Below are 57,671 nucleotides of genomic sequence, written 5' to 3'. Positions count from 1 at the left end.
TGTGAATTTCCTTCCAAATCTTTACCTTTCCGTAAAGAATGGTTTCCTATTGTTCAAAAACTGATTGCAGATAAGAAAATTGAAAGAAAAAGATTTCTGAAAGAATGCCTTTTGGCTGCCAACAGGAATTTTAATAAAAATGTCACGGGTTGGTTTATGGATGCGTTTACCTCATTAAAACCAACCGAAGAAGAATTATCTGATCTACAGGATGAACTACTTGCAGGGCTTGTTTCTTCACAATCAAAAGCCGTGAATACAATATTATCTCACTTGAAAAAAATTGTGGGAACTTCAGAATTTAAGAATGAAGAATTTTCAAATTATCTTCCGAATCTATTAAGCTCTGAGGTAAAAACAGTAGTGGTTTCCAGTCTAGGCCTTACTGAAAAAATATTCCAGAGAAAGAAAATGGATCCGGATATGCTTGGGATGGCTTTAAGTACAGCATTTGTCAGTAAAGATGATGGGATACAATCAAAAGCAGCGAAGATCATCCTTAAATACATTCCGGCTTCAGAAAATATGATGGTGGCGCTTTCTCATTATTCAGATAATATATTAACCAATGTACGTCCTCTTTTGGTAAAGTACATTGAAGAAAAACAGCCGGAACTTGAGGCGATAGCATCAGAAAAACTATTGCTGACTTCAGATGAAAATGCAGTGCAGGTACTTCAGAACTTTGAAGATCTCATGTTCTATCTGCCTTTAGCAATGGACAATCCTTATAGCTACCATTGTGATATTGCTTTGACTGGATTTATCAGATTTGCAGGAGATGTAGATGAAGAATCTGTAAAACTGATGGAACCTGTGTTTTTGAAAGCCTGTAAAACCATTGCAAAATGGGAAGTTCCTTATCTGAACGTTTTATTATGCAATGCAATCATCAATTATGGGCTGGCTTTAATGGAAAAATATCCGATTCAGTTAAAGAATCTGGAAAAAATATACCAGAAAACCAAAGAGGAGGAAGCTACGAGAGAGTCTTACTCCAATTATCAGAAAAAATTGGGACCTATAGAAGATGTAGGGGCAGATTGCCCGGCAAGACAGGCATTTAAGGAAATCGCCATCTATGCTGTTGAAAAAATAAAATCCGGTGATAAACTTCCTTTGTTGTTTCCTATCACCCATGCGCCATGCTGGATTTCTCCCGTAACGCTGGTTGAGAGATTGGAGAATTATCAGAATAATAATGCAGAGCCTCATCATTTGGATATTCAGCTGGCCCTTCAACGTTGTGCTTTAGACGATACTTCTAAAGCTATTGAAGAAACAGAGAAAAGATTAAAAGGTGAATATAAAGACTTACTACTTTTCTTCTTTGGAGAAAATGCAAAGCCGGAAGGTAAGTTTATACATCCTTCATGGTGGATGACCGCTGGAATTACCCGCTCACCGGAAACGGCTTTTGAGGAATTTAAAAATTTCGGATATGATAATATTCCTGCAGAATTCTTTTCGGGAGATTATCAATGGAAAACCATTGACAATAAGAAAAACTCATACTATCCGGTAGAGCTGAATATTACGATTCCAAAATACCATCTTGAAAAAAGAAAAGAACCTTTATTCATGGAATATTTTGTTGCTGAGCAGAAAGAACTTAATGAAATTCCTGCGCTGATGCTTTGCTTCCCCAATACACCTGCAAATGCCCTGGCGAAGGTAATTAAGTACTGTCTTTTCTATTCAGGAATTGCAGAAGTTTTTGAAAGAAGCCTTGTTCTGAATACTGCCAATACGCTGTATCAGATCAAAAAACCTCTGGATGAAATTGGATATCTGTTTCTTGGGACTATTTTCCTGGATAGTGATAAAACCATTCGTGGAACAGCTGCTGAGATCTGGCTTGAACATGTTTCTGGTCAGATGATGGATAATGCAAGACTTGGAAGAGTGATTGGTCTGCACGAAAAATTAGAATGGGCACCAGTGAAAAGATTGACCGATCTTATACAGCACCACATGCTTAATATAAGTAAAAATCACAATATAGCTCTTGAAGAATTGATCTTCAGTATTTTACTTCAAATGGAGAAGCCGGTTACCAATCTGAAAAGAATTCTGGAGATCTACCATGAAGTATTGGCTTTGAACCATTCCTCAGTACATCAGGAAGTCGTTGAAAAATTAAACAGTTGGAAGGAAAACTCGAGTCTTAAAAAGATATGTAATCTTCTTCTGAAAAAATAGAACATGGAAGATACGCTTATTTACAGCTATTCAGGAGTATCCTCTTTAGTCAGGAAAGGTACACTGGAAGAGTTATTTCTTGCCAAATACAGTGAGATTGATAAAAATACTGATATTCCCTGTTTTTTCTGGGGAAATGTAAGGCAGCCTTTTATTTTGGCCCGATGTCTGATCACACTTTCAAACATCGTGAAATCAAGTTTTAACCTGTCACCTTTTCAGATGGCACTTCTTAAAGATCCTATAGTGACAGCAGGAAATGAAAGATTAAGGTTTGAAGGTTTTTCTCATTGTGCAGGAGTGTATGCAAGAATAGATGTACTTCCTGAAGGCTTGGATGGAGAGTTTCTTGAAAACGGAACAACGAATGTGGATTTCAATCAACCTATGATAACAGCGCTGGGAAGTATACGTCCGAATGAAGAAATTATGCTTTCTGTAGGGCAAAAAGAAGTAGGATTATACAAGGGGGAAAGCAAAATAATAGAAAGGAAAGTACCATTGCCTGCTAAATGGATCAAAGGACTGGGAATTGTTCAGGTGTATTTATCAGAATCCGAAAAGCGTCATACATTCAATAAGATTCAGACACAGCAATTGTTCAGAGGAATGCCCAAAGGAGTGGTGAAATCAGATTATTATTTAATTGTGAGAGGAAATAAACCAGTTTTTTCTCCGGTAAAATCTGCAGATTCTGTTTGTATAGGAGGACTTCACAGACTACGCCTATTAGAACCTCTTCTTCCTTATATTGATGGTTTGCAGGTTTTTGCACATGCTAATATGCAGTCTACAACATGGCAACTCAATATGGGAAATATCCGGTTAAGTTTTTCTTTATCGAGAGAATGCTGGAGAGGTTTTTCAGGTGAAGGTGCGGTGTTGGATAGCCTGATTTCAGATGTTCCTGATGAGTGGATTGATGCGCTGGATAAATATGCCTATGCCAATCAGTCTTTTAATCCTGGCAGACTTACCTTGGAAGAGAACATCCGTTTTGACAATGTTAAAAATAGTACAGGCAGGCTTGCTGCAATGGGATTGCTTGGTTATGATCTTAATGACAGAGAATTTTTCTATCGTAGACTTCCATTTAAATTAAGCCGGATTATCGGGCTTAATCCCCCCATAAAAAATGCGGAAAAATTGATTGAAGACGGAAAAGTAGAAATCTTGAATAATAATAAAGAAAGAACAGAAGCCAGAGTAAGAGGAACCGGTGTACATCATACAGTAATCATTCAGGAAGAAAAAGAACGCTGTACCTGTGAGTGGTTCAGTAAATATCAGAGGGAAAGAGGTCCCTGTAAACATGTATTGGCAGTGAAAAAACTGGTTAATGTTTAAATACTGCTGATGCTCATCTTATCATTTTGTTGAGCAGCACAAAGGCGCAACATCTTGCGCCACTGTGTTGTAGTAGTGTCTTATTAATTACCAGTCTGCTTCATCCATTCCTCATAGCTCAGTACTCCCAGTTCCGGTCTGCCTTCACCCTCCAGAATAGAAATAAATTCAAGCTGATTTCCATCTGGATCATTAAAGTAAATTGCCAATGCAGGCATCCATGCAAATACCATAGGCTCTACAGTTCCGTTTTTTAGAAAATTGTAAGGTTTTAAATCCTTTTTTTCAAGAAATTCTACAGAATAATTCAAAATATCTTCTTTACTGCTGGAAAAAGCAAAATGTCTGGTCTGAAGATTCTCCTTTTGCTCCCAAAGCCCCAGCATAAATTGTTTTCCTTCTCCCGCCCATAGAAAAGCAATAGGTCTGGTTTCATCTTTGTGAGCCAGTTTTAATCCTAATACTTCCGTGTAAAACTGTATTGCATTTTCCAGATTGCTCACCTGAACATGAGTCTCATATATTCCTTTAATCATAGCTTAATTTTAATAATAACAAAGCTAGAAAACTCTCATCTGAAAACGCTCTATGCGCGATTTCTTTCATGAAAATGAATGATAGAAGGATTTTATAATGATGAATTATAAATGATAAATGATGAATTCAATTATATCGCCACAGCATCTGTGTTAATCTGTGGTTAAAATAAATTCAATATAGCATTATTCTATAGAGGTGGTCTTTAGCCCTCCTTTCAAATACAGCACCTTTCATTCGGCTTCAGCCAAAACTTAAAATCCGCGTAATCCTTCATAATCTGTAAGAATCATTAAAAAAACTAAAAAAAATAAAGAAAAATTTCCTACGCAAAAAGGTTGCGCAATACTGTTTTTACTTTGCATCAGAAATCAGAGAGGAAGTATCAATCCTTCCCATGTTTAACAAGAAAAACAGTAACCATGAAATTTAATTTTTTAAAAAAAGAAAATAAAGTAGTACAGAACTACGAAGGTGCAAAAGCATATGCCATGACACCCGCTGAAGAATTGTATAGTGCTGTTGTTACAACAGGACTATCAGATGCCAATTATGAAAAAGGAAATGATAGATTGGCAAGAATCCAATCTCTGATCAAAAAAAATGATCCTGAATTTGTGGCAAAGCTAGCCGTATATGCAAGAAAAGATATGTACCTGAGATCTATCCCATTGGTTTTGACAACTGAATTGGCAAAGCAGACTTCAGGTACAGACCTTGTAAGCAAAACAGTAGATGGAGTCATTCAGAGAGCAGATGAAATTACAGAATTGCTGGCTTACTATCAGTTTGCCAATAAAAGAACAGATACCAAGAAACTGAATAAACTGTCCAAACAGATTCAGAAAGGTCTGGTAAAATCATTCAATAAGTTTGACGAATACCAGTTCGCAAAATATAACAGAAAAGCAGAAGTAACCCTGAAAGATGCATTATTTCTGGTTCACCCGAAAGCTAAAGATGAAAATCAGCAGGCAGTTTTCAACAAAATTGCTAACAATACACTGCAAACTCCTTATACGTGGGAAGTGGAGCTTTCAGTTTTGGGTCAGACAAAATTTGCAAATGATGCAGAAAGAAAACTGGCTTTCAAAAATAAATGGGAAGAATTAATTTTCAGCAACAAACTGGGCTATATGGCAACCATGAGAAACCTGAGGAATATTCTGGAAGCTAATGTATCGTCTGATGCGATGAACAAAGTGTGCAGATACCTTTCCGATGAAAGAGCTGTAACCAATTCAAAACAGCTCCCATTCCGATTCCTGGCGGCTTACAGAGAATTAAAAAACTTTGATTCTCCTTATCTGTCCTCCGTAGTGGAAGCTCTGGAAAGTGCTGTTTTGGTAAGTGCCAGAAACATCAAAGGTTTTGGTTTTGAGACATCAGTGGTGATCGCTGCCGACGTGTCAGGTTCTATGCAGAAAGCAGTTTCCAGCAAAAGTAAAATTTTGCTGTATGATATCGGTTTGCTGATGTCTATGATCCTCCAGTCACAGTGTAAAAACGTGGTAACGGGTATCTTCGGTGACCGTTGGCTAAGAGTTCCAATGCCGAAAAATGGTATTTTAAGGAATGTAGATGCCTTCTACAAACGTGAAGGTGAAGTAGGATATTCCACCAACGGTTATCTGGTGATGGAAGACCTTATCAAAAGAAAAGAGCAGGTGGATAAAGTAATGCTTTTCACTGATACCCAGATGTGGGATAGCACAGGAAACAGAAACTCTTTCGAAGACGTGTGGAAAAAGTACAAAGCCATCGCGCCTCATGCAAAGCTGTATATTTTTGACCTTGCAGGTTATGGTACACAGCCGCTTGATATCAGGAAGGATGATGTACATCTTATTGCTGGTTGGTCAGACAAAATTTTCGATGTACTGAACGCGTTGGAAGACAAAAAGTCTGCAGTAAAAATGATTCAGAAAGTAGTGCTGTAACAGGCACTGCTTTTAAAAATAAAACCTATGGAAATGCGACATAGGAAACGGAGGCGTTAAGAAAATAAGCTATGCGAACGTTAAGAAAATTCTATTGTTTGAAGCGCGACACAGAAATTGAAACGAAGAAGTTACATTACATTCGCGCAAGTTTTAGAATTTTTAGAGAGTGTTGGTTATTTTTAGCCAAAGTTTCCAGGTATTGAACTTTTGGTTCTTTTGCTTCAAGGCAAAACGAACAAATATTTACATGAAAAATAAAAGTATGGGAAATTTAATGCATAAAATTAAGCAGGATCTTAAAGATGGCAGAAAGAAAAAAGCATGCGACAGATTAAGAAATATGATTAATCAGTTTCCTAATGACCTTTCCCTAAGAAGAAGATTAGGACAGATTTATTTTGAAGCAGGATTTCTTGATGAAGCAGGTAAATTTTGGATTCTTTCTAAACCAGAGAATAATAAAATGGAAAATGCAGTAGAGATTTACAGAAAGTCTTTAAGCAATTCAGGAAATGCCATTTTAAAAGATATTGTTTTCAGAGGAGATAAAAAACTGCTTGATGAATATGCATTGAAAGTAATCACTGAACTTGAACAACATAGTCTTAAAATCACAAAACAGATTCCTGTTTTCAAAGTCAAAACAAGAGAGAAAGGCAGTTATTCAGAAAACAAAACAGATTTTTTAAGTAAAATAGGAATCTTTTTATTGATCGGATTCATTATTTTACTTCCGATTTTAGGGGTTTTTAAACTTTTTGAAATTATTTCATCATTATTTTCTCAATAAAAATCAACTACGTAAATAGATTGCGTACTCACAATATAATTTTGCAGTGTTAATAATACTGGTGCCGTTAGAAAGACCTCCTTCGATTCCAAACTGACAGAGTCTTTCACCAGATTGCCCGGTAGCTAACCAATGCCGTTAATAAGAGTTTCATCGTCAACTTCTACTCTTATCATTCATTGCTTGGTTTTTAATAAAAAAACTGCGTAAGTAGAATTCGCAGTAAGAATATAATTTTGTAGAAAGAAAACTAATAACTATGAATAATTATAAACCAGATCTAAAAGAAGCAGTGTATTGAGGTTAATACTCAATACTTATGAAAAAAGCTAAAACGTTAAGACAGAAATTCGGATTTAATGAATATGGATTAATCGACTTTCCAAAGAAAGTTTCAGGCGTACAGATCTCAAGATTGATGTACGGAAATGATATGGGTTGTTCATATTGTTTTCCACATGGTTTTGAAGTGGTGAATGCAAGGTATACAAAGTTCCAGCGAAACTGGAAGAAATACAGAAAAACCCAATGGAAAAATTAAAATCAGGTGTCGTTTTGGAATCATACTTCGAGTCCCCCGTCAGATGCAGGTTCAATTCCTGCCATTCCTGTTGTAAACGGAATGTAGCTCAAATGGCAGAGTAGATGGTATAGAAAAGATTCAGCCGCTTTTACCCTGATGCTATAAAAGAGTGCCGTAGAGAAGGCTTACTTCGGTATAATATTGGTTCGACTCCATAACAGATCATGAAAATGATCTTGTAAAAGTCTTTTCGAATCTTGCCTCTTTTATTTAAATCACATCAATGAAAAAATAATAATAAAAGGTTGAAATTTCCACCAATGATAACTATGGAAATGTGACATAGGAAATGGAGGCGTTAAGAAAATAAGCTACAAGAACGTTAAGAAAATCCTACTGTTTGAAGCGCGAGACAGAAAGTGAAACTAAAAAGTAACATTAGATTCGCGCAAGTTTTAGAATTTTTAGAGAGTGTAGGTTATTTTTAGCCAAAGTTTCCAGGTCTTGAATTTTTGGTTCTTTTGCTTCAAGGCAAAACGAACAAATAGGTAAATAAAAATTATACTACCTAAATAGAATGCGCAATAAGAATATACTTTTGTAGAAAGAAAACTAATAACTATAAATAATTAAAATCAAGTGTCGTCTTAGAATCATACTTCGAGTTTGAGTAAACATTGGGTCGCAGGTTCGAATCCTGCCTTCTCCCTCGAAAAGGAGAGGTAGCTCAGCAGGTAGAGCAAATGCACGGAAGATTCTGAAAAATATTACCTTGATTTGTAAAAGAGTGCCGTAGAAAAGACCTACTTCGGTTTAATTTGGTTCGACTCCAGAAGATCATGAAAGTAATCTTGTACAAGTTTTTTCGAATCTTGCCTCTTTTTTATTTTAAAAACAAACAAGTGCCGTAGAAAAATGTTACTTCGCTCATCACGACGGGGTCACGGGTTCGAATCCTGTCTCTTCCACAACAAAAAACACAGTCTAAATAGGAAGAGTAGCTCAGCTGGTTAGAGCACGACTGCATTATTCACCTGTTGCCTTGTTTTTAAAATATATAAGAAGCTGGAAGTGGGACGTTGAAAGATATCTTTGTATATAATTTTCTATAAAGTCAGATGATTTTTTCAGACTTTACCCCTTTCTTCTGTCCACTTCCAGCTTCTTTATATTACTATTTTGAAGTGTCGTTAGGAAAAAATTCATCGTAACACAACTATGGGAGGAATAGCGAAGCCGATCACTCCGGCAAGGTTATCCGGTTCGACTCCGGCAAACGTTTAGCCCGGTTTTTTCCTTACTATTACCTTAAAAAAATGCCGGTAGATTACTTACCGGCATTTTTCATTGTATTTTCAAGCTCTTCTTCAAACATTCCTTTCCATTTTGAAAGCGTCGTTCGGCTTATTTTATATTTTCGTGACATATAACTTGTAGAATGACCATGTTTTTTTTGATACTGAAGCAGTTTTAGCATAGTCTGTTTGTCATAGGTTTTGAGTTTTTGATTTTCTCTGGATTGCTTGAACAGTTTCTCGTTGAATTTAAGAACATCTTCGCTCGTATGAAGCTTTTCAAGGAGGTCTTTAACTTTTGGATCTTTAAGCTTTTCGGGATATTCAATCCTCAGCATATCCTGGTAAATTTTTTTGTAATTAGGGCGCATTTTTATCTGTTTATCCGTTTGCATTATCACTCTTCTGAAGCCATCTGTGGAGAGTGCTTTTCGGAATAGAATATTCTTTAATGACTTCACTTTGCGTCATTTCACCGGAAAGAATTCTTTTCATTATAAAATCTTTAATTTCCTGTGTATAAATATTTTTCCTGAAATAAGGTGTTTTTTCGGACTTCTGCTGGTTTTTGTTAACTGCCGATGGAGGTGCGTATAAAATCAAATGCGAGCTGTAAAGTCTGAAAAAATCATATTCCAGCAATTTGCTCCATCTTAAAAGAAGATCCGTATCCATTGATCTGCTGTCATACATCATTTCGACAGCCTCTTCATCTTTGCTTAAAAATTTACATATCCTCTCTACTGTAATTTCATTTTCATCAACTCTTTCCTTAATAAATTTCCCAATATGGATTTCTTTATATAACATTTTTACTAAATATTGTTCTTTTGTTTAAACTTATATATAAAAAAACGAGAATAGGTGATATATATTATCTTACTTGGCAGGAAATAATTCACAAAAATTTGAAATTGATAAAGAATAGAAATTATGATTAAGAATATTAAAATAGCTTTCATAAGACGATGAATCTTATAAAATAGATTTGAATTTTGCCAAATATCTTAAAAACAGGTGGGTAGGGATCACCTTAATGTACTTGGATTATATTCTTTATTTTCAATGGTCTTCTCTTCTTCTCTTTCAAACTTCTTTTCCTGCCATTTGTGTGAAATAATATATAACCTATTAAGGTTTTATACAATTCTATGAGTTAAAGCTGCGATAGATTGATAAACAGCTTTTTACTCGTTGAATTTTTAATTAGTACCAAATAATTGCTTATTCGCTTTCAAATGTAGACAAAAATAAGAAGTAAAAACAATCATAAATATAAAAATTATACCTTATGTGTTTATTTTAATTAAAATTAACATATTATAAGAACTGATGTGTGAATTATTCAAATTAACAGATGGGTTCATGAAAAAATGATAAAAAGAAAAAATTGTATACCATCCTGACAGTCCATACCTTTGTCAATGAATGAAAAATACTATAAACTTATTCGATTTTTCGAAAAAAATCAATTATAAAAATGAACTGCTGGCTGGCTTTACAGTAGCGATGACAATGATTCCCGAATCTCTTTCATTTGCTATTCTGGCCGGTCTTTCTCCGCTTATCGGTCTTTATGCAGCTTTTATGATGGGACTTGTAACAGCTGTTTTGGGAGGTCGTCCGGGAATGGTTTCTGGAGGAGCAGGAGCAACAATTGTTGTGTTGATTGCTCTTATTCAATCCCATGGGATTGAATATCTTTTTGCCACTGTAGCACTTGCCGGAATCCTTCAGATGATGGTAGGTATTTTTAAACTGGGCAAATTTGTAAGACTGATTCCGCAACCCGTTATGTACGGATTCCTGAACGGGTTGGCTATTATTATATTCATGGCCCAGGTAGAGCAGTTTAAAATAACAGATAGTAGTGGTGTGGTAAATTGGTTGCAGGGAATGCCTTTATACATTATGGCTGGCTTAACAGCTCTTACAATTGCCATTGTTTATTTTTTTCCAAAAATCACAAAAGTTGTTCCTGCCTCTCTTGTGGCTATTATCATTGTCTTTGCTGTGGTTCTCGGATTTAATATTCCAACAAAAACGGTAGCAGATATCGCCCATATCAGTGGAAATCTTCCGAGTTTCCATATCCCACAGATTCCTTTTTCTCTGGAAACGTTACAGATTATTTTTCCTTATGCCTTAATTATGGCTGGAGTAGGTCTTATAGAATCTCTTCTGACATTATCTATGGTGGATGAAATTACAAATACAAAAGGAAGTGCCAATAAAGAATCCGTAGCTCAGGGATTGGCTAATATTACCAATGGCTTCTTTGGCGGAATGGGAGGTTGTGCAATGGTAGCACAAACGCTGGTGAATCTCAACGCTGGTTCCAGAGCCAGATTATCCGGGATTATTGCATCATTGTTAATTTTAATTATTATTCTGTGTGGAGCACCTGTAATAGAGAAAATTCCCATGGCGGCTCTGGTGGGAGTTATGATGATGGTTGCGATCAGTACCTTCCAGTGGGTATCCATCAGGATTGTGAATAAAATGCCGAAATCTGATATTTTTGTTGGAATAACTGTAGCTCTGATCACTGTGGTTTTACACAATCTGGCTTTGGCGGTTTTGATTGGTGTGATCATTTCAGCATTGGTTTTTGCCTGGGATAATGCTAAACGAATCAGAGCAAGAAAATATGTAGATGAAAATGGGGTGAAGTACTATGAAATATATGGACCTTTGTTTTTTGGTTCAGTAATAGCGTTTACGGATAAATTTGATCCTGTGAATGATCCGGATCAGGTGGTTATTGATTTTAAAGAAAGCCGTATTGTAGATATGAGTGCTATTGATGCGCTGGACAAATTATCCAAACGTTATAAACAATATCACAAAACCTTGCATCTGCGCCATCTCAGCGAAGACTGCAGAAAAATACTTAAAAATGCAGAGGCTGTAGTGGAAGTTAATATTCAGGATGATCCTACATATAAGGTGATGCCGGAAAAATAGGAGAGGAGTCAATGAGTGAATTTTGCTTCGCAAGTGAAAAGTGAATTTTTTCAGAATAGAAAAATTGAAAGCACATCGAATTAACAATTGATCATTCACAATTTCATAGTCAATAAGTGAATTTTGCTTCGCAAGTGAATGGTGAATTTTTATAGTAAAAAAAAATTGAAAGCACATCGAATTGACAATTGATCATTCACAATTTCATAGTCAATAAGTGAATTTTACTTCGCAAGTGAATGGTGAATTTTTATAGTAAAAAAAAATTGACAAGCGCAGCGGATTGACGATTGACTATTCACAATTTCATAGTCAATGAGTGAATTTTGCTTCGCAAGTGGATGGTGAATTTTTATAGTAAAAAAAAATTGACAAGCGCAGCGGATTGACGATTGACTATTCACAATTTCATAGTCAATGAGTGAATTTTGCTTCGCAAGTGGATGGTGAATTTTTTCAGAATAGAAAAATTGACAATCGCAGCGAATTGACAATGACCATTCACAAACAAGACAAGGACTGTAAGAAAAAATCTACAGTCCTTGCTTGTTTAGGTTATTAATGTGTTTGCAATAAAATCAGGCACTAAAGCATAGTGTGATAATTTCATGCTGATAGAAGCTCTTCCGCTTGTCAGTGTTCTCAGGTCAGAAATATATCCGAAAGTTGAAGCTAACGGAACTTCCGCTGCAAAAATCTTTCTTCCTGATTTTTCGTCAATAGAAGTGATAATTCCTCTTCTTCTGTTGATATCCGCAGTGACAGCTCCCGTGTACTCCTCAATACTTTGGATTTCTACCTGCATAACAGGTTCCATCAATTTAGGATGACATCCTTTTGCCGCTGCTTTGAATCCTTCTCTTGCTGCAATTTCGAAATCAAATGCTGCAGAATCCTGAGCGTGGAAAGAACCATCCAGAAGAGTCACCTTCATGTTTTCCAGAGGATATCCTTTTAATGGGCCATGTTCCATAGCTTCTCTGAAACCTTTTTCAACAGAAGGAATAAATTCAGTCGGAATAACTCCACCTTTGATCATATTAACAAACTCAAATCCATTTTCATGATCATTTCCTGGTCCGATTTCAAAAGTGATATCAGCAAACTGACCGCTTCCGCCGTTTTGTTTGGAAAGTTTTTCTCGGTGAACTTTGGTTTCCGTTAAGATCTCACGATAAGAAACTTTAGGTTTCCCCTGATTGATTTCAATACCATGATTCAGACGGATTTTTTCCAATGTAACCTCCAAATGAAGTTCTCCCAAGCCGCTTAATAAAGTCTCTCCGGTCTGCGGATCTCTTTCAACCACCAAAGAAGGATCTTCTTCCTGTATTTTGGCCAATACCAAACCGAAAGATTTCTCATCACCATTCGTTTTCGGCTCGATAGCAACTCTGATCACAGGAGTCGGAATTGTAATGGCTTCCAGTAAAATCGGTTGCTCTGTAGAAGATAAAGAATCTCCGGTTTTGGCATCCTTTATTCCCGTTAAAGCAACAATATCGCCAGCTTTAGCATCATGCAGTGATAACGTTTTATCCGATTGCATCTGTAAAATTCTGGAAATTCTGTAGCTTTCACCTGTTCTTATATTGAGTATCGTATCACCGGATTGTATTCTTCCGGAATACACACGAAGCATAGCCAGTCTTCCCATATGTTTATCAATCACAACTTTGAAAACGAGTCCTGAAAAAACTGCTTTCTCATTTCTTTCCAATATTACCGTTTCATCTGTATGTGGATCTCTTCCCTGCAGATCAGCAAGCTGATCTGGAGCAGGCAGATAAGTAACCACAGCATCAAGAAGAGGTTGGATTCCCTTATTTTTAAAGGCTGAACCACATAAAACAGGAACAGCTGATCCGGATCTGCAGACTCTTTGTATAGCTTCTGAAATCATTTCAACAGTGGCAATCTGTTCAGTATCCATAAAAATTTCAAAGAACATCTCATCATTCTCTGCAAGAGTTTCCATTAATTTAATTCTGTATTCATGGGCTTCTGTCATAGAAGCAGCAGGAATTTCCTTTTCCATGATGGTTTCTCCATTTTCATCTGTCCAGTATAAGGCTTTCATTTTAATAAGATCAATAACGCCTTCAAAATCGTTTTCAGCTCCAATCGGAATCTGAATGGCCAATGGAACAGAATTCAGCTTGGTTTTTATTTCATTAAGAACAGCAAAGAAGTCTGCACCCATTCTGTCCATTTTATTGATGAAACAGATTTTGGATGTTCCATGTTTTTCAGCCTGGAACCAAACATTTTCAGTCTGTGGCTGAACTCCTGATGAAGCACAGAAAACTGCGACAACGCTGTCAAGAACTCTTAGAGAACGTTCCACTTCCACTGCGAAATCAATGTGTCCAGGCGTATCAATAATGTTGATGTTATAAACTTTATCGTCTTTTTTCCATTGGGTAGAAACTGCAGCGGATGAAATGGTAATTCCTCTGTTTCTTTCCTGTATGTCTTTATCCATGGTGGTATTTCCGTCATCTACATTGCCGATTTTGTGAATAAGTCCTGTGTAATACAGAAGTCTTTCGGATAAAGTAGTTTTTCCTGCATCTACGTGTGCTATAATCCCTATATTTCGTGTGTTGTATTTCATTTTTTTTAATTTAAATTGTTGATTTTTAGATCTGTGTTCGGAAAAGGTTCTGAAAAAAATAAGCACAAAATACACTCCGGTCTTATAAAGCCGGTAAAACATTTTCGTATTTCGTATCAAAGGAAAATTTTCAGAGATCTTAACAAACAGCAGAAGTTGTTTGAATTGTTAAAGTCTGAAATCAGGGCAGCAAAAAAGACCTATCCGAATAGACAGGTCTTCAATATATTTTTGGGTATAAAAGATCTATAGAACTATTCAGATAAATATTCAGTGCTGCCAAAGAACACAGCTCTGACAGGATTGCTTAACGTTATAATATTTATCATTTTTGTTGACATTGTTGATTTTTAATCGGTTGCGAAATTATAATTTTTTTTTGATTTCCAAAGAATTTTTGAAAATATTTTTTTTAAACGCTTCATCAATCATCTTCTGTGAACCTTTCAAAACCTTGGATTTTCATAAAAATATCTTAAAACAGAACTTGAACGTAATGCTTTTATGATAAATATTTTATCTTTGGGAAGAATAGTATTGTAAACACTTTTTGATGATTAAAAAATTTTAAATCTTTTTCAAGAAGCTAAATAAAAACTTTTAACTTAAAACCTATTGAAAACAGATATCGACATCCATAACCACTGTCATTTTTCCTTTGATCTGTGGCTCACTTTAATCAAATCTCATCCTGAATTTAAAGCAAAAAGAGTTGAGCTGTTCTCCTCATTTTTTAACGTAGATAAGCCGATAGATGAGGTTGCGAAAACCGTAAAATATTACGATGATCTTTGTAATACCATCAATGAGGTGACAGGGGGGAATATTGATACTTTTGAAATTTATCTGATGATTTTGGGGGCTTTGGATGTAGACGTAAAACTTATTAATAAGGAAAAACTTAATGAGTTTTATAACAAAAGTGAAGAATTGTTTCTGGAATATAAACCAGTTGTAATTTTTGAAAATATTCATGATTTTTTTGAGGATATTAAAAATCAGGGAAAGACCATAAATATTCTAAGCAACACTGGATTTATCAAAGGGAAAACAATGCGGAAATTCCTGATTCATGAAAACCTGGATCAGTACATAGACTTCCATATCTATTCTGATGAAATCAACTGTTCCAAACCTAACCCGCTTATTTTTCAGGAAGTGAAGAATAAGATCAAAGATCAGGATTTGCCCATGCACCAGATTCTGCATATCGGAGACAATCCGGTGGCAGATTATCAGGGAGCAAAGAACTTTGGTTTCAGTGCTCATTTACTTAAACACTAAAAATAAACATGAACAAAAGATACAGCTTACACCACATTCATTCGGCGGATGAGTTTACTTTCTCACCTGCAGAATACAGCTTTTTCAAGTATGGCGATAAGTCGTATGCTGAAAAATTCGCAAGAGAATTATTCGACGGATTTATTTCCGAAAATGAAGAGCTTTTAAGTACAGATAAAGAGATTGTAGTGCTTCCAAGCCCCTATATGGCGATTCCTACTGCATCCAACTTTTTATGTTTTTACTTTAAAAAACACCTGGATTTTTATCTGTTTCAAAAAGGAAAAAAGTCAAGTATTTTATCTAAAATCAACAGAAACCATACATACATCACAGATTACGGGAATCTCAATTTTGAAGACCGCAAAAATCTGATCGCCAATGACACTTATTATATCGATAAGGATTTTTTGAGAGGAAAACTTTGTATTTTTATAGACGATATAAAAATCACGGGAAGTCATGAATATACAGTCAACAGAATACTGAATGAATATAACGTGGAGGCTGACTTTATGTTCCTGTATTATGCAGAACTGATGAATTTTGACCTTGACCCGAAAATTGAAAACTTTTTCAACTACTATGCTGTAAAAAATGTAAATCATGTTGCAGAAGTGATGAATAAAGAAAGTTTTCAGTTCAATACAAGGATTGTCAAATATATTTTAGGCCTAGATTCAAGTAATTTTGATTATCTTACGTCTCAAGTAAAAAAGGAACAGATGGACCTGCTTTTGGAGCTGGCGATCAGTAACAATTATCATTTAATAAAAGAATACGAAAATAACATCAATACTTTAACACAAACGGAATTATATTATGGCTATTAACTTACAAAAAGGACAAAGAGAAAACATCAACGCACCTAAATTTACTGTAGGTTTAGGATGGGATATCAATAATACTTCTACAGGAACCGCTTTTGACCTTGATGCGTCCTTGTTTTTGCTTGGGGACGACAAAAAATTAGTTTCAGATAATCACTTTATTTTCTATAACAATCTTGAGTCTCCGGACAAATCTGTAATCCACACGGGTGATAACCTTACAGGAGAAGGATCGGGTGACGATGAGCAGATCAAAATTGATCTTACTAAAATTGACAGTGCTATTAAAGAAATTACTGTAGTCGTAACAATTCACGAGGCTGATTCAAGAAAGCAAAACTTTGGACAGGTAAGAAATTCTTTCATCAGAATTTTTAATTCAGATACGAATGAAGAGATCTTAAAATACGAATTAGACGAAGATTTCTCAATCGAAACCGCTGTAGAATTCGGAAGAATCTACAACAGAAACGGAGAATGGAAATTTGAGGCTGTAGGTGCAGGACAGAGAGACGGCCTTGAGAAATTTGTATCAATTTATCAGAAGTAATCATGGACAATCAGGAAAATCAACCCATAGATCCGCTAGGATCAATAGAACCCCTTAAAACCTTTGAACCGACTCCAATGGTTCCCCCAACTCCGGTTCAGCCCGCTCAGAATGCGGCGCCGGCAGTTCTTGTGGACAGAGAGGGAAATGTAAATCTGACACAGCTGCAGTCAGAAGAACGTCAGAAATATGAAGTTCTTGCGAACTCTATTGACGAGACCAACCCAGGTTCAATCGTGAATTTCGGGGCAGAGCTTCAGAAAACATTAACCAACCAGAGTGACAGCTTCTTAGGAAATGTAAGAAGATCAAACTCAGGAGAAGTTGGCGGGCTTATCAATGACCTTTTGGTAGAGCTTAACTATGTAGATGTTGAAGAACTTAACGGAAATAAAGTGAAAAGTTTTCTGAGCAAATTGCCATTCATGAAAAAGGTAATGACTCAGGTGGAAAATCTTTTTGCAAAATACGATAAGATCATCAACAATATCGAACAGATTTCTTATAAAGTAAATGCAGGAATTATCACCTCTACAAAAGATAACGCTGTACTTCAGACTATTTTTGAAAGCAATGTGAATTCTATCAAGCAGATTGAAGAGCTTGTCATTGCAGGTAATATAAGAATGGAAAGAGCGGCAGGCGAGCTTGCTCAGATGGAAGCGAATCCGCAGATTTACCAGGATTATCAGATTGCAGATAAAAGAGATTTCATTGCAAGGCTAGACAGGAGAATGGCTGATCTTAAAGTGGTGCGTGTGATTATGATGCAGTCACTTCCTCAGATCAGACTGGTACAGAACAACAATGTTTCTATTGCTGAAAAAGCACAGACGATTCTTACCACTACACTTCCGGTTTGGAAAAACCAGCTTTCCCTTGCGGTAGCGATGTACAGACAGCAGCAGAATATTGAAATACAGCAAAAAGTATCTTCTACTACAGAAGAGATTTTAAGAAAGAATGCGGAACGTCTTGGCCAGAATTCTGTGAATGTTGCCAGAGCCAACGAGCAGACTATCGTATCGGTGGAAACATTGAGAGAAACAACGTCAATGCTGATCAATACATTGAATGAAGTGAAACAAATCCAGAAACAGGGAGCTGACAACAGAAGAAAACTGGATCAGGATCTTCAGACATTGGAGCATGAACTTAAAGCAAATGTCAGAGGTTAATTTATAGGATACTAAGGTGGGGGATGATGCAGCAACCATATTGTCGCAGAGCAAAAGAAGATTAACAAAGCTTAAGCTTCTCGCTAATTTTTTTGAACATATTGACATCATATCAATTTACATCAAAACGGATATTATTCACAATCTGTTCCAGGAAAATACGGCTTTAGATTATAATAAACTGGAACTTTTCCACCTGCAGTATACCGACAGCCTTATAGAACTTCTGACTAAAATTAAAAAGCAGAAGGAAAATGACATGCTGGCGGTCATTAATGAAATTAACATCAACAGTAAATATATTTCAGGTTTTGAAGAAAGAAGGGTAGATAGTTTTGAGACCGACAGAAAAATGTACAGCGGTGTCTTTTCCCAGCACTTAAAAACAGTGTATAAAGACCTGACGGAAGATCGTTTTACGGCCAATTGGGAGAATGTACTGTACTTTCATAAAAAATATGCCCATGAATTTTACAGATCGGAGGCAGATGAAACACTGCTGAAAACTGATTCTTTTCCTTCCTATCAGTATAAAGAATATTCCATTGAAAGGAAACTGTTGGGAAGGCTTAATATACAGGGGTTTAAAGTCCGTTTCGTATGTGGTTACCTTATCGGAACCCACGATTATGAACTTTTTAAAATCTTTCAGTCTGATGATTATTTTATTTTCAGTGTAGACGAAAAGAAATTGTATCTTTTCGACAAAGAACTGGATAAGCTGGATATTTCCGAGAATCAGTCTAATCAGAGTTCCATTATTGATCAGCTGAGAAGTAAAAATGAGCAGCTGGAACATAGTATGAACGAAAGAAAGCGTACTTTGCCAGCTGAAGTGGAAGGCGTTCTGAAAGATTATATTAAAAACCTGGAAAATATGGATATTATGAGTAAAATCTTTGACTTCGACGAAGAAACGAATATTCTGCGGGCAATGCTTAATTTGAATTTGAATAATAACTAGAACGAAATTTGAAAAGCAAAGAAGATTACCTTTTTTGCAAAAAAGTAAATAACAACTAAACATAGAAAGATGGCTATCAACTTACAAAAAGGTCAGAGAATTAACCTTAAAAAAGAAAATGGAGCTGAGCTTTCCCAGGCTTGTGTAGGAATCAACTGGGGAGCAATCGAAAAGAAAGGATTTTTCGGAACAAAGAAAGAAGCAGTAGACTTGGACGGAAGCTGTATTTTATATGATTCAAACAAAAACGTTACTGAAGTAATCTACTTTGGAAATCTTAAATCAAGAAACGGATCTGTAAGACACAGCGGAGACGACCTTACCGGTGACGTGAATGGAGATGACGGATTGGATAACGAAGTAATCACGGTAGACTTCAGCCAATTGGAACCAAATGTGGAGCATGTGGCAATGGTTTTGAACAGCTACAGAGGCCAGGATTTCGGCACTATTCCTTTTGCTTCTATCCGTATTTATGAAGGATCACCTACCAATGTAAGAGAGGTCTTTGCAAAATATGATATTGCGAATGACGCATCTTTCAGCGGACATGTTGCCATGGTAATGGGTGTTTTCTATAAGAGAAACGGAGAATGGAAATTCAATGCGATCGGAGATCCTACAGCGGATAAAAAGTTGGAGCAGACAATCCAGACGGTACAGATGAATTATCTATAATCAATTGACAATCAAAAGATAAATAAAATAGCAATATTTGTACTCTGTGCATCTATTGCTTTTATCATATAATAACATAACTCAAGTGGAACATCAAAGTATTTTAGAACTGCACCCTGGTCTGGTGTGGGGATTTGCAGTAACAGTCGTTATCATGCTGCTCCTGGACTTAGGGGTATTTAATAAAAAAAGTCATGAAGTCTCTTCCAAAGAAGCTACCATCTGGTCTATTGTATGGATCTCGCTTTCTATGGTTTTTTCAGGAGTGGTCTATTGGGTATTCAATACCGACGGAAGCCCTGAAAGCCATGCTTTGGCAGTAGAGAAATTTACACAGTATCAGGCTGCCTATTGGATTGAAAAAGCCTTGTCTGTAGATAACTTATTTGTATTTATTCTGGTTTTCGGGTTCTTTAAAGTTCCGAAATTTCTTCACCATAAAGTTCTTTTCTGGGGAATTATCGGAGCGCTGATCTTCAGAGCTATATTCATCTTTGCAGGAGTAGGATTAATCAATCTGACGTATCTTCCTGAAATGAATATCTTCGGTGAAGCAGTGAAAATCAACGTTGTCATGACCTTATTCGGATTATTCCTTGTGTATGCAGGGATCAAATCATGGGGTGACGGTGATGATGACGATGATGAAGATTACAGCAATACGGCAGGAGCAAAACTGATCAAGAGTTTCTGGAAAGTTTCAGACAATTACGATGGAGATAAGTTCTTCACCATCCAGAACGGAATCAAAATGGCAACTCCTCTTTTAGTAGTAGTGGGTGTTATCGAGTTTACGGACGTTCTTTTTGCAGTAGATTCCATTCCGGCAATCTTTGCGATTTCAAATGACCCTTTTATCCTTTATACATCAAATATCTTTGCAATTTTAGGATTAAGATCATTATACTTCCTGTTAGCGAACTTTATTCATATGTTCAGCAAACTTCCATACGGATTGGCTATTATCCTGTCCTTCATTGGAGTTAAAATGCTTATTGCCCCATGGATTCATATTCCGTCTCCGGTTTCATTGGGAATCGTAGGAGGAGTATTGGTAATCTCTGTTCTTTTATCCATCATCTTCCCTGAAAAAGAAGAAGAGAAGAAGGAAGAATTGGACGAAAAATAATCGCACTTAAAATAATATAAAAGCCTCCGGAATGTATTTCTGGAGGCTGTTTTGTTTATCAAGCTTTTGTTTATCAAACATCTCAAGCCAACCTTCAAAGAAATATTTTCAAAAATAAAACAGACAGACCGGTCTGTATATTGTTTTTTTTCATACATTTGTTCCAGAAAGGAAAAGCATATGAAATCTCCAAGAGAAAGAATTGTAGAAAAGACCTTTGAATTGTTTGCAAAACAAGGGTATAATTCTACCGGAATCAATCAGATTATTTCCGAAGCTGAAGTTGCCAAGGCAAGCTTTTATCAGCATTTTAAATCCAAAGAAGATCTGTGTGTAGAATTTCTGAAGGTGAGACATGAGTATTGGTTCAATGAACTCAATCAATTTATAGCAAAAGGAAATGGCTTACAGTCTAAAATCATCAGTGCTTTTGATTTTCTGGTGTATATGAATAAAAAGGAAAACTTCAGAGGTTGCAGCTTTCTGAATATTCTGTCGGAAATCCCCATGGATAATACTAAAGTACTGAGCATTATTCAGTCTCATAAAGCAGATCTTAGAAATTTTCTTTTAGAATTGCTGAATGATGATGAACTTTCCGATCATATCTACATGCTTTTTGAAAGCAGTATCATAGAAAGCCAGCTTTTCAAATCCAATGAATTAATTGAAAAATCAAAAAAGATAGTCAGCAATTTAATACAATGAGTTATGGAACAGAAACATCCGCTTCCTCCTTTCACTCTTGAAACGGCACTGGAAAAAATTCAATTGGCAGAAGATGCCTGGAACAGTCAGGATCCTGAAAAGGTTTCCAAAGCATATACCATCGATAGCGAATGGAGAAACAGAGATACCTTTGTGAATGGTAGAGAAGAGATTGTACTATTTCTTCAGAATAAATGGGAAAGAGAACTTCATTATAAACTTAAAAAGGAATACTGGGCGCATACCGATAATCGTATTGCCGTTCGTTTTGAATATGAATATCAGACCAAAGAGGGAAACTGGTTCAGGGCATACGGAAACGAAAACTGGGAATTCGATGAAAACGGGCTTATGGCAAAAAGATATGCCAGTATCAATGATCTGGCGATCAAAGAAGAAGAACGAAAGTTTAAATAAGATGTAAAGACTGTTGTCACAACAGTCTTTTATTTTTTAGTTGGATCAATCTTTTTCACATCACATGCAAAAATTCATCATCATAACTCATCAGTCATCATTATTTTAACTGTTTTTCCCATGCAGTAACTTATTAATTTTCCTTCTGGTCTGCAAAGAAACTTTATAAGCTTCATCACGCAGCTTTTGTATTTTTCCTACAGGCTGAAAAAATATTTTACTCTCAAAAGGATTGAATGAAAGAAGTTCAGTGTTGCAGTTACGGGAATCCAGCAAAGAATCTTTGTCGATTTTTACTTCGCCGATTTTAATAAAAGGAGCATTTTTCCATTCTACATTCAGTTTGTTGACAGGCTGGTCTTTCAGGTCATAACATATCTGTATCAGGACATCTGCAGTAAAGTCATGGGTCTGCAGGTAATTTTTTAAAGCATCACTAATCTTCTGCTTTCTGCCGGTATTCTTATCTACAGATTGAGGTGAGAGCTTTATTTTAATGATCTGATCTCCGAGACGGTAAGCACCTATCGAGTAATAATCAAACGACAGAATAAAGTCATTTCTTTTTCTGAAGAGTTTTATCATATTACGGATCATATCGCTGGTACTGATGTAAGGAAGCATTTTGACTGCCTGAAAAAGCAATGGCAGCAGACTGCTCCATTTTTTCATATAAAACTTATTGACAGCAGTAAACAGTTTCAAAAAATTTGAAACAGAATTTATAGGAAACAGGGGAAAATTCACCAATGGATAATTGGCAAGAAGCCCACCGTTTTCATCCTTGATCTGCACTGCAAAGCCGTAGGCAGGAATATCCTTTCTTGTATTCTTAATTTTCAGCTGAGCATTGGAAAACCGTATAATAAGATCAAATTTTTCCTTATCAAAAAAAGGCTGCAGTGATTCAGGAATATCAGGTTCTATCCTGAATGTACCTTTTGCTGCCGCATACGTTTTGGCATGGGCATTTCTGGTAGCATAATTGACATCGCTGATGGAAGAGGATTGTTCAACAAAATCTGCTATTGTTTTTTTATTGATTTCCAGAAGCTTTTTTTCCTCTTCATTCAGTTCATCAAACTTCTTATTATATTTTAGTGGATTTGGCATTTAGTTTTTAAAATCCAATTATAACGCCAAGTTTCGAAATCTATGTTAAATAAGTATTACAATTATTTGAATTTTGTGGAAAAGATCTTTGAAAATCAAAAATGTAAGACTATATGATTAATGATTATTGAAAAATAATCTTTTTAACTTGTTGATTATTAGTGTTTATTTATTTTTAATGAGAATGAATTAAAGTCACTTTGTTTGAGAGGAAAATTCTTCAGGCTTTTAAACTTCGCTTATCGTGCTCCCATCTTCCAAACCCAAAAAGCCTTATCTTTGTAAAAAATTATAATATGGGAGTAGCAGATATGTTATTTAAACGTAAAAAAGAATTGGCAGAAAAAAACCTGAAAGACGGTAAAGAATATATGGAAGAGTATGGTAAAAGAGAAAGCGTTGTGCAGTTACCAAGCGGCTTACAGTATGAAATCATTACAGAAGGCGACGGCCCGAAACCAGGACCCAAATCTACTGTAAAATGCCACTATCACGGAACTACTATTTCCGGGAAAGTATTTGACAGCTCTGTAAAAAGAGGTACACCTGCATCTTTCCCTTTGAACAGAGTGATTTCAGGATGGACGGAAGCTCTTCAGTTGATGCCTGTCGGAAGTAAGTGGAGATTGATTATTCCTCCGCACTTAGCATACGGAGACCAGGAGATCAGCAAGGAAATAGGACCAAACAGTACTCTTGTTTTTGAGGTTGAATTACTGGATATTAAATAATCCTTCTTAAAAATAGATTAAAAATTTACCTGATTTCAGGTAAATTTTTTTATTTGTATTATATTCGTATAGGAGAATTGTGAAAATGGAGAAATTTATTTTGCAATATACCTGATAACACAAAAAATCACTGAATGAAAAAACTTTTTTACCTTTTGATTGTTTTCGGGCTTCTTACTTCCTGTGTTTCCAGGAAGAATCAGGCTATTCAGCAGAATATTCTCACCCTGAAGGACAGCTACTGTAAAGCGCCGTTCAAATATAACTACAGCAACAAACTTCCGTCTTATAATTCAGATTCTATACTGGCAGCCAATAAAGAATTAAAAGAAGTATTTTCTGATCAGAGTATCCTGATCTTAAACGCACTGGATAATTTAGATGAGGTTCATGAGATTATTGATCTTAAAAAAGACTCATCCCTTGCTTCCCAGATTAAAGTCTTACAGTTGAAGACAAAAATAAACAGCAAAATAACGATTGCTCTTACGGAACTGGATGCAGTAGCCGCAGAGTTCGACTGTGAAGGAGAAAGAGTAGCCCAGATTGGAAATTATGTGGATAATCTCAACTCATCAAGAAATAACAAACTTATTTTATATTCAATCGTTGCAGGAGCAGCCGCTTCCATAGCAGGAGGAATTGTACATGATCAAGGCTGGAGTAATGCCATTGATATAGGCGGAGGGGTTCTGGGAGCAGGTTTTGGACTGGCAACCCTTAATCCAAAAGGGAAAAAGGTAGAGTTTATTCACCAGAGAAACCTTTTGAGAGATATCTGGAAAGAAAAATTAGAGTCTCCGAATTTCCCCCCTTTTATCTGGTATATGTACACAGAGAAAAAGTTTTCCAACAGAGAAGAACACTCCATTATCGGAAATATGAAATTAAGATGGCTTCATTACCAGTTTGATGACAATAAAGAAACAGCAGATAAGTCTGTAATCTTCAGTGATGGAGGTTTTTACAGAGCAGACGATCTTCATAACCGCGCTGCCATGCTCAATCAGATGCAGTCGGCCACACGTACCATTAATCAAAATATCAATTATTTGTTGCTGGATTTGGATAAATTAATTCTTTAAGAAAAAAATAACTGTAATAAATTTTGTTACATTTAAAAAATGTTTATCTTTGCAAAGTAATTACAATGAACAATACAAGATTTGCTACGGCAGTACATATAATGACACTATTGGCGAAAAGCCCTCAGGAGTGGCTTACATCTGACTGGATGGCCGGTAGTATCAATGTGAATCCGGTGATTATCCGAAAGGAGATCAGCGTATTGAGAGAGGTAGGTCTGATTATCAGCAGACAAGGAAAAGAAGGAGGAAGTCAGCTTGCAAAAAATGCTGAAATGATCACAATTTCCGAGATCTATAAAGCAGTAAAAAATACAGAAGTATTAGGCAAAAAAAATCAGAATCCCAATCCCGCGTGCAGTGTTGGAAAGGAGATCAACAATCATTTAAATACATTATTTGAAGAAACAGATCAATTGGTGGTAAACTTTTTAGGAGATAAGTCATTACAGGAATTCACTGACCAGTTCGAATAAAAAAATTTCATCTTAAATGTAACAAAATTTATTACAGTTTAATTAAAAAAAATAAAACATTATGAAAAAAGTAGCAGTAATCGGTGCAACAGGATTTGTAGGAGCACATGTAGTATCAGAATTAGCAGAAAGAGGATATGCGGTGGAAGCATTGGTAAGAGATGCATCAAAAGTGAAAATACAGGAAAATGTAACTGCAAAAAGTGTTGATGTAAACAATGTAAGCGAACTGGCTGAAGCATTGAAAGGAAGTGATGCAGTAATCAGTACATTCAATGCAGGATGGACCAACCCTAACCTTTACAACGATTTTTTAAACGGTTCTGAGAACATTGAAAAAGCTGTAGAACAGTCGGGAGTAAAAAGACTGATTGTAGTAGGTGGAGCAGGAAGCCTTTACACACCCGATAACGTACAAATTGTAGATACTCCTGATTTCCCTGAAGCTTACAAACCTGGTGCAACAGCAGCAAGAGATTATTTAAACAAAATCAAGGAAAATAATACGTTGGATTGGACATTCTTCAGCCCTGCTATAGAAATGAACCAGGCGAATGTAGGAGAAAGAACAGGAAAATACAGAACTTCACTGGAAACTCCGGTATTTGATGAAAACGGAAGAAGCCGTCTGTCTGTAGAAGACGTAGCCGTAGTTTTAGTAGACGAATTAGAGCAGAACAATCACATCCGTGAACGTTTCACAGCAGCTTACTAATCAATAAAAGAACAGAAATGATACAAAAAAAATTATGGTCGTTATTAGCATTGTTGGGATTCATCAGCATATTTGCAGGGAATCTCAAAGTGAAAGTTTATAATCCGGGAACCAAAGCTATTTTTCCCATTACTTCTACCATTATTTACGGAAATAAAGATGCGATACTGGTAGATGCTCAGTTTCAGAAACAATATGCGGAACAGCTGGTAAAAGAAATAAAAGCAACAGGAAAGAACCTGAAAACCGTTTTTATTTCTCACAGCGATCCTGATTTCTATTTTGGATTGGATGTGATTAAAAAAGCTTTTCCTAATGCTAAAATTATCTCAACGGCACAGACTGCTTACCTTATATCAGCTTCAAAAGATGATAAAATGGGAGTGTGGAAACCACAGTTGAAGGCAGATGCTCCATCGGAAATTATAATTCCTGAAGCAGTTACTTCAATTCCTGATCTTGAAGGAAACAAAATTGAAATCAGACAAAATCCTGAAGATCATGCACATAGCTTTCTTTGGATTCCGTCCATCAAAACCATTGCAGGCGGGATTTCAGTTTCTGTGGGCTCACATCTCTGGATGGCAGATACACAGAATGTCAAAGCCGTTGATCAATGGATAGGGCAGATTGATGCTATGAAAGGTTTGAAACCGGAAAAAGTTATTCCTTCTCATTTTGTAGAGCTTTCCACATCACCACAATCTCTTGATTTTGTGAAAAACTATCTGGAAAATTATAAACAGGCAGTTACTGAAAACAAAACTACATCCGCAATTGTAGATTTCATGGTAAAAAAATACCCTGATCTGCCAGGAAAAGAAGAGCTAGAAATGGGAGTAAAGGTTTATCTAAAAGAAATGGACTGGGATCTTAAATCACCCTATCCGGCAATAGGACAAAAAGTGGAAGTGGACTTTGGAGAAATAAAATTCATTCTTGATTTTAAAGATAATAAAACCATGACATTCACAGGAACAGCCGGAAGTTCAAAAAACAGTACAGATACTGTAGAATATACTGCCATAGAAGTAGCAAAAAATGTTTTTATGGTCTACTGGCATGAGCCGCACCTTGGTTTCAATGTAACCCATATTCAGGATTATAATAAAAATATCATCTACTCGAATATTGCAGGTCCCGACGGTACATTTACCCACCCGAAAGGAACGCTTAAAATTTTAAAATAAAAAGACAGCTGCCAATGCAGCTGTCTTTTTTGTATCATAATAGTTAACAATAAAATATCATTAAAGCTCATCAAATCAGCTTGCTGATTCTAACTTTGCCTCCTTAGCCTCAAAAGAAAGCAAATTAAAAACTTTGAATTAAAATAATCTCTCGCAGATTTTATAGATTTTGAAGATCTATGATCATTAGAATTATATTAGTGATTCGTTCTATTCGTGGAACTATTCGTGTTCTTTGTGTTTAAAAAAGGTCTTTAAATGAATACTCTATTTTGTAAAACTAAAAAACTGCCTCATGAGAGACAGTTTTCTTTTATAGATTCATAAACAATTTCGGGTTAATCGGAGTATTGTTTTTGTGTACTTCATAATGAAGATGAGGTCCTGTAGAACGCCCGGAATTTCCGGATTTTGCAATGACCTGACCAACTTTTACTTTATCATTTACTTTTGCAATAAGCTGAGATAAATGTCCATATAAAGTAGCCAGCCCGTTTCCGTGAGAAACAATTACACAGTTTCCATAGCCTCCTTTTTGTCCGGAAAAAATGATTGTTCCGGCAGCAGCAGCTCTTACATCAGAACCATAGGCAACAGCAATGTCCAGTCCTTTATGGAACTGCATCTGATCAGCTTCAGCAGGTGGATTGTTTTTTTCAGCGACAGCAGTTTTAGTTGCAGGCGTTCCGGAAGCAGCTTTTGTTGTGGTTGCAGGAGCAGAAGTTGCAGCTACAGGAGCCGTTTTTGGGGTTACCATTACTTTTACTTCTCTCTTATTTCCATAGCTGTCTGTAAGTTCTATAATTTTCTCAACAGGTTCAGCTTTTACTTCAGGCTTAGCTGCTGCGACTACTGTTGGTTTTGCCTCTGTTGCTGCACTTGATCTTACTGAAGCAAAAACAGTTTTGAAAGGAATAGGATTTTTTCTTATCCCGAAATTAGAGGAAATATAGCCATCAGTAGGCATTCCTAAGGGAACCTGCATGAGTTTTTTCTGAAGATCCATCAGATATTGGCTGTATCGGTTAGCCTGTTTGGAAAGATAAATAGAGTTTGAAATACTGTCCTGGTTGAGCATCATTAGTTTTTCATTAGTGATGTCTTTGGACTTCAGGAAGGAGTTGAGCTGAGCAACGGTTTGATCTACAAGAGTAAGATCACTTTTCATTTTTAAATAATCTACACTGTCTTTTTCAGTGTTTATTTTTACAAGGTTTACTTCGTAGGTTTTGTCATCTCTTTCAGAAAAGAGTTTGGCAATGAATACACCTTGTGCAAAAACTACTAGTAAAAGTCCTCCCAGGAGAATGTTTACGTTCTTCTTGCTGTTTAGAAATTTTTTCATATTTCTTCTCTTAGTAAGTTAAAACGGTTTTGAAGTTGCAAATTTAATTAAAAATAAGCTTTGTGAGTTATTTTTAATTAAAATTCAGTTTTTTCTGTATTTAACGGCTAATTAGCTATTTAATTGTGTTGTAGTGTTAATTTTTTCAGAAAATGGTTTTTATCATAGTTTCAAAGCCTGCGTTACGTCTTTGTTTTAATATCTTTGCAGTTCACATTCCAATTATGGCTAAAAAGAAAATTATTTCAGAATCTTCGAATCCAAAAAAGAATAAAAAGGATATTTCTGTAGGAGTTGTAGGAAGCGGAAGTTTTGCAACCGCTATTGTAAAAATGCTTGTTGAAAACTGCAAAGTAGTACACTGGTGTGTAAGAAATGAATTTGTAAAAGGAGCTATTGAGCTTCGTGGACATAACCCAACTTATCTTACGGCTGCCCATTTTAATCTTAAAAGTTTAAAACTGACAACAGATATTAACGAACTGGTTACTGCCTGTGATGTTATTGTTCTGGCAACACCGTCTATCTATCTCTCTGATACGTTGGATAAAATGACCTGTGAATATTCAGATAAGATCTTTATTTCAGCAATTAAAGGAATTATTCCTAAAGTAAATGACGTGGTAGCGCACTATCTGCGTGATGAATTTAAAATTGGTTTCAGAAATCAGGCCGTTATTGCAGGGCCATGTCATGCTGAAGAGGTGGCCATGGAAAGACTTTCTTATCTTACTATTGCGGCCGTAGAAGATGAGACTGCTGAAAAACTTGAAGGAATCTTCAGTTCAGATTTTATTAAAGTTCATACAAGCAAAGATATTTTAGGAAATGAATACAGCGCCATTCTTAAAAATATTTTTGCCATCGGAGCGGGAATAGCAAGTGGATTGGGTTATGGTGATAACTTTACAGCAGTCTTTGTTTCCAATGCTATCCGTGAAATGGAAACATTCCTGGAAGCGATTTATGAGGCACCAAGAGACGTGAATGAAAGTGCATATCTGGGTGACCTTTTGGTAACGGCATATTCACTTTTCTCAAGAAACAGAAACCTTGGAAACCTTATTGGGAAAGGATATACCGTAAAATCTGCCATTCAGTCTATGAACATGGTAGCAGAAGGATATTACGCTGCAGATTCCATTTATAAAACGGCAAAACAGAAAAATCTTAAACTTCCGATTATTGATACCGTATATGCTATTTTGTATGAAGGTAAAAATGCTGAAAAGCAGTTTAAAAAATTGACTGCAAAATTGAATTAAAAAAACAGGACTTTAATTTTTAAAGTCCTGTTAAACATAAATAATGAAACTTAAGCATTTTTCATGCTTAAGTTTTTTTATAGACTCATCTTGGTAATGACAAGTGATAATGATGATCTTACATTAAGATTACTGGCGGTAAAACCGTTTCCTGTATCAAATTCGAACTTCTGACGGATCGTTGTTGGAGAAGCCAGTGTTAAAAAATAACTTCCCTGAAAAAATGTAAATGAGCTTGATAACTGGCACATTCTGTTGGTTTCCGTAATGGTTGCACTGGTAGCGGAATTAATCAGATAAGAACGGGTACAGGTAAAATTTTGAGAAAGATACTGGGTGTTAGCCGTTCCGTTATTATTATTCGCATTGCTGGAATCCACAGAATACCGTACAATATATGTTCCGGCAGGCAGGGTAATCGTGGAATTATCCGCGCCTAGTGAAGCTCCTGTAATTTTATTCGAAGTAACCGCAAAGTTCCCTAATGTATTATTCGTGCTTCCGGTAGGAATAAGTACTCCCGGATTGATAAGCAAAGACATGATCTGAGGTTCTGAACCGGAAACTATAATACGTTGCCATTGATTTCTTACCCAAACATAATATCCTTTCGGAAAAGTAGATGCTCCTCCGCTATTGTAAATAATAAGCCCGTCTACAGGATTCGCAATGGGAGTGGAGGTACTGTTCAGAACAAGCAGATCATATTGTGGAAAAAGAACTCCTTTATTGGAAGAACTAATGTCCAGAACACTGCTTGCATTAGGCGTGCTTGTATTAATACCAACTTGTGCATTTGAAAAAATGCTTAACAGTATCATACCGATTATGTAAATAGATGTTTTCATTGTGCTATAAATTATTGATTAAGTGCTGATCTTTGAATATCAACTTTAGCATTCGTGATGATGATTTCTCCGTTATTAGGCGTTGTTCCTCCGGATCCGTTCTGGTAAGTTCCTCCCGCATCATGAGCAATGGCAGGAACTAAAAGAATAGGAGCTGCTGAAGTAGTCACAAAAGAGAAACTCATATTCAGAGTATGGGTCTTATTACTGGCAATTGATTGTGCATTGATACTAATTGTTTTACCATATTGATTTCCTGTGGACGGATCAATAAGTTTTACAAGGTACTGATGCAGATGAACAGAAGTTCCTCCTATTCCGGCAGTCGTACTTTCAAGAGCTGTTCTGATATTCAGACATACATTCACCAGATATCCGCTGTTTCCGGGAAGTGTGATAATTCCTGTAGAAGTATTGTATAAAGCTCCGATATCATTAGATACAACAGTAAATGCGGCATCGTTGAAATTTTTGTATGTACCGTTGGCAAGACCTCCAAGTATTGAATAATCAGAGGTGCGTTGAAGCATCATATAACTTACCAGGTTATACGTATCAGAAAGCTGAGTCCACATATTGCTTTTCCAGATATAAAGACCGGGGCTAATGGAGTTCCCTTTATTATAAACAACCAGTCCTTCTGCCGGATTATTTACCGGAGAGGTATTATTCAAAACATCTATAATATCTACTCTTGGCAGAAGTACTCCTTTATTGGTGGTCTGTGAAACTTCCAGCACAGCTGAGCTGTTTACTGAGGTTTTCCCAATAGCAACCTGTGCATATATGGTATGAGCTATAATCAATAATAGCAGGATATAACTTTTTTTCATATGTTGATTGTTTTTTTATAGCTGAGATATTTTAATATAAGAGCCAGTAGGAATTACATTCACAAGATCGTAGAATGTACTGTTCTGCATTCTTCCAAGATTGAGTCTTAATCCTCCTATAATATTGGCGTTCACATTAGCCGGAACAGTGTAATAATAAGACCAGGTGGCAAGATGATTGGTATTGACTTTAGAAACAATAGGAACTTCTTTCCTTGTAGCACCTCCTCCGGTAAAGGTATTCGTTGTATTATTATAGGTATCGTTGATGAAATCTATAAAATATCCCATCAGATAATAAGTACTCCCGGAAAGAGGTGCTGTACCTCCCTGTCCGGATGGACTTTCCTGAGGTGAATTTAAATTCAGGTTAACCTCTACCAGATATTTTCCCTGTGGAAGAATCAGGGAATATCCTCCGGAAGTGTTCGGAAGCACTTTAAATCCACTGATATTTGATACCCCTGAAACGGCAGGATTATTAACTATAAGCTGAGTGCTGGCACCTGCTATCGCATTGTCAAGAGCCGATAGTGATCCGGTAAAATCAAGATAGGCAACCTTGGGAGTGTTTTGTGCATCAATTGTGCTTTGCCATGAATTGGTCGTGCTATTAAAAAAATGAAGAGCTTTGTTGTTACTGTTAGTTCCTCCATTGAATCCAATAAGTCCATTGGCAGGCGAGACAACAGGACTTGTCGTACTGGTTAGGTTAGCAATATTCAGGTTGGGGAATAATACTCCTTTATTACCTCCGGAAACAGTTACTGTAGGAGCTGTAGTATAGCCACTACCTCCGTTGTTAATCGTTATACCTGTTAGCTGACCGTTGGAAATGACTGCTGTAGCACGGGCTTTTGAACCTCCATTCACCACAGATCCTCCTCCATAAAAATTAATTGTTGGTACCGAAGTATAGCCGCTTCCTCCGTTGCTGATGGTAATCCCGATAACAGCACCTCCCGAAATGGTGGCTGTAGCTGTAGCTGGGGTTCCACTGAAGTTCTCAATGTGCAGAATAGCACTGGGGTCCGGTGTGGACGTGTTGATTCCTACACTTCCGCTCTGAGCAAATCCCATTGTAGCGAACAATGTACTCGCGAAGTTAATAATTCTCATCTTTAGTATGTTTATGAAATAATTTTAATTAAATACTTGTTGGAATAGGTATTAAATCAATTGAAAGGTACATAAAAAAAAACAGTTATTCAATGTGGTATGTGTAAAATTGTATCTATAAAATTATATATTTATCAATAAAAAGTGATATTTTATAATTTTAGTATAATTATTTATCACTTGTTGTTGATAAAATAAAATGGTGTAAATAGTTATGATTGCAGTATTTAATATGATGAACTTAAATAAACTTAAATTTTTATAAAATTTCACCCTTGAATTATTCATTAATTAGTTACCATTCAGTGAAATAAAAAAAATAAAAATTAATATTTTTATAAAGAAATATTTTACATTATCAATCATTTCAATGGGACTTTATTGAAATTTTCCATGGTTTTTTGTTGTGTACTCAATAAGTGTTTTGAACAAAAAAATAACGTGTTAAAATCGTTCCGCTTTTTAAAACTTTTCCCGAAATTTGAAGTAAAATTTTAAAATTATGTCACAATCGCTTACAAGCAGAACACCGAAACCTAAATACGACGTTGTACTGATAGGCGGCGGAATCATGAGCGCCACTTTAGCAACGCTGCTTCATGAATTTGATCCAAATCTTGAAATCGCTATCTTCGAAAGACTCGGAAGGTTTGCCAAAGAAAGTACAGCTGCATGGAACAACGCCGGAACAGGACATTCCGCTTTTTGTGAGCTAAATTATACTCCTGAAAAACCAGACGGATCTATTGATATTTCCAAGGCAGAAAGCATTGCAGAGCAGTTTGAAATTTCAAAACAATTCTGGTCTTATCTGATTACCAAAGGATATATTCGTGAGCCTAAAGAATTTATCAATTCCTGTGCACACATGAGTCTGGTATTCGGAGAAAAAGATGCTGAATACCTTAAAAAACGCCACGATAAAATGGCAGAATCTGTCCTTTTTTCAGGAATGGAATTTTCTACAGATCATGAAAAGCTGAAAGAATGGATTCCTTTGGTGATGAGCAAAAGAAATCAGTCTGAAGTAATGGCTGCAACGAAGATGGATATGGGAACAGATGTGAACTTCGGAACATTGACGAGAAAAATGGGAAGACATCTTCTGGAAGATTCCAATGTTGAGGTTTTCTTATACCACGAAGTAAAAGATATCAGCCCTAGAGAGAACGGGACATGGGAAATGAAAGTGAAAGACAGAATCCATAGCCATAAACAGGAAGTGGTAGCAGATTTTGTATTTATCGGTGCGGGAGGATACGCGCTTCCGTTACTGGACAGCTCAGATATTAAAGAAAGTGAAGGATACGGAGGTTTCCCGGTTTCAGGCCAATGGCTGGTCAGTCATAATCAGGAGCTGGTAGAAAAACACCATGCTAAAGTATATACTCAGGCTACGGTAGATGCTCCGCCAATGTCTGTTCCACACCTTGATCTTAGAATCATCGATGGGAAAAAAGCCCTTCTTTTTGGACCCTTTGCAGGATTTTCAACTAAATTCTTAAGAGAAGGAAGCTATCTGGACCTTCCTGAAAGTGTAAATACCAAAAACTTAAAATCACTTTTCGGAGCATGGTGGCACAACATTCCATTAACGAAATATCTGATCCAGCAGGTTGCCATGACGAAGTCTCAGAGAATGCAGCATTTGAGAGAATTTATAAAAGATGCCAAAGAAGAAGACTGGGAACTGAAAGTAGCAGGACAGAGAGTTCAGATCATCAAAAAAGATGAAAAAGAAGGAGGTAAGCTGGAGTTCGGAACCGAAGTTGTGGTGAACAAGTCTGGAACCATTGCTTCTTTATTGGGAGCTTCACCAGGTGCATCCACAGCAGTATATGCCATGCTGAACGTGCTGGAAAAATGCTTCCCTGAAAAACTGCATGGAGAATGGAAAGGAAAGCTGCTTGAAATGATTCCTTCTTACGGACAAAAACTGGCTGATAACCCTGAGCTGACCCATGAAGTACGAAATTACACCAAAGAAAAATTAGAATTAGAATATTAACATCAATAATGAGCAATAAGTAATAATCGCTATTACTCATTGCTCATTACTTATTACTCATAAAAAGGTGGAAGAAGTAATTGTTAAACCAGTCATTGCAAAGGAAATCCTGGAATCTCTTCAGGCAAAAACAGAAGAGGAGAGGCAGGTTATTGTACACTGTTGTTTTCCGGCGTCACCGTTTCTGGGAAACCTGATCAGGATCTGGCATTCGACCTATCTTTTTGACAACCAGTCTGAGCATAGAAGCAAAATGATTCATGCGGAAAATATTTCAATTTCGCCCTATTGGACACCAGTTCCCTTTATGAAAGACTTTTGGTTTACCCTTATATTTTCAGGTCTCCCGAAAGACTGCAAAAGTTTTGATCTGAAAGAAGTTATTCCTGAGGAAGGAGGATTCTTTGTAGAATCAATCAAGAGAAATTCTTCTGACGTATATCGTGTAAAAATATCAGAATCTTATTAATATGAAAGTAAGGGAAGAAAAGCTGGAACAGATTATTCACTGGGCTGAAAACAATCCTGATATCCGTGCTGTTCTCCTGACCAGTTCATTGGTAAATCCTTATGCTCCGGTAGATGATTTCAGTGATCTAGATGTAGAACTTGTTTTTGGTAACAGAGCATCTTATGAATCCGGAAATGAGTGGATCAGACTCTTTGGTGAACCTATTTCCATGATTGAAGAAGACGATCGTGTTTTTGACGGAAGGCATGCTATGAAAATGGTGTTGTACAAAGACCATGTGAAAGTTGATTTTAAGCTGTATCAGGTAGCAGAGTTTATTGAAGAAATTAAAGAAGAAAATCTTCCTGAAGACTGGGATGTAGGGTATAAAGTTTTAGTAGATAAAGATGACCTGACTAAGAATCTGAAACCACCAACGTATCAGTCAATCATGATTCAGAAGCCAAAGGAAAAAGAATTTCAGCAGCTGATGAATGATTTTTGGTGGGATACAACCTATGTTGCAAAGTGCCTGAAGCGTGGAGATATTTTTTATGCCAAATTTATGTCTGAAAACATTCTCCGCACAGATTATCTCGTCCCTTTGATTGAGTGGCATATTGCCGGAAATCATGACTGGAATACGATCACAACCAACAAACACGGAAGGCTCTTCAGAAAATATCTCTCATCTGATCTGTGGAATAAAGTGGAAAAGACATTCTCTGGAAGCGATATTGAAGAAAACTGGAATGCACTCTTTGCCTATGCAGATCTGGTTCATGAGTTGGGAACTTCACTGGCTGAAAAGCTTCATTTTATCTATCCGTCAAAGCTGGAGGATGATATTCGGAACTATCTTAAGAATGTGAAGACAATGTCTTAATTTCAGGCAAATTCATTCTGTTTAATAAGGTTTTCAATACAATATTCTGCAATAGCCGTAATAGTTACAAACGGATTCACACCAATGGTTCCCGGAATTAAAGATCCGTCCAGGACATAGAGATTTTCATGATCTTTGAGTTTTCCATATTCGTTGGTTGCTTCTCCTAAAACACACCCGCCAAGCGGATGATAGCAAATATCTGCTCCAAAACCATTATCGAAAAGAAGATGACTTCTGGTACCGCCATTGGCTTTATTCATTTTCCGGATAAAATATTGGGCATTTTCTTTCATTTTAACAGTATTGCTTTCGTTCCAATTCAATGTAAGAGACTGGCTGGCTTTATTGTATGTGACTTCACCTTTTTTCTCAACTCTGTTGATAAGCAGATACAAAGCGGTAGCGACATCCATTCCCATAGGCAAAGGAGCAATTTCTGTGAAAAACGGATGTTCAGGATCATCCCAGTTATCAATTCCTCCCACAGGGATAGTAGATTGCTTAGCTCCGGTGCCACCAGACAAAGGCTTCACCCAGTTTCGCCCCGTCATAAAATTTCCGTTATTTCCCCAGTTTTTACCAATCTTTTCATGGATGGGAAATCCGTTCTCTGCATGAGATTGTAACAGAAGTTGTAAAGTGCCCATTGTTCCTGCAGAAAGAATCAGTTTTTTACAGGTAAAGACTTTGTTAGTAAGCAAAGCACCTGAAGTATCAATCTGCTGGACATTCAATGTATAGCTTTTGTCATCATTCAAGTGAATGGTCTGGACACGATGAAGATCAAGGATTTCCAGATTTCCGGTTTCAAGGGCTTTTCTGAGATAGGTTTTATCTAAACTGTTTTTCCCGTGATTGTTTCCATAAATCACTTCAGTATTAAGAGCTGAACGGGGAACTTCATTCCGGAATTCTTTTTCCATGTATTTAAAGTCATACACATTGGGAACCCTTATTGTTTTAAAACCAGCTTTATGGGCTTCTTCTTCACCTACCCGGGTGAATTTATAATAAGGACAGTCTTTCAGAAACTGTTCGTCAATAACATTTACTTTTAGTTCTTCCTGTACCAGAGGAAAATAATGATTATAAAATTTTTCAGCATCAAGATCAGGAAAAACCTCTTTGAAATAGCTTTCTTTGGGAGTAACAGCCATTCCGCCGTTCACCAGAGAACCTCCGCCAACCCCTCTTCGTGCCCAGATTTTAATATGATCAAAATCCAGACGGTCCAATGTTCCGGTGAAAGGAGTTAGCGAAAAGATATTCATAAAAGGAGCAATGCTTTTGTTTTTCAGCCATGCAGAACTTTTTCCGGGTTTCAAAAGATTAGAAAATGGAATTCCTGCTTTTTCCCAGTTAAGACCCATCTCCAGCAGTACTACTTTTTTTCCGGCTTCACACAGGCGAAGGGCAGATACAGCACCTCCATATCCACTGCCAATAATAACAATCGGAACATCATGGTATTCAGTTATCTGATTGTTTCTTCTTTCTGCAGCATGAAATAATTCAGATTGAAGAAAATAAAATCCTGATATTGCCAGAGCACTGGTCTTTATGAAGCTTTTTCTGTCCATGAGCATTCTTTTTCAAAAAGTATGCTAGAGGTGAAGGTGCTTATTTTATTTATCACAGATTATATTTTTTATTACAATTTTAACTTTTGTTGGAATGAAAATTCATAGCTTTACTTATAATTTTTAAATTCATGAAAAAATATATCATACTCTTTCTACTGCTTCCACTATGGGGCTTTTCTCAAAAAAAGATATCAAAGGAAGAGAAAGAGGTCCAGAAATTTCAGAAAGAACTGAATGCGGAATACCTTAACCCAAAAGAGACTCCGTTAAGAGGTGATAATTTTAAAAATTTTAAAAAACATCCTTTCTTTCCTTTTGATGCTAAATACAGAATTACTGCGCAATTTGTAAAATCAGAAGATACAAAACCCTTTGATCTTCCTACATCTGCAGGAAAAACCAAGTCTTATCAGGAATATGGAAAAGCAACATTTACGCTGGATGGGAAACCTTATACCGTTACTTTATACCAAAGTCTGGACTTGATCAAACAGGAAAAATATAAAGACTATCTTTTCCTTCCGTTCCGTGATGCTACCAATGAAAAGGAAACCTACGGAGGAGGGAAATATATGGATCTTAAAATCCCGAAAGGAAATACCATTGTACTTGATTTTAATCAATCCTATCATCCTTTCTGTGCTTACAACGCTTATGATTACAATTGTCCTATTGTTCCGGAGGAAAATAAACTTCCAATAGAAATCCGTGCAGGGGTAATGTATGAAGATATTTACCATCACTAATACTATGATATATTTAGATTTCTTTAAACCGGAAGACCTTTCCGGAGTCAGTTATACTTTGGATGAAAATCAGATGAGGTTTACAGCGACTGCTCAGCAGGCCTTACAAAGCATCAGCGAACGGAATGATGATGACGCATTTCCAGTGACGATATTTCAAAATGATCTGCCTGTAGGTTTTTTTGTCCTTGATTTTGGAAAAGATAAATTAGATCTTACGGATAATGAGAATTCAGTTTTACTGCGTTCACTATCTGTGAATCCTCAACTGCAGGGAAAGGGAATTGGAAAAGTTGCTATGCAGGAAGTAGGTACTTTTGTCCAAAATCATTTCAAGACCTGCGATGAGATTGTACTGGCTGTCAACCAGAAAAATGAATCTGCTTACCATATTTATCTTCAGGCAGGATATATTTACGACGGTAAGACCAGAATTGGAAGAAGCGGACCTCAATACCTGATGTACAAAAAACTTTAATAAAATTTTAAAATCATAATTTTTTATCTGCTGATATCTTTCCATAACTTTGAGTAACATCAAATTACAAAACATGGAAATATCACTTCAAAATCAGGTGGCTGTAGTCACAGGAGCTTCCAGTGGAATCGGTTCAGGAATTGCAAAATCATTGGCGGCAGCAGGAGCAACAGTCATTGTTAATCATTCTTCGGAAAGATCTACAGAAGAAGCTAAAGCTGTTTTAAAAGAAATAACGGATGCCGGCGGTAAAGGAATAACCTACCAGTGTGATGTTTCCAAAGAGGATCAGGTTATCAGGATGTTTCAGGATGTTGTTTCTGAATTCCAAACGGTAGATATTCTGGTCAATAATGCAGGCATTCAAAAGGATTCAAAATTCACTGAAATGACTTTGGATCAATGGAATGCGGTCATAGGAGTCAACCTGACCGGACAATTTCTTTGTGCCAGAGAAGCTATTAAAGAATTTCTAAGAAGAGGAATCGACACTTCACGCTCTGTTGCCTGTGGGAAAATTATTCATATCAGTTCAGTCCATGAGATTATTCCGTGGGCTGGTCATGCTAATTATGCTTCCAGTAAAGGGGCTGTAAGAATGCTGATGCAAACCCTTGCTCAAGAATATGGTGCCAACAAGATCCGTGTCAATTCCATTTGTCCCGGGGCTATTCAGACCCCTATTAATAAAAATGCGTGGGATACTCCGGAAGCCCTTAATTCTCTTCTGAACCTTATTCCTTATAACAGAATCGGACAACCGCAGGATATCGGAAACTTAGCTGCGTTCCTTGCCAGTGACCTTGCAGATTATATCACAGGAACAAGCATTTTCGTGGATGGTGGAATGACTACGTTTGAGAGTTTTTCTACCGGAGGATAAAGGAATTCGAAGTTCAAAGTTTAATGTTCAAGGTTTAAAGTTTTTGAGGTTGTTTTTAGAACTTGAAACGGAATTAAATATTACTCACTACTCATAATTATCGTTTATGTCGGAAAAACAGAGAATTTCAGATATTTCATGGAAAAAATGGGGGCCTTATGTCAGTAACCGTGAATGGGGACTTGTTCGTGAGGACTACAGTGAAAACGGAGATGCATGGAATTATACCAATCATGAAACTGCAGAAGCCAAAACTTACCGTTGGGGTGAGGAAGGAATATGTGGCATCTGTGATGATCTCCAGAAGCTTGTATTTTCTTTAGGATTCTGGAATAAGAAAGATAAAATGGTCAAAGAACGATTCTTTGGTCTCACCAATGGTCAGGGAAATCACGGTGAAGATGTGAAAGAATATTTTTACTATCTGGATTCCACACCTACCCATTCTTACATGAAAATGCTGTATAAATATCCTCAAAATGCTTTTCCTTATGAACAGCTTGTAAAAATAAATGCGGAAAGGGGAAAGGAGGAAGCTGAATATGAGTTGATTGATACAGGGATTTTTGATCACAATGAATACTTTGACATTTTTATTGAATATGCAAAAGAAAGTCAGAATGATATTCTTGTAAAACTAACAATATTCAATAAATCTGAAAAAGAAGCGTCTCTCGTAATTCTTCCGACTATTTGGTTCAGAAATACCTGGAACTGGGGATATGATGATTATAAACCACAATTGTCTGCTGAAGATGCAGACCATATTAAAGTCAATCATCAGGATATCGAGGTTAAAAATGTATATGCAAAACAATCTTTAAAAACATTATTTTGTAATAACGAAACCAATAATGAAAGGCTTTACCAGTCTTCTAATGAGTCAAAATACTGTAAAGACGGGATCAATAATTTTGTGATGACGGGAAATTCCCAGTCTGTGAATCCCAAAAATGCAGGAACCAAAGCTTCTTTCTTTATTGATGAAGATTTTAAAGCGGGAGAATCAAAAATATTTGAATTCAGGCTTTCAGATAAAGATATAAGAGAACCTTTTAAAGATTTCGATATTCTTTTTAAACAAAGAGAAAAAGAAGCCGACGAGTTTTATGCAGAAATTCAGAAAGGAATTGCTTCGGAAGATGAAAAACTGGTTCAGAGACAGGCTTTTGCAGGAATGCTTTGGAATAAAATGTTTTACCATTACAATGTAGAAAAATGGCTGAAAGGTGATCCTTCCGAAATGCCTCCACCAAAGTCCCGCGAAACGATAAGAAACTACGACTGGAAGCATCTGAACAATGAGCATATCATTTCAATGCCTGATAAATGGGAATATCCATGGTATGCAACATGGGATCTGGCATTTCATACTATCAGCTTCTCCCTGATAGATCCGGATTTTGCAAAACATCAGCTGAAACTTTTCCTGTTTGAATGGTATATGCATCCCAACGGACAGCTGCCTGCATACGAATGGAACTTAAGTGATGTGAATCCACCTGTACATGCCTGGGCGGTTTTCAGAGTATTTAAAATTGATGAATATTTAAAAGATAAACCCGATCTGGAATTTCTGGAAAGCGCTTTCCAGAAGTTATTGATGAATTTTACCTGGTGGGTTAATAAAAAAGACCTTAATGGCAATAATATCTTTGAAGGAGGATTTCTGGGACTTGATAATATTGGGGTTTTTGACCGGAATTCTGTTTTGCCCAACGGAGAACAGCTGGAGCAGTCCGATGGAACGAGCTGGATGGCTATGTTTGCCCTCAATATGATGAGAATTGCGCTGGAACTGGCTCTTTACAATAAGGTGTATGAAGAGATGGCTATGAAATTCTTTGAACATTTCCTGTCGATTGCCCATTCACTGGATAATATGGGTGATGAGAAATTCAGTCTTTGGGATGAACAGGATGAATTTTTCTATGATGCAATTACTTCCAGCGACGGAACTCAGATGTATCTGAAGCTAAGGACTATTGTTGGATTAATTCCAATGTTTGCCGTTGAGGTTATCGATGATGAAATGATTGAAAACCTTCCCAATTTCAAGAAAAGAATGAAATGGGTACTGGATAATAAACCTGAACTGGCTTCTCTGGTTTCAAGATGGGAAGTGAAAGGGCAGGATTCCAAACACCTTTTATCTCTGCTTCGGGGACATCGTCTGAAAAGACTGTTATACCGAATGTTGAATCCTGAGGAATTTCTCAGTGATTACGGAGTAAGAGCTTTATCCAAAGAATATGAAAGCAATCCTTACACATTAACATTGAATGATACGAATTACAGCGTAAAGTATACCCCTGCTGAAAGTGATAGCGGCCTTTTTGGAGGAAACAGCAACTGGCGTGGCCCCGTGTGGTTTCCTATCAATTTTCTTATTATTGACAGTCTTCAGCGTTTTTTCTTCTATTACAGCCCGGATTTTTTAGTAGAATATCCTACAGGAAGCGGTAATTATTCTAGCCTGGATCAGATTGCAGATGCCTTAAACAAGAGACTTGCCAAGATATTTTTAATGGATGAAAATGGGAAACGCCCGGTTCATGGACAGTATGAAAGGTTTCAAACCGATCCTGATTTTAAAGATTATATTTTGTTCTATGAATATTTTCACGGAGACAACGGCCGTGGAGTAGGAGCTTCCCATCAGACTGGCTGGACAGGACTTATTGCTAAGATCCTTCAACCTAGATTTTCCAAAAAAGAAATGGCAGAATCCGAAACAGAAATGCCGGAAGATATTGGAAAAACAACAGGGAAGGAATAATATTATTTATTCAAATATCTGCTGTATGATTTCCAAAGAGGCTGGAGTTTTGAAATCCGTGATGTGGTAATGATAGTATACTAAAAGACTGTCAAGGAAATCTTTTCTCAAGGAGGAATGGATTTTTGTGGCATAAAAATCTTCTGCACAAAGAGCTTCTTTCCATAGCATTGAAATTTCTTCATTGAAGAGCTGGTGACTTATTCCCAGTGAAAAAGTTCCGGTTTCCGGATCTAAAAACCTGCCTTCGCTCAATAAGGGTGCAACACCCTGAATTTTTAAAAAAGCCAGCAAAAACAGAAGATGCGCCTGATAATTTTTATTAGTCAGCTCGCGGATTAAATGATCAATACAGGAATAGATAGGAATATTTTTATTCTCATGTTTAAGAATATGACTCAGAAAATCTGAGATAAAGAAAATAACGGTATTGACTTTTATGTCTGTATAAATGTCATTGTTTTTTACCAGTTCAAACTTTGAAACAGACGGGATTCCGTTGCCACGTGATGGATTTACAGAAAAATTGAGCTGGCTCAACGGTTGAAGCAAGGCTTTCTTTTTATTCTTTTTGGAATAAATTCCCTTTAGAAAATAGCTCTGAAAACCTTCTTCTTCTGTAAAACAATGCAATACAGCATCATTTTCTCCATATTTGATAAATGAAAGTAAAAAACCGTTTTGTGAATTCATTAATTAACCACTCCTATTTTAGCGGTAGCTTTATCAGATCCGTCTTCATTCGTCATCAGGACAAAATAAATCCCTGAAGCTACTCTTGTTCCTTTCTGATTATTGAGATCCCATTCATAATATCCACCTCTTGCGACTGCAGAGTGAACTACATTACCTGCAGCATCTACAATTCTTATATTGGTTTTTTCTGCAAGACCTTTAATGGTTACTTTTCCTTTGAAATTAGAATAAACAACAGGGTTTGGATATACTACCACATCACCGAAATTGGAAGTTACATCTGCAACATCTCCCTGATACGTTACAATACCATTATATGTTACAAAATATACCTTACCTGTTTTTTTATCAACTTTTATATCGGTAACACTATTCGTAGGAAGAGGGGAATTTTCTTTTGTAAAATGCTTTATAGTTCTCTGACCGTCGGCGGAGAGGTAATAAACACCACCACCATCAACAGATACCCACTTATAGTCACCTGCATCTACTGCAATCTGAAGAATTGCGGATTCTCTGAAAAGCTCTTCCCCCAAACCATTCTGCTCTATAACTATAGGCTCTACTTTTGGCTGGGCGCTTTTTATTTCTGTTGCTGCGTTAGACATAATTCTTAGTCCTCCATCTGTACCGATCCAGGCATCTCCAGACTTATCAAATGCTACCGATAAAATACCTCCTGAACTGTTAAATCCATTAGCCGTTCCCAGAATATAATCATTGTCATCAGAAAGATTAGTAGCATTTTTATAGTCATATACCCAGAAATTGTTAGATCTTGGCAGCGGAGTCCAAAGCATGTTTTCATGGTAAATAGTCTTTTGTATTCCATCGCTGGCAAGAACTATTTTCTTGATAAGAAAATCATCAGCTGCTTTATCATAGATTCCTATAGAAGGGTTTCCATCATTGAATCCAAAAGAAACAAAAAGATTGTTTTGTGGGTCTACAGCAAAACCTACCGGACGTCTGAGGTAAGGCTGTGCTCCCAGATTATAATATTTTACCAGTTCAAAATCTTTGCTTGTCGCATTATATTTCATCTTATACACCCCGTTATCCAGCATAGTATAATTGGTGAATAGTACTTCATTACTGTTATAAGGGCTTATAATAGCATCCAATACGTTGATGAAGATGGGGCGATTGGGATTACTTTTATTGAAAAATGAAGGATAAATCCACTCTGTACCATTGAAATAATAAAATCCTGGTTCTTGTGGCTGAATAAACGGATGGTTGTAGTTATTGGCTCTGGCACCAGAGGAAACCAGAAGCTGGTTGTTATCAAAAAGATTGATGTTATAAGCAAAATTGAAGTAAGGTCCGGAAGGTTTAAAAGTATTGTTACCTTCATCCTTAATTCCCGATAATACCGTTCCTCCTAAAATCTTTCCGCCAGCTGTTAATGCAGTATTACATTCTTCACCAAGACTTACCGCATTTTGCGATACTCCATTGATTCCGTAAGTATATACTCTGTTATCTGTAACGACAATACTATTGGAGGTAATAACAACATCCCTGATTTTTTCAAAAGTAGTAGGAAGTTGTGTCGGGGTACCATTATTATAAATATAAGCAGCTGTAGCCGTTGAGTAAACCAGTTCTGATTCTGAATCTATATGTTTGAATGCTCCTGGGGCTTCCGTTGTCCAGGTAGAATATACGGGAAACGTAGTATTCATTTGATGGCTTTTCAATCCTGTATCCGTTACAGAATATACTTTATTCCCGAATATAGTAGCTTCATTACTTGCCTGATAAACGCCACCTGAAAGGAAAAATGCAGAATCACCAAACTCTTTATTCTGAAGGTTGAATATGGAAACACCGTACCCAACAGAAATGACAGCCTGATTTCCGGTTATCGAAATGTGGTTAATCTTTTTATCTCCATTATATCCTGTAGCAATAGGAATATCAACAATATATTTGATCTCCTGTGGTGTAATAACATCCATAGATCCGTTTTCATAACCGATAAGCCCTGTTTTAGTCTGCGGATTGTAATCGAAAGCAGTAATTCCGATGTTGTGCAGGCCATTGGCTTTGGATAACTTCGTAATTTCTCCTGTTGATATTGTATAATAGAATATTCCGTTTTGAGTGGCTGCAATGATTTTTCCATTGTCTTCTTTCATGGCTAAGACATTATTGTAGGAAAACAGATCTGCCCACTTTTTGGATGAAATAACCTGAGCTTTTGTCAGCTGCAGGGATGCTAAAATACCAAGAGAAATTATAGAGAGTTTTTTCATATTATGCGGTTATGCTGCTATCTATCACCTGATTGTTCCAGGAAATATGCTGTACGTTTTTGTTTGTATCAAAATAAAAATCTATTCTACCTAAAAGAAGACCTGCCCATCCCACCTGATTAACAAGGACATTTTTGCCCTGTCTGTTGGTAAAGGTCTGAGGTTCCGGTAAGAATGTATGAGTATGGCCTCCTAAAATAATATCAATATTTTCTGTATTGGCCGCTAAAATTTTATCACTTATTTTATCAGGTTCATCTTTGTAATCATAGCCGATGTGCGAAAGACAAATCACAAGATCACATTTCTTCTCTTTCTTCAGAAAATTTGAATAATGCTGTGCTACATCAATGGGGTTGGAGTAAACGGTTTCTCCGTACTGTTTTTTGCCTACAAGGCCATCCAGCTGGATTCCCACTCCGAAAATTCCTACTTTGATGCCATTCTTATTGAATATCTGGTAGGGAGAAGTTTTCCCGTCAAGAACAGTGTTTGTAAAATCATAATTGGAACAGATAAAAGGAAACTTCGCATTAGGAAGTACTTTTAAAAATCCATCAAGTCCATTATCGAAATCATGATTTCCCATGGTAGAGGCGTCATATTTCATCATAGACATTAATTTGAACTCCAGTTCTCCTCCGAAGAAATTAAAATAAGGAGTTCCCTGGAAAATATCTCCGGAATCAAGAAGAAGAACATTACTTTCCTGACTTCTGATCTGTTGGATTAAGCTTGCCCTCCTTGCAAAACCTCCCTGATTGGGATTTTTTGTATAGCTTGCATCAAAAGGCTCTATTCTGCTATGTTGGTCATTGGTATGAAGAATAGTCAGTTTATTTGCAGATTTTAAATTAAGAATTTTTAATTCCTCCGCCATCATCATATTGGGAGCCAAAGCCATTGCTAAAGATCCGCCTCCTATTGCTTTTAAAAAACTTTTTCTATCCATTATTACTTCCCGATAAAATTTAAACGAACATCCGAATTGACCACCACTTCAGGTGATTTTTTAAAATAATCAATAAATAAATCTCTCATTTTAATTCCTGTTGCAATGGATTCTCCTTTAGCAAAGAATTTCATATTGTCTCCTCCCAATGCAAGATAGTCTGAAGTCGCAATATAATAATCTTTAGCAGGATCTACTGTATTACCATTGATTAAGGCTTTGGTTACCTGTCCGTTTTTTGTTTCAATGTATAAATGAGAAACAGGATTGTTGACCTGCGTTTTTGCATAATACTCAAAAAGCCCCTGTAAATCTGCTCCCTTCATTTTCACAATCACTACTTCATTTTCGAAAGGCATTACTTCAAATACATTTTTAAGTAAAATATCTCCTTTTCCGATAGTGGTTCGGATTCCTCCGATATTGATCAATGCAGCATCTACATTTTGCTTAAGATGAGTTTTGATCCATTCATTACCTCCTTCAAACGTATAGTCAGCTAAAAGATTACCCAGATTGCTGTTATCGCCCTGTTTGGTAAGATCCACATTGGTGTGTGAGATCTTCTGGTTCATTTCTTTATCCAGTTTCTGCTTATACGGTTCGATAAATTTTACAAACTCCTCATCATTCTTTAGCTCATTATTAATAGAAATATTTTTCTGGGTCTTTACATTCACAAGCTGCGGCACAGAAGCCGTTTTGCATGCAGTAAGCGACACCAGAGCAATTCCTAATAACAAGAATTTATTTTTCATAATCTCTTTTAGTATATGCAAATATAACTATATGTATAATAAAACATTATTATTTATTACAAATTCTTACTGTAAATTATTAAATTTGGCAAAAATAATTCTAACAGATGAGCATTTTAAAAGGAGTAGGTGTTGCATTGGTAACGCCCTTTAATGAAGATTTATCCGTTGACTTCGACAGTTTAACAAAACTGGTGGAGTACAATATCGAAAACGGAACCAATTATTTAGTTGTATTGGGAACAACGGCAGAAGCCGCAACGCTTTCTGCAGAGGAGAAGAAACAGGTAATTGAGCACATCATTAAGGTGAATAATAAACGTCTTCCTTTAGTTTTGGGAATTGGCGGCAACGATACTCTTGAGGTCAAGAAACAGATTGAAGAAGCAGATCTTTCTGCGTTTGAAGCCGTACTTTCAGTATCTCCATATTATAATAAACCGAACCAAGAAGGTCTTTATCAACATTATAAAGCTTTAGCTTCCACAGGAAAAAATATTATTATTTATAATGTTCCGTCAAGAACAGGGCAAAATGTAGAAGCAGAGACTACGCTTCGTCTTGCAAAGGAATTTCCTAACTTATTCCTGATTAAGGAGGCTTCTCCTAACATTCTTCAGTATTTTGATATTCTGAGAAAGAAACCTGAAGGATTTTCTTTAGTTTCTGGAGATGATGAATATACAGTACCTGTAACATTAGCTGGTGGAGATGGTGTAATTTCCGTAATCGGACAGGCGTATCCTAAAGAGTTTTCAACAATGGTACAGCTGGCTTTTGAGGGTAAAGTAAAGGAAGCTTATGAAATTCATAACAAACTGGTAGATATTACCCGTTTGATTTTTGCTGAAGGTAATCCTTGTGGTATTAAAGTAATCCTGACCGAAAAAGGAATCATCAAAAATTATCTGAGACTTCCTTTGGTAAAGGCTTCAGAAGGTCTTCATGCAAAAATTAAAGCTGAAATGGCTACAATTTAATAATGAACCGGCAAAATGAATTTTAATTATGTTAAAACTCATGAGTCATCATTGAACAATATAAAGGGTGAAAAGCTTAGGCTTTTCACTTTTTTTAATCATCATAATACAACCAATCATGAAATTACAACAGGCAACAGCTGCAGACATCCCGTTGATTCAGGATCTTGCAAGACGATCATGGGAAAATGCCTATGCAGACATTCTTTCTAAAGAACAAATGGAGTTTATGCTCGCAGAAATGTATTCTGAAAATGAAATTTTACACCATTTTCAAAATCCGTATTATCATTATTATCTTATTCAGGATGAAAATAATAATACTTTTGAAGGCTTTATCGGATATGAGCACAATTATGCAGAGAAAACCACCAAACTGCACAGAATTTATCTGGTTCCTGAGAGTAAAGGAAAAGGATTTGGGAAAGGAGCACTTCAGTTTCTGAATGAGAAAGTTTCTGAAAACGGAAACAACAGAATTATCCTGAATGTCAATAAATACAATTCAGCCAGAAACTTCTACGAATCTCAGGGATATAAAGTGTATGACGAAGGTGTTTTTGATATTGGTAACGGTTTTGTGATGGATGATTTTCTTATGGAATATCTAATTCACAGATAAATGACTTAAAATTTTGTAACTTTATCCTGTAATTCTATAACAAGTGATTTCTTTTTTTGATTCATCTTTGCTTCAGAACCAAATCACTTATACAATACATTCATATGCTTGGTTTTGAGCTGAAAAGCTTTTTATCAGTATATTTTTTTCATCCTTAGTGTTTAAATTCCTGTATTCTAAAATACAGGAGTTTTTTTGTGTATATGGTAAAATATTAAAAATATACACCTATTTCACATTTACTTGAAATAAATTATTATATTTACTAAATAATATTGGCTTATATATACTAGGATGAAAATGTATGTTAAATTTGATTTCAATGCTCTTTGTAAAAAGGTATTGGACGAGAAACTTAAAGAACACGGGCTGAAGTACAGATTACTGAACTTCGGTGAAGTGGAATTCTATGAGCCCCTTACACAAGAACAGCACAATCTTTTTAAGAAAAATCTTGAAGATTATGGTATCGAGATCATAGAAAGCCAAAAAAGTGCACTGGTACAGAAAATAAAAGATGCTATTGTAGAGCTCGTGTTTTCGGATGAAATTATACCGGTAAAAGCCTCCATCTATATTTCTGAGAAGCTGAATCACAGCTATGGTTATCTTTCCAATCTTTTTTCAGAAGTTGCTTTTACCTCTATTGAGAATTTTATTATTCTGCAAAAGATTGAGCATGCAAAAGCCCTGATCATAAGAAACAAACAAAGCCTTACAGAAATTGCCCATAAGCTGAACTATTCCAGTGTGGCGCATTTAAGCACCCAGTTCAAAAATACAACAGGAATCACTCCATCCCAGTTTCAAAAAATTATTGGCAAACGAAGAAGAGTACAAAGCACTGTAATAAACCATAAAATGCAGTATGAATAAAGAATTTCTGAACGTAATAGTAGCAGATAACGATGAAAACACTTTGATTTTTTTTAAAAATATTCTGAAGGAGTTGAAGATCTCTATAAAAGTTCAATGTTTCAGTAACGGGAACAGCCTGATGGAATACCTGAATAATGATGATGCTGTAATTCCGGAACTTGTTTTTATAAATTATATGATTCCCGGAAAAGAGAGTATGGAATGCCTGGAAGATATTGGTTCGAATTCAAAATTTAACAATATGGTGACGGCCATTTTTTCTGACCCTATTCCGGAAAATGAAGTAGAAGATATTTTTGTGAAAGGTGCGCATATTTTTATGAAAAAACCTGACTGTTTTGAGAAGCTCAGAAAGGTACTTACGGAGGTTATTACCATCAACTGGCAGTATCACACTTCGGGTTTGAATAAAGATAATTTAATTCTGAAAGTATGATGAATAAAGGATTTATTAATTTAATATTAATAATTTAAAAATCGTATTTATTGCATACTATTCACAAATAGGTGAAAATTTTATAACTAATCATTAAAATAATATAAAAGGCATCTGAATTAATATACGGACATTTGTAAAAGTAAACTCAGACACAAATTTATTATATAGTACAAGATACAAATGAATGAGAAGTAATTGTTTCTAAAAATAAAAAAATTATATAAATCACGATGTTAGTTAAACAAAATGGATTATACTAATTTTCCAATTATAAAGCACAGAAGATCTTTAAACAAAACGGTACAATCATGAAAACTCAATAAGTAGTTGGAGATATTTTTATTCGTTTCATTCCCTCATCTCCACCGAAACACAGTTAGTTTTTATAATAAGCAAGTTGGAAAAAATAATTCATTTTGTTTTTTATAATTTATTTTAATAGTTATGGTTTTAGCTCATTATTATATTGTTATATAAATATTTTCACACCACATCACAAAATATTAAGCCTGAACTATTAAAATAAATTTTTTTTGGACATACCAAAAGTAATTTCTTCTAAATAACAGTTTTATAAGGGGGCCGCAGGAAGTTTTTTTCTGCGGTTTTTTTATGATATTTTACTCCACTTATTTTTTCCTTTGTAGTATCTGATATAATAATTTTTGATGATCAGATTGTCGGGTCTTAATAGCATAGGATCAGCTTCCAGTATTCTTTCTACCGTATTTTTTGTTGTTTTGATGATCGCAGAATCATTAATGAGATCCAGTCTCTTAAAATCTACCACACCACTTTGCTGGGTTCCCAGTATATCTCCGGGACCGCGAAGCTGCATATCTACCTCAGAAATTTTAAAACCATCATTGGTTTCAGTCATTGTTTTAATACGTGTTCGGCTTTCTTTTGATAATTTATCGGAAGTCATCAGGATACAGTAACTTTGTTCAGCACCTCTTCCTACACGTCCTCTGAGCTGGTGAAGCTGTGATAGTCCGAACCTTTCAGAACTTTCAATCACCATTACCGAAGCATTCGGAACGTTTACCCCAACTTCAATTACTGTGGTTGCAACCATTATTTCAGCTTTTCCTGAAGCAAAATAAGCCATGGCAGCATCTTTTTCATCCGGTTTCATTTTCCCATGAAGCATTGTCACATTGTATTCGGAGAAAAAATCCATCACATGCTCCAAACCTTCCATCAGGTTTTTATAATCCAGGGTTTCTGATTCTTCGATGAGAGGATATACGAAATAAACCTGTCTTCCTTTTTTTATTTCATCTTTACAAAAGTTATATACATACAGTCTGTCTTTTTCCCGGCGGTGCGCTGTGATAATAGGTTTTCTCCCCACTGGCATCTCGTCAATCACGGAAACATCCAGATCAGAATAAAAACTCATGGCCAGAGTTCTTGGAATTGGTGTGGCGGTCATCACCAGAATGTGTGGCGGAATCTTGTTTTTAGCCCACAGTTTAGCCCTTTGAGCAACCCCGAATCTATGCTGCTCATCAATAATGGCTAATCCCAGATTTTTAAATTTAACCTTATCTTCTAAAACGGCATGAGTTCCTACCAAAATAGAAAGAGTCCCATTTTCCAGTTCTTCATGGATAATTCTTCTTTCTGCTGCTTTGGTAGAGCCAGTGAGAAGGCGGATATTGATTCCTGTTTTTTCCAACAGTTCTTTAATACCATTGTAATGCTGTTGGGCCAGAATTTCAGTAGGAGCCATCAGGCAGCTCTGAAACCCATTGTCCATTGCGATAAGCATGGTAAGAAGGGCAACCATTGTTTTTCCTGATCCTACATCTCCCTGTAAAAGCCTGTTCATCTGAATCGGCCTTTTCATGTCCATTCTTATTTCCTTTAAAACCCTTTTCTGTGCATTGGTAAGCTCAAAAGGAAGATGGTTTTCATAAAAATCATTGAAGTGATCTCCAATAATCGGGAAAGGATTACCCTGGGATTGTGTTTTATGATGAAGTTTCTTTAAGCCATATCCTAACTGAAAGAAAAACGATTCTTCAAATTTCAGTCTGTAATCTGCTTTATCAAAATGCTCCTGATCTTTTGGAAAATGTACATTCAGAAAAGCATGCTGCCTGGACATGAATTTAAAGGTTTTCATCAGATATTCCGGAAAATTTTCTTCAATAAGACTCGGAATCTCTCTGCAGATATTTCTTAAAGCATTCTGGAAAAATCGTTGATTTAACCCTCTTTTGGTTAGTTTTTCAGAACTTGGATAAATAGGTTTAAGGCGGGTGTCACCCTCTTTTTTTTCTTCCGCTTCAATTTCCGGATGCGGCATAGAAAACTGGCGGTTGAAAACATTAATCTTTCCGAAGATATAAACTTCCCTGTTGATGGGAAGCTGTTCTTTCAACCACTTGGAATATTGAAACCAAACCAGATCTATACTACCTGTTTCATCATTAAACTTTGCAGATAATCGCTTGGTTTTACCGGTCTGAATTTCCTGTACCTGAGTAATTCTTCCCTTCAGCTGTATTTCCTGACTGGTCTCGTCTCTAAGCTGAGAAACAGTATAGATTTTACTTTTGTCCAGATAACGGATAGGGTAGAAATTCAACATATCTTCTACAGTAGATAAGCCCAACACACTTTTGATGAGTTTAGCTCTTTCCGGACCTATTCCTTTTACATATTCTATGGAGGTTTCGAGATTCATTTTCAGGTTTCAGGATACTGTTTTTCGAATTTTTTGATCCTTATTTCGGATGATAAAAAATAAAGGTTCGAATTTCGGTAAAATAAAAAAGACTTCCAAAAAATTGGAAGCCTCTATAGTGAATTTTTAGCATTGAAACACAAAATCCTGTTTCAAAGTTCTGAATTAATCTTTTATTTTAGATTTGAATTTTTTCTGGTAATCCTCCCATTGTTCTCTGGTTTTAATCTTTTTAAACAAATCTTTGGAGATCAGTTCCAGATAAGGTTCCAGTTCTTTGGCAGACAATTCTCCCTGAAGAATGGTGATGGGATCGCCATGCTCGTCCAGAAATACCGTACTTGGAACAGCCCCTACATTCATATACTGGGTAAACTCATGAAGAGAATTTTTTCCCTTTTTATGTTCAGAATTAGGATTTGAAAAGGTTCTTCCAAAGATTTCAATGCTCTTTTTTTCTTCTGCATTAAACTTTACAGGATAATAATTCTCATTTAATATCTGAGCCAGTACAGGGTGGCCGTATGTTTTTTTATCCATGATTTTACACGGACCACACCAGTCTGCGTAGAAATCAATTAATATTTTTTTGGGACTTTCCTTTTGGGCTTTTAAAGCTTCTTCAATGGTCATCCACTTTACTTGTGCAAAACTAAAATTTAATAAAAATAAGAGTGTTATGCTTAAAATTTTCTTCATATTGTGATATTTGGATAAAAATAAGCATAATTACTTATTTTTTATTTTACATCTTGCATTAATTTTTTCACGTACGGAGATATCAAAATTAATACCACTCCGGCAATTACCGCATATAATCCTAATTGTTTATATCCATCGGTATAAGTGATCAATTCATCATAGTTGGTAGAACCTTCTTTGGCTGTGGCAAGACTGGCCCCAATAATTCCTGCAACATACTGCCCATACGCTGATGCAAGAAACCACATTCCCATCATCATTCCCTGAAGATTCTTGGTAGAAAGCTTGGTCATGATGGATAAACCGATAGGAGAAAGGCATAATTCCCCAAGGGTAATGATAAGCAATGCCAGTGTGAAGAAGTTCAGTGAAGTGATTCCCTGAAGGTCTGCGAACAGGCGCGTTGCAAATAAAACATAATATCCTAATCCTAAGAAAATAAATCCTAATCCGAATTTGATAATCGTGTTGGGTTCAATTTTTCTTTTGTTCAGCCAGATCCATAGAAGTCCGATCAATGGGGCAAGGAAAATAATGAAGAAAGCTCCTCCTGAGTTATTCACTCCATTTGGGTCTAATCCAAAAAGATCTTTATTCAGGTTTTTAGCTGCGAAAATACTTAAAGAACCTCCGCTTTGCTCATAGATTCCCCAGAAGATAATGGAGAATATAATGAAAACCAAAGCTGCCCAAAGTTTTTTGCGCTCAGAAGCTGTTACTTTAGACATTTCATAGAACAGATAGATTAAAGTTAAAGGCCCGATGGTCCACATAAAATAATCTGTATACTCTGTCTTGGCTACCATGGTCATGATGATGGGTACAAAAACCAATGACAAAACATATACTCCGTATTCTTTCCATTTGGGTATTGGAGCTGTTTTTACTTCTGCTAAAGGATGTCCCGGCTGTAAACCGATAGTCCCTAATGTTCTTTGTGTAAATACAAAATTAATTAAGCTTACTACCATTACTATTGAAGCAAGACCAAAAGCAATATGCCACCTCATTTCTTCTGCAATAATGTTGCTTAAGAATTCTCCTTTACCAATGGCAATACATAAATAACCGCCTAGCAATGCTCCAAGGTTAATTCCTGCATAGAAAAGTGAGAAACCTGCATCTGCTCTTGAATCATTGGGCTTGTAAAGCTGTCCCACCATAGATGAAATATTAGGTTTGAAGAAACCGGTACCTACTACGGTGAATGCTATTCCTAAGAAAAAGAATTTGTGGGGATCGGTAGCCAGGATTAAACTTCCTACGATCATCAGCAAACCGCCCCAGAACAAAGATTTTCGGAATCCTAAAATTTTATCAGCAAAAAGACCTCCCACAAAGGTAAAGGCATAAACAAAAGCCTGGGTGGCACCATATTGAAGGTTGGCTTCTTTTTCATGGAAATTAAGCTGTGAGATCATAAAGAAAACCAGCATTCCACGCATTCCGTAGAAACAGAAACGTTCCCACATTTCAGAGAAAAACAGGCTCCAGATTTGTCTGGGATACTTTCCTTTGAAATTTTGTATTTCATCTAAAGTTAAGCTCATAATGATATATGATTAAGTTCTAATTAAGGGTTTTTATCTTTCTGATCCAGTTCAAAACGGATTCTGTCCTGGTCAATAATTTGTTTTAATTCTTCTTCTTTTGGGAGGTACAGCAGGTATTTGCTGGCAAATAAATTATTTTTATCATTCAAAACGGAGTATTTTACAATGGTCTCATCTTTTTCAGAACATAATAAAATTCCGATGGTTGGGTTATCTCCTTCACCGCGTTTCAGATCATCATACATTCTTACATACATATCAATCTGTCCTATATCCTGATGAGAAAGTTCTCCTGTTTTTAAATCAATAATGACAAAGCATTTTAAGATGTAATTATAGAAGACAAGATCAATATAGAAGTCTGATGTATCCGTAGAAATATGTTGTTGTCTGGCTACAAAGGCAAAGCCTTTTCCGAACTCTAGTAAAAACTTTTGAATATGATCAATAATGGCTGTTTCAATTTCTTTTTCAGAAAATTGTTCATCAGCTTTTAATCCAAGAAACTCAAAAATATAAGGATCTTTTAAAACACTTTGAATAGTTTCCGGAGAAGATTTTTTATGTTCCAAAACCCTTTCGTAAGCAAGCGAATTGATTTGTCTTTTAAGATCTCTGTAATTCCAGTTATTTTGAACGGATTCATTGATACAGTAATTCATTTTATCAGCATTGTCAAGCCTTATCAGTAATCTGTAATGGGTCCAGCTCAATTCGTGACGCAATGCGTCACATATTGGAAATGCATGATAAAAAGAGCGCATGTTTCTTAAGTTACTTTCATCAAATCCTTTTCCAAATTCTAAGGTAAGTTTCTGAGAAAGTTTTTTCAGCGTATATTTTCCGTATTCTGCCCGTTCTTTTCCCTGTTGTTCATCTTCAACAATCAATTTTCCAATCTGCCAGTAAGTGACCAGTAGAGTAGAATTCGCTATACGAAACACTTTTTCGCGCGACTGCCTAATGATTTCCTTTACGGATTGGAATAAAGAATCTTCGGAAATTTCCATCATACGAAAATAAAAAAAACCTCTGACTTGGCAGAGGTTTTATGATATTTTGTTGATACATTAGTTTACACCATGCATCATTTTCTTTAAGATAGGTGAAATTAATCCTAAAATTACAGAAGCAATCCCACAAAGTACTACGAACACCATGAAGAATTCAAATAAGTTATGGATTTCGAATCCTACAAAAGTAGGGTTGTGTAATGGTAACTGAGCTTTATCAAAAGCAGCTACCTGATCCGCTGTCAGGGTTACTTTTTTATCCAAAACATCCTGTAGATTAACACCCATTTCTTCAGCTTTCTTGAATTTATCACCTGTTGCAGGGATAAGTGCTCCCAATGAACCGGCTAATGCATAACCAGCAGCGTTAGAAATGAAGAAAACACCATATAATAATGAAGCAAATCTTTTCGGAGCCAGTTTACCAACCAATGATAAACCAATCGGAGAAAGACAAAGCTCACCACATGTCTGGATGAAATAGAGTAACATTAACCATTTGATGGCTAATAAACCTGAGTTTCCAAGATCTTTTACATTGTGTGCAATGATGAAATAAGAAAGAGCAATCAAAGCTAATCCCATTGCCTGTTTGAACGGAGATACCGGCTCTTTTCCTTTAGCTCTTAATTTATCCCAGATTAAACTGAAAGGAACTGCCAGAATAACAACGAAGATTCCGTTGAAGATCTGAACCATTGAAGGCGGCATATTCCATCCTAAAATGTTTCTGTCTGTTTGGTTATCTGCAATAAATGTTAATGAAGATCCTGCCTGTTCGAATGCAGCCCAGAAGAAAATAATAAAGAATGATACGATATAAATTACCCAGATTCTCTGTCTTTCAACCTTATTTTCAGCAGAAGACATAATTAAGAAGGCAAGAGAAATACCAGCTGAATAGATGAATGGATAAATGATTCCTTTAATCAATTGCCCCATTTCTACAGAATTGAATCCAAACTCACCTACAAGAAGATATCTGAAAAGGAAGAATAAAACTACAAATATTCCACCAGTGATTCCTAAAGCCTGGCCAGAGAATTTAGCAGTCTGCGTTTCTCCTTCTTCAAAGTCAGCACTTGTATTATTTTTTGGTAATCCTCCGATAGGTCTTCCTTCCGGAGTTACTACATATTTGTTTTTAAGAATAAAGAATGTTACCGTTCCGATAACCATTGCGATAGAAGCTGCCAGGAATCCCCATTTGAAAGCGAAGATATCTCTTACTCCTGTTGCTGCATCTTTTACGTCTCCTACGTATGGACAGATGAACTGACCAAGGAAAGCCCCGATGTTGATCCCCATGTAGAAAATAGTGAAGGCAGAATCCAGTTTAGACTTTTCCTGTTTTGGATAAAGGCTTCCCACCATTGAAGAAATATTTGGTTTGAAGAATCCGTTACCAAAAATGATCACGAATAATGCCAGCCACATAATGAGCTTGGCGCTTCTGATATCTGCTGAGAAGGTAGAGGCACTGATAAATAGCAAGAACTGGCCAATAGCCATTAATGATCCACCAATGATAATCGCGTATCTGTTTCCGATATATTTATCAGCAATAAATCCTCCCAAAAGAGGTGTTAAATAACATAAAGCTAGAAATCCACCATAGATGA

The 57,671-nt window shown here is 36.2% G+C and carries 51 protein-coding genes (2 of these 51 running past the window's edge); 32 read left to right on the top strand and 19 right to left on the bottom strand.

The genetic code is table 11. The features are described 5' to 3' along the window. Both A1704_RS18525 and A1704_RS18520 read left to right on the top strand, forming a co-directional pair. Positions 1-2,202 carry the 3' portion of a DUF6493 family protein gene (locus A1704_RS18525; protein WP_062675535.1) on the top strand. 495 nt of this gene lie to the left of the window's left edge, so the window shows 2,202 of its 2,697 coding nt (coding positions 496-2,697); its start codon lies beyond the left edge, outside the window; it ends in the stop codon at positions 2,200-2,202. Positions 2,203-2,205: 3 nt separating this feature from the next. Continuing rightward, positions 2,206-3,549, top strand: coding sequence for an SWIM zinc finger family protein (locus A1704_RS18520; RefSeq protein WP_062675534.1), 1,344 nt, complete (start codon positions 2,206-2,208; stop codon positions 3,547-3,549). An 83-nt stretch (positions 3,550-3,632) separates the two neighbouring features. On the opposite strand, the gene A1704_RS18515 is transcribed toward A1704_RS18520, so the two are convergent. Beyond that, the gene (locus tag A1704_RS18515) at positions 3,633-4,085 is read right to left on the bottom strand and encodes a VOC family protein (RefSeq protein ID WP_062675533.1); all 453 of its coding nucleotides are present in this window, start codon (positions 4,083-4,085) and stop codon (positions 3,633-3,635) included. Positions 4,086-4,508: 423 nt separating this feature from the next. Here A1704_RS18515 and A1704_RS18510 point away from each other — a divergent pair, with 423 nt between their 5' ends. The 3 genes from A1704_RS18510 to A1704_RS18500 all read left to right on the top strand — a co-directional run bounded on the left by A1704_RS18510 (position 4,509) and on the right by A1704_RS18500 (position 7,360). Further along, the gene (locus tag A1704_RS18510; protein ID WP_062675532.1) at positions 4,509-6,026 is read left to right on the top strand and encodes a TROVE domain-containing protein; all 1,518 of its coding nucleotides are present in this window, start codon (positions 4,509-4,511) and stop codon (positions 6,024-6,026) included. Between the two features lie 250 nt (positions 6,027-6,276). Beyond that, a complete protein-coding gene (locus tag A1704_RS18505; RefSeq protein WP_062675531.1) occupies positions 6,277-6,819 on the top strand; it encodes a DUF6584 family protein in 543 nt (180 codons plus the stop codon). A gap of 319 nt (positions 6,820-7,138) precedes the next feature. Continuing rightward, complete coding sequence (locus A1704_RS18500; RefSeq protein ID WP_062675530.1) at positions 7,139-7,360, top strand: hypothetical protein; 222 nt, start codon at positions 7,139-7,141, stop codon at positions 7,358-7,360. 1,309 nt (positions 7,361-8,669) lie between these two features. On the opposite strand, the gene A1704_RS18495 is transcribed toward A1704_RS18500, so the two are convergent. Together A1704_RS18495 and A1704_RS18490 are read right to left on the bottom strand one after the other, a co-directional pair. After that, positions 8,670-9,008, bottom strand: a complete 339-nt coding sequence (locus tag A1704_RS18495; protein ID WP_062675667.1) for a hypothetical protein — start codon at positions 9,006-9,008, stop codon at positions 8,670-8,672. A 10-nt stretch (positions 9,009-9,018) separates the two neighbouring features. Next, positions 9,019-9,447, bottom strand: coding sequence for a hypothetical protein (locus A1704_RS18490; protein WP_062675529.1), 429 nt, complete (start codon positions 9,445-9,447; stop codon positions 9,019-9,021). 618 nt (positions 9,448-10,065) lie between these two features. Here A1704_RS18490 and A1704_RS18485 point away from each other — a divergent pair. After that, positions 10,066-11,604, top strand: coding sequence for a SulP family inorganic anion transporter (locus A1704_RS18485; protein WP_062675528.1), 1,539 nt, complete (start codon positions 10,066-10,068; stop codon positions 11,602-11,604). Positions 11,605-12,154: 550 nt separating this feature from the next. Here A1704_RS18485 and fusA read toward each other — a convergent pair. Continuing rightward, the gene (gene fusA / locus A1704_RS18480) at positions 12,155-14,221 is read right to left on the bottom strand and encodes an elongation factor G (RefSeq protein WP_062675666.1); all 2,067 of its coding nucleotides are present in this window, start codon (positions 14,219-14,221) and stop codon (positions 12,155-12,157) included. Positions 14,222-14,836: 615 nt separating this feature from the next. Between fusA and A1704_RS18475 the strand changes: the two genes are divergently transcribed. The 9 genes from A1704_RS18475 (at position 14,837) to A1704_RS18435 (ending at position 21,959) form a co-directional block, all read left to right on the top strand. Next, on the top strand, positions 14,837-15,505 hold the full coding sequence (locus A1704_RS18475) for an HAD family hydrolase (protein WP_062675527.1): 669 nt from the start codon (positions 14,837-14,839) through the stop codon (positions 15,503-15,505). A gap of 8 nt (positions 15,506-15,513) precedes the next feature. Further along, positions 15,514-16,338: a phosphoribosyltransferase family protein gene (locus A1704_RS18470; RefSeq protein ID WP_062675526.1), complete on the top strand. Its 825-nt coding sequence runs from the start codon at positions 15,514-15,516 to the stop codon at positions 16,336-16,338. Beyond that, positions 16,328-16,885 (top strand): TerD family protein, encoded by a 558-nt coding sequence (locus A1704_RS18465; protein WP_062675525.1) that lies wholly within the window; start codon positions 16,328-16,330, stop codon positions 16,883-16,885. The genes A1704_RS18470 and A1704_RS18465 overlap by 11 nt, the downstream gene beginning before the upstream one ends. Positions 16,886-16,887: 2 nt before the next feature. After that, a complete protein-coding gene (locus A1704_RS18460) occupies positions 16,888-18,063 on the top strand; it encodes a toxic anion resistance protein (protein ID WP_174525206.1) in 1,176 nt (391 codons plus the stop codon). 16 nt (positions 18,064-18,079) lie between these two features. Next, complete coding sequence (locus tag A1704_RS18455; protein WP_062675524.1) at positions 18,080-19,027, top strand: hypothetical protein; 948 nt, start codon at positions 18,080-18,082, stop codon at positions 19,025-19,027. A 69-nt stretch (positions 19,028-19,096) separates the two neighbouring features. After that, on the top strand, positions 19,097-19,705 hold the full coding sequence (locus tag A1704_RS18450; protein WP_047428248.1) for a TerD family protein: 609 nt from the start codon (positions 19,097-19,099) through the stop codon (positions 19,703-19,705). Between the two features lie 85 nt (positions 19,706-19,790). Further along, a complete protein-coding gene (locus A1704_RS18445) occupies positions 19,791-20,834 on the top strand; it encodes a TerC/Alx family metal homeostasis membrane protein (RefSeq protein WP_062675523.1) in 1,044 nt (347 codons plus the stop codon). A gap of 180 nt (positions 20,835-21,014) precedes the next feature. Beyond that, the gene (locus tag A1704_RS18440) at positions 21,015-21,542 is read left to right on the top strand and encodes a TetR/AcrR family transcriptional regulator (RefSeq protein ID WP_062675522.1); all 528 of its coding nucleotides are present in this window, start codon (positions 21,015-21,017) and stop codon (positions 21,540-21,542) included. A gap of 3 nt (positions 21,543-21,545) precedes the next feature. Beyond that, positions 21,546-21,959 (top strand): nuclear transport factor 2 family protein, encoded by a 414-nt coding sequence (locus A1704_RS18435; RefSeq protein ID WP_062675521.1) that lies wholly within the window; start codon positions 21,546-21,548, stop codon positions 21,957-21,959. Positions 21,960-22,064: 105 nt separating this feature from the next. On the opposite strand, the gene A1704_RS18430 is transcribed toward A1704_RS18435, so the two are convergent. After that, entirely contained in the window at positions 22,065-23,072 is a 1,008-nt protein-coding gene (locus tag A1704_RS18430; RefSeq protein WP_062675520.1) for a catalase family protein, read from the bottom strand. Positions 23,073-23,368: 296 nt separating this feature from the next. Here A1704_RS18430 and A1704_RS18425 point away from each other — a divergent pair, with 296 nt between their 5' ends. The 5 genes from A1704_RS18425 (at position 23,369) to A1704_RS18405 (ending at position 27,269) form a co-directional block, all read left to right on the top strand. Further along, positions 23,369-23,803 (top strand): FKBP-type peptidyl-prolyl cis-trans isomerase, encoded by a 435-nt coding sequence (locus A1704_RS18425; RefSeq protein WP_052198510.1) that lies wholly within the window; start codon positions 23,369-23,371, stop codon positions 23,801-23,803. 134 nt (positions 23,804-23,937) lie between these two features. Continuing rightward, a complete protein-coding gene (locus tag A1704_RS18420; RefSeq protein WP_062675518.1) occupies positions 23,938-24,888 on the top strand; it encodes a hypothetical protein in 951 nt (316 codons plus the stop codon). Positions 24,889-24,953: 65 nt separating this feature from the next. Continuing rightward, positions 24,954-25,364, top strand: coding sequence for an Rrf2 family transcriptional regulator (locus A1704_RS18415; protein WP_062675517.1), 411 nt, complete (start codon positions 24,954-24,956; stop codon positions 25,362-25,364). A gap of 61 nt (positions 25,365-25,425) precedes the next feature. After that, positions 25,426-26,079 (top strand): NAD(P)-dependent oxidoreductase, encoded by a 654-nt coding sequence (locus tag A1704_RS18410; RefSeq protein ID WP_062675516.1) that lies wholly within the window; start codon positions 25,426-25,428, stop codon positions 26,077-26,079. A 17-nt stretch (positions 26,080-26,096) separates the two neighbouring features. After that, positions 26,097-27,269 carry an MBL fold metallo-hydrolase gene (locus A1704_RS18405; protein WP_062675515.1) on the top strand — a complete coding sequence of 391 codons (1,173 nt, stop codon included), beginning with the start codon at positions 26,097-26,099 and terminating at the stop codon, positions 27,267-27,269. A 313-nt stretch (positions 27,270-27,582) separates the two neighbouring features. Here the strand turns inward: A1704_RS18405 and A1704_RS18400 are convergent, their stop codons facing one another. Further along, positions 27,583-28,614, bottom strand: a complete 1,032-nt coding sequence (locus A1704_RS18400) for a M23 family metallopeptidase (RefSeq protein WP_082798828.1) — start codon at positions 28,612-28,614, stop codon at positions 27,583-27,585. A 224-nt stretch (positions 28,615-28,838) separates the two neighbouring features. Here A1704_RS18400 and A1704_RS18395 point away from each other — a divergent pair, with 224 nt between their 5' ends. Beyond that, a complete protein-coding gene (locus A1704_RS18395) occupies positions 28,839-29,879 on the top strand; it encodes an NAD(P)H-dependent glycerol-3-phosphate dehydrogenase (RefSeq protein WP_062675514.1) in 1,041 nt (346 codons plus the stop codon). 77 nt (positions 29,880-29,956) lie between these two features. On the opposite strand, the gene A1704_RS18390 is transcribed toward A1704_RS18395, so the two are convergent. From A1704_RS18390 to A1704_RS18380, 3 genes are read right to left on the bottom strand one after another with little or no spacing between them, the layout of a single operon-like run. After that, on the bottom strand, positions 29,957-30,700 hold the full coding sequence (locus tag A1704_RS18390; protein WP_131797540.1) for a hypothetical protein: 744 nt from the start codon (positions 30,698-30,700) through the stop codon (positions 29,957-29,959). Between the two features lie 38 nt (positions 30,701-30,738). Next, positions 30,739-31,560, bottom strand: coding sequence for a hypothetical protein (locus A1704_RS18385; RefSeq protein ID WP_062675512.1), 822 nt, complete (start codon positions 31,558-31,560; stop codon positions 30,739-30,741). A 15-nt stretch (positions 31,561-31,575) separates the two neighbouring features. Next, positions 31,576-32,679: a hypothetical protein gene (locus A1704_RS18380; protein ID WP_131797539.1), complete on the bottom strand. Its 1,104-nt coding sequence runs from the start codon at positions 32,677-32,679 to the stop codon at positions 31,576-31,578. Between the two features lie 502 nt (positions 32,680-33,181). Here A1704_RS18380 and mqo point away from each other — a divergent pair. From mqo to A1704_RS18365, 3 genes are all read left to right on the top strand, one after another. Further along, positions 33,182-34,687 (top strand): malate dehydrogenase (quinone), encoded by a 1,506-nt coding sequence (gene mqo, locus A1704_RS18375; protein WP_062675510.1) that lies wholly within the window; start codon positions 33,182-33,184, stop codon positions 34,685-34,687. Between the two features lie 67 nt (positions 34,688-34,754). After that, positions 34,755-35,156 (top strand): hypothetical protein, encoded by a 402-nt coding sequence (locus tag A1704_RS18370; protein ID WP_034693615.1) that lies wholly within the window; start codon positions 34,755-34,757, stop codon positions 35,154-35,156. A 1-nt stretch (position 35,157) separates the two neighbouring features. After that, positions 35,158-36,024 carry an AadS family aminoglycoside 6-adenylyltransferase gene (locus A1704_RS18365; RefSeq protein WP_062675509.1) on the top strand — a complete coding sequence of 289 codons (867 nt, stop codon included), beginning with the start codon at positions 35,158-35,160 and terminating at the stop codon, positions 36,022-36,024. A 2-nt stretch (positions 36,025-36,026) separates the two neighbouring features. Here A1704_RS18365 and A1704_RS18360 read toward each other — a convergent pair whose 3' ends face one another. Beyond that, positions 36,027-37,607 (bottom strand): GMC family oxidoreductase N-terminal domain-containing protein, encoded by a 1,581-nt coding sequence (locus A1704_RS18360; protein WP_062675508.1) that lies wholly within the window; start codon positions 37,605-37,607, stop codon positions 36,027-36,029. 131 nt (positions 37,608-37,738) lie between these two features. Here A1704_RS18360 and A1704_RS18355 point away from each other — a divergent pair, with 131 nt between their 5' ends. The 4 genes from A1704_RS18355 (at position 37,739) to A1704_RS18340 (ending at position 42,496) form a co-directional block, all read left to right on the top strand. Next, positions 37,739-38,356 (top strand): DUF1684 domain-containing protein, encoded by a 618-nt coding sequence (locus A1704_RS18355; protein ID WP_062675507.1) that lies wholly within the window; start codon positions 37,739-37,741, stop codon positions 38,354-38,356. A gap of 4 nt (positions 38,357-38,360) precedes the next feature. Continuing rightward, a complete protein-coding gene (locus tag A1704_RS18350; protein ID WP_062675506.1) occupies positions 38,361-38,834 on the top strand; it encodes a GNAT family N-acetyltransferase in 474 nt (157 codons plus the stop codon). Between the two features lie 73 nt (positions 38,835-38,907). After that, complete coding sequence (locus tag A1704_RS18345) at positions 38,908-39,717, top strand: glucose 1-dehydrogenase (protein ID WP_062675505.1); 810 nt, start codon at positions 38,908-38,910, stop codon at positions 39,715-39,717. 106 nt (positions 39,718-39,823) lie between these two features. Further along, positions 39,824-42,496, top strand: a complete 2,673-nt coding sequence (locus A1704_RS18340) for an MGH1-like glycoside hydrolase domain-containing protein (protein ID WP_062675504.1) — start codon at positions 39,824-39,826, stop codon at positions 42,494-42,496. A gap of 6 nt (positions 42,497-42,502) precedes the next feature. Here the strand turns inward: A1704_RS18340 and recO are convergent, their stop codons facing one another. Genes recO through A1704_RS18320 form a run of 4 tightly spaced genes read right to left on the bottom strand, consistent with a single transcriptional unit; the run spans position 42,503 to position 47,163 of the window. Then, positions 42,503-43,189 carry a DNA repair protein RecO gene (recO, locus tag A1704_RS18335; RefSeq protein WP_062675503.1) on the bottom strand — a complete coding sequence of 229 codons (687 nt, stop codon included), beginning with the start codon at positions 43,187-43,189 and terminating at the stop codon, positions 42,503-42,505. Continuing rightward, positions 43,189-45,453, bottom strand: coding sequence for a type IX secretion system anionic LPS delivery protein PorZ (gene porZ / locus A1704_RS18330; protein ID WP_065119680.1), 2,265 nt, complete (start codon positions 45,451-45,453; stop codon positions 43,189-43,191). Before porZ ends, recO begins: the two co-directional genes overlap by 1 nt. A 1-nt stretch (position 45,454) precedes the next feature. Next, positions 45,455-46,405 carry a bifunctional metallophosphatase/5'-nucleotidase gene (locus A1704_RS18325; protein WP_062675502.1) on the bottom strand — a complete coding sequence of 317 codons (951 nt, stop codon included), beginning with the start codon at positions 46,403-46,405 and terminating at the stop codon, positions 45,455-45,457. A 2-nt stretch (positions 46,406-46,407) separates the two neighbouring features. After that, a complete protein-coding gene (locus A1704_RS18320) occupies positions 46,408-47,163 on the bottom strand; it encodes a 5'-nucleotidase C-terminal domain-containing protein (protein ID WP_062675501.1) in 756 nt (251 codons plus the stop codon). A 107-nt stretch (positions 47,164-47,270) separates the two neighbouring features. Here A1704_RS18320 and dapA point away from each other — a divergent pair, with 107 nt between their 5' ends. The 4 genes from dapA to A1704_RS18300 all read left to right on the top strand — a co-directional run bounded on the left by dapA (position 47,271) and on the right by A1704_RS18300 (position 50,080). Further along, entirely contained in the window at positions 47,271-48,143 is an 873-nt protein-coding gene (gene dapA, locus A1704_RS18315) for a 4-hydroxy-tetrahydrodipicolinate synthase (protein WP_062675500.1), read from the top strand. A 118-nt stretch (positions 48,144-48,261) separates the two neighbouring features. Beyond that, on the top strand, positions 48,262-48,765 hold the full coding sequence (locus tag A1704_RS18310; protein ID WP_062675499.1) for a GNAT family N-acetyltransferase: 504 nt from the start codon (positions 48,262-48,264) through the stop codon (positions 48,763-48,765). A gap of 294 nt (positions 48,766-49,059) precedes the next feature. Beyond that, on the top strand, positions 49,060-49,641 hold the full coding sequence (locus tag A1704_RS18305) for a helix-turn-helix domain-containing protein (protein ID WP_062675498.1): 582 nt from the start codon (positions 49,060-49,062) through the stop codon (positions 49,639-49,641). Next, complete coding sequence (locus A1704_RS18300; protein ID WP_062675497.1) at positions 49,634-50,080, top strand: response regulator; 447 nt, start codon at positions 49,634-49,636, stop codon at positions 50,078-50,080. The genes A1704_RS18305 and A1704_RS18300 overlap by 8 nt, the downstream gene beginning before the upstream one ends. A 613-nt stretch (positions 50,081-50,693) precedes the next feature. Here A1704_RS18300 and recG read toward each other — a convergent pair. The 5 genes from recG to A1704_RS18275 all read right to left on the bottom strand — a co-directional run. Further along, entirely contained in the window at positions 50,694-52,781 is a 2,088-nt protein-coding gene (gene recG / locus A1704_RS18295) for an ATP-dependent DNA helicase RecG (RefSeq protein WP_062675496.1), read from the bottom strand. Between the two features lie 165 nt (positions 52,782-52,946). Next, positions 52,947-53,480 carry a thioredoxin family protein gene (locus A1704_RS18290; RefSeq protein ID WP_062675495.1) on the bottom strand — a complete coding sequence of 178 codons (534 nt, stop codon included), beginning with the start codon at positions 53,478-53,480 and terminating at the stop codon, positions 52,947-52,949. A gap of 41 nt (positions 53,481-53,521) precedes the next feature. Beyond that, positions 53,522-55,033, bottom strand: a complete 1,512-nt coding sequence (locus A1704_RS18285) for a peptide MFS transporter (RefSeq protein WP_062675494.1) — start codon at positions 55,031-55,033, stop codon at positions 53,522-53,524. Positions 55,034-55,056: 23 nt separating this feature from the next. Then, positions 55,057-56,049, bottom strand: coding sequence for a PDDEXK nuclease domain-containing protein (locus A1704_RS18280; RefSeq protein ID WP_062675493.1), 993 nt, complete (start codon positions 56,047-56,049; stop codon positions 55,057-55,059). Between the two features lie 57 nt (positions 56,050-56,106). Further along, positions 56,107-57,671, bottom strand: the 3' portion of a protein-coding gene (locus tag A1704_RS18275; protein WP_062675492.1) for a peptide MFS transporter. It continues 190 nt past the right edge of the window; only the last 1,565 of its 1,755 coding nucleotides appear in the window; its start codon lies off the right edge, out of view — the gene reads right to left on this strand; its stop codon occupies positions 56,107-56,109.

Source organism: Chryseobacterium cucumeris (assembly GCF_001593385.1).
Taxonomy (GTDB): domain Bacteria; phylum Bacteroidota; class Bacteroidia; order Flavobacteriales; family Weeksellaceae; genus Chryseobacterium; species Chryseobacterium cucumeris.
The sequence above is the reverse complement of the archived record's forward strand: the minus strand, read 5'-3'. Positions and strand labels throughout refer to the sequence as shown.

What these genes read in the sequence shown, in the direction of transcription:
- A1704_RS18510 (WP_062675532.1), top strand. Translation starts at nt 4,509, where the DNA reads ATGAAATTTAATTTTTTAAAAAAAGAAAATAAAGTAGTACAGAACTAC.
- A1704_RS18415 (WP_062675517.1), top strand. Translation starts at nt 24,954, where the DNA reads ATGAACAATACAAGATTTGCTACGGCAGTACATATAATGACACTATTG.
- A1704_RS18400 (WP_082798828.1), bottom strand. Translation starts at nt 28,614, where the DNA reads ATGAAAAAATTTCTAAACAGCAAGAAGAACGTAAACATTCTCCTGGGA.
- A1704_RS18305 (WP_062675498.1), top strand. Translation starts at nt 49,060, where the DNA reads ATGAAAATGTATGTTAAATTTGATTTCAATGCTCTTTGTAAAAAGGTA.
- A1704_RS18350 (WP_062675506.1), top strand. Translation starts at nt 38,361, where the DNA reads ATGATATATTTAGATTTCTTTAAACCGGAAGACCTTTCCGGAGTCAGT.
- A1704_RS18365 (WP_062675509.1), top strand. Translation starts at nt 35,158, where the DNA reads ATGAAAGTAAGGGAAGAAAAGCTGGAACAGATTATTCACTGGGCTGAA.
- recO (WP_062675503.1), bottom strand. Translation starts at nt 43,189, where the DNA reads ATGAATTCACAAAACGGTTTTTTACTTTCATTTATCAAATATGGAGAA.
- A1704_RS18355 (WP_062675507.1), top strand. Translation starts at nt 37,739, where the DNA reads ATGAAAAAATATATCATACTCTTTCTACTGCTTCCACTATGGGGCTTT.
- A1704_RS18345 (WP_062675505.1), top strand. Translation starts at nt 38,908, where the DNA reads ATGGAAATATCACTTCAAAATCAGGTGGCTGTAGTCACAGGAGCTTCC.
- A1704_RS18280 (WP_062675493.1), bottom strand. Translation starts at nt 56,049, where the DNA reads ATGATGGAAATTTCCGAAGATTCTTTATTCCAATCCGTAAAGGAAATC.
- A1704_RS18450 (WP_047428248.1), top strand. Translation starts at nt 19,097, where the DNA reads ATGGCTATCAACTTACAAAAAGGTCAGAGAATTAACCTTAAAAAAGAA.
- A1704_RS18390 (WP_131797540.1), bottom strand. Translation starts at nt 30,700, where the DNA reads ATGATACTGTTAAGCATTTTTTCAAATGCACAAGTTGGTATTAATACA.
- A1704_RS18500 (WP_062675530.1), top strand. Translation starts at nt 7,139, where the DNA reads ATGAAAAAAGCTAAAACGTTAAGACAGAAATTCGGATTTAATGAATAT.
- A1704_RS18300 (WP_062675497.1), top strand. Translation starts at nt 49,634, where the DNA reads ATGAATAAAGAATTTCTGAACGTAATAGTAGCAGATAACGATGAAAAC.
- A1704_RS18505 (WP_062675531.1), top strand. Translation starts at nt 6,277, where the DNA reads ATGAAAAATAAAAGTATGGGAAATTTAATGCATAAAATTAAGCAGGAT.
- A1704_RS18425 (WP_052198510.1), top strand. Translation starts at nt 23,369, where the DNA reads ATGGGAGTAGCAGATATGTTATTTAAACGTAAAAAAGAATTGGCAGAA.
- A1704_RS18470 (WP_062675526.1), top strand. Translation starts at nt 15,514, where the DNA reads ATGAACAAAAGATACAGCTTACACCACATTCATTCGGCGGATGAGTTT.
- A1704_RS18380 (WP_131797539.1), bottom strand. Translation starts at nt 32,679, where the DNA reads ATGAGAATTATTAACTTCGCGAGTACATTGTTCGCTACAATGGGATTT.
- A1704_RS18360 (WP_062675508.1), bottom strand. Translation starts at nt 37,607, where the DNA reads ATGGACAGAAAAAGCTTCATAAAGACCAGTGCTCTGGCAATATCAGGA.
- A1704_RS18515 (WP_062675533.1), bottom strand. Translation starts at nt 4,085, where the DNA reads ATGATTAAAGGAATATATGAGACTCATGTTCAGGTGAGCAATCTGGAA.
- mqo (WP_062675510.1), top strand. Translation starts at nt 33,182, where the DNA reads ATGTCACAATCGCTTACAAGCAGAACACCGAAACCTAAATACGACGTT.
- A1704_RS18520 (WP_062675534.1), top strand. Translation starts at nt 2,206, where the DNA reads ATGGAAGATACGCTTATTTACAGCTATTCAGGAGTATCCTCTTTAGTC.
- A1704_RS18285 (WP_062675494.1), bottom strand. Translation starts at nt 55,033, where the DNA reads ATGAGCTTAACTTTAGATGAAATACAAAATTTCAAAGGAAAGTATCCC.
- A1704_RS18495 (WP_062675667.1), bottom strand. Translation starts at nt 9,008, where the DNA reads ATGCGCCCTAATTACAAAAAAATTTACCAGGATATGCTGAGGATTGAA.
- A1704_RS18310 (WP_062675499.1), top strand. Translation starts at nt 48,262, where the DNA reads ATGAAATTACAACAGGCAACAGCTGCAGACATCCCGTTGATTCAGGAT.
- A1704_RS18410 (WP_062675516.1), top strand. Translation starts at nt 25,426, where the DNA reads ATGAAAAAAGTAGCAGTAATCGGTGCAACAGGATTTGTAGGAGCACAT.
- A1704_RS18465 (WP_062675525.1), top strand. Translation starts at nt 16,328, where the DNA reads ATGGCTATTAACTTACAAAAAGGACAAAGAGAAAACATCAACGCACCT.
- porZ (WP_065119680.1), bottom strand. Translation starts at nt 45,453, where the DNA reads ATGAAAAAACTCTCTATAATTTCTCTTGGTATTTTAGCATCCCTGCAG.
- A1704_RS18395 (WP_062675514.1), top strand. Translation starts at nt 28,839, where the DNA reads ATGGCTAAAAAGAAAATTATTTCAGAATCTTCGAATCCAAAAAAGAAT.
- A1704_RS18440 (WP_062675522.1), top strand. Translation starts at nt 21,015, where the DNA reads ATGAAATCTCCAAGAGAAAGAATTGTAGAAAAGACCTTTGAATTGTTT.
- A1704_RS18490 (WP_062675529.1), bottom strand. Translation starts at nt 9,447, where the DNA reads ATGTTATATAAAGAAATCCATATTGGGAAATTTATTAAGGAAAGAGTT.
- A1704_RS18460 (WP_174525206.1), top strand. Translation starts at nt 16,888, where the DNA reads ATGGACAATCAGGAAAATCAACCCATAGATCCGCTAGGATCAATAGAA.
- A1704_RS18320 (WP_062675501.1), bottom strand. Translation starts at nt 47,163, where the DNA reads ATGAAAAATAAATTCTTGTTATTAGGAATTGCTCTGGTGTCGCTTACT.
- A1704_RS18435 (WP_062675521.1), top strand. Translation starts at nt 21,546, where the DNA reads ATGGAACAGAAACATCCGCTTCCTCCTTTCACTCTTGAAACGGCACTG.
- recG (WP_062675496.1), bottom strand. Translation starts at nt 52,781, where the DNA reads ATGAATCTCGAAACCTCCATAGAATATGTAAAAGGAATAGGTCCGGAA.
- A1704_RS18290 (WP_062675495.1), bottom strand. Translation starts at nt 53,480, where the DNA reads ATGAAGAAAATTTTAAGCATAACACTCTTATTTTTATTAAATTTTAGT.
- A1704_RS18385 (WP_062675512.1), bottom strand. Translation starts at nt 31,560, where the DNA reads ATGAAAAAAAGTTATATCCTGCTATTATTGATTATAGCTCATACCATA.
- A1704_RS18420 (WP_062675518.1), top strand. Translation starts at nt 23,938, where the DNA reads ATGAAAAAACTTTTTTACCTTTTGATTGTTTTCGGGCTTCTTACTTCC.
- A1704_RS18325 (WP_062675502.1), bottom strand. Translation starts at nt 46,405, where the DNA reads ATGGATAGAAAAAGTTTTTTAAAAGCAATAGGAGGCGGATCTTTAGCA.
- A1704_RS18485 (WP_062675528.1), top strand. Translation starts at nt 10,066, where the DNA reads ATGAAAAATACTATAAACTTATTCGATTTTTCGAAAAAAATCAATTAT.
- A1704_RS18405 (WP_062675515.1), top strand. Translation starts at nt 26,097, where the DNA reads ATGATACAAAAAAAATTATGGTCGTTATTAGCATTGTTGGGATTCATC.
- A1704_RS18340 (WP_062675504.1), top strand. Translation starts at nt 39,824, where the DNA reads ATGTCGGAAAAACAGAGAATTTCAGATATTTCATGGAAAAAATGGGGG.
- dapA (WP_062675500.1), top strand. Translation starts at nt 47,271, where the DNA reads ATGAGCATTTTAAAAGGAGTAGGTGTTGCATTGGTAACGCCCTTTAAT.
- fusA (WP_062675666.1), bottom strand. Translation starts at nt 14,221, where the DNA reads ATGAAATACAACACACGAAATATAGGGATTATAGCACACGTAGATGCA.
- A1704_RS18430 (WP_062675520.1), bottom strand. Translation starts at nt 23,072, where the DNA reads ATGCCAAATCCACTAAAATATAATAAGAAGTTTGATGAACTGAATGAA.